Source organism: Novosphingobium aquimarinum (assembly GCF_009746585.1).
In the GTDB taxonomy this organism is placed as follows: Bacteria; Pseudomonadota; Alphaproteobacteria; order Sphingomonadales; family Sphingomonadaceae; genus Novosphingobium; species Novosphingobium aquimarinum.
This window is the reverse complement of the sequence record NZ_WRPO01000005.1, coordinates 227,695-282,852: the sequence shown is the minus strand read 5'-3', so window position 1 is coordinate 282,852 and position 55,158 is coordinate 227,695. Positions and strand designations below refer to the sequence as shown.

Genomic DNA, 55,158 nt, shown 5'->3' with positions numbered 1-55,158 from the left:
AATGACAATCCGGGTGTTGGCGACCCCCGCTCGGGCTACGCCCTCACGGCGCTCGCCAACACCCGGATCAAGTGGCCTGGTTTTACTCCGCCTAATGGACGACTTTTACTCCGCCGTTGACACGTGCCGCGATCCGCGCGCGGTATCACACAATTACTGGAGCCTCGCCGCGCATGACCAGTTCGTCGCCATCAGTCGGAACACCGCCCCGAGAAGACGATGTGATCGCGATGGAAGAGCGACACTTGGAGCAGGCCGCGCAACTGACCAAGGCCGTGGGCTGGCCGGCGCGCCTGGAGGATTGGCAAACCGCGTTCGAACTCGGGCGGGGCTTCGCGGTCGAACTGGACGGCGAATTGGTCGGAACTGCGATCTGGTGGCCTTACGGATCGACGCATGGTTCGACGGGGATGATCATCGTCGCCGACAGCGCCCAGCGTAGAGGCATCGGAGCGCGCTTGATGGAGCGGCTCCTGACTGACGCTGCGGGGCGCACGATCATCCTCAATTCGACCGTAGCGGGTAAGAAGCTTTACGAGCGGCTCGGCTTCAAGCCCTACGACCAGGTTCGTCAGCACCAAGCCGTCTTGGAAGCGGCGCCAGAAGCAGACGCATCGGTGCCGCTGCGCGATGTTACAACGCGGGACACGCCGGCCATCATCGCGCTCGACGAAGCCGCCGCAGGTATGCCCCGACCCGAAATGCTCGCCAAGGTCTTCAGCCAGTCCGAAAGCCTCGTTGTGGAACGAGATGGTTCGATCGCGGGATATGGCTGTGTGCGTCCGTGGGGGCGCGGCGTAGTGATCGGGCCGGTCATCGCGCAAGACGTGTCCGATGCCAAGGCGCTGATCGCCGCGCTGGCTTCTCGTCACGAGGGCGAGTTCGTCAGGATCGATGTGCCGAAAAGCAGTGGTTTGAGCGACTGGCTGGTAGAGATCGGCCTGCCGCAGACGGACGAGGTCGTGACGATGTCTCTTGGGCCCCCACCCCGCACTTCGAATGACGCGACGCTGTTCGCGCTGGCCAACCAGTCCTTCGGCTGACCGAACCGCCCCTCCTATCGAGATGCTGTCATGAACCAAGTCCAGACAATTGAAACCGATGCGAACAGTGTCGAGACGCTCGAGACGGCCAAGACGCCCGCGCTCGTGCTCGATCTTGCCAAGCTGGACCGCAACATCGCGCGGCTGCAAGATCGCCTCGATGGCTTCGACGTCACGTTCCGGCCTCATGTGAAGACCGGCAAGTCGCTGGAAGTCGGTAAACGCCTTTTCGCGGGCGGCACCGGACCGATCACGGTGTCAACACTGGCCGAAGCAGAGTATTTTGCCGAAGGCGGCTTTCGAGACATCACGTATGCCGTGGGCCTTTCACCCGACAAGTTCGCGCGCGCCAGGGCTCTGGTCGAGGATGGCGTCGCGCTTTCGGTGCTGATCGATTCGGTCGAGCAGGCGCGCGATCTGGTCGAGTTCGCGAGCGATGGGGGCGCGATGCCGGGTGTCCTCATCGAGATCGACTGCGATGGGCACCGAGGCGGACTGCTGCCCGATGACGTAACCATGGTCACGATCGCCGATATCCTGAAGGTAGGCGGCATCGATGTGCGCGGTGTGCTGACTCACGCGGGCGAGTCCTATGGCGCGCGCGGCGGCATCGGCCTGCCCGAGGCGGCCGAGGCAGAGCGGGCGGCGGCCGTCGCGGCGGCGGAGCTGCTGCGCGCGACCGGGCACGCCGCGCCGGTCGTCAGCGTCGGATCGACCCCCACGGCGCATTTCGCCCGCGATCTTACGGGCGTCACCGAGGTGCGGGCGGGCGTCTTCACCTTCTTCGACCTCGTCATGCACGGCATCGGGGTATGCGAGATCGACGACATCGCCTTGTCGGTCCTCGCGACCGTGATCGGCCATCGCCGCGAAAAAGGCTGGATTCTGACCGACGCCGGCTGGATGGCGATGTCGCGCGACCGGGGCACGCAAAAGCACCCGGTGGATCAGGGCTACGGCTTGGTGTGCGACATTGACGGCAAGCCCTTCGACGATCTGATCGTCGAAGACGCCAGTCAGGAGCACGGCATTATCAAGGCTCGTCCGGGAAGCGACGCCGCCATCCCCGATCTGCCGATCGGCACACGCGTCCGCATTCTGCCGAACCACGCCTGCGCCACCGGGGCACAGCATGATGCCTACTACGTGATCGAAGGCGATGGTCACGCGATCCGCGCCGTCTGGCCGCGTCTGCGGGGATGGTGAGCATGGCGCCGACTCATCCGACCGGCCGTAGTCAGGCCAGGAGGGATTCGAGATGACGCACGACCTCGACACCCTGCTGGGGACCGTTTCGGCGCGGCTCGATTGCGCTTACCTCAATGGTGGCTGGACTCCCCTCGCCGCCGGCGAAGCGCTCGCGGTCGTCAATCCAACGACTGGCCATGTTCTTACCGAGGTGCGGGCGGGCACTCGTACCGATCTTGATCGCGCCGTCGCGGCGGCCCGTAGCGCCTTCGCATCATTTTCGACCTCCCCAGTGGCCGATCGCCTCGCTTTGGTCGAGCGGATCCATGACCTCATTCTCGAACGGTCCGAAGCGCTGGCGCGCGTGCTCACGCTCGAAATGGGAGCCACCATCACCCACGCTCGCGCCGCGCATGTCCCGCTGGCGGCGGCGCATGTGAAAGCGGCCGCCGATGTGCTGCGCGATTACGATTTCCTCACGATGAGAGGCAGCACCGCGATCGTGCGCGAGCCGATCGGGGTGTGCGCCCTTATCACGCCCTGGAACTGGCCGCTCTACCAGATGACCGCCAAGATCGCACCGGCGCTGGCCGCCGGGTGCACGGTCGTGCTCAAGCCTAGCGAGCTATCTCCGCTCAGCGCGATGATGCTGGCGCAGATCATTCACGATGCCGGCGCGCCGGCGGGCGTGTTCAATCTGGTGAACGGGACCGGCCCCGAAGTTGGCACCGCGATGGCCGAACACCCCGAGGTCGACATGATTTCGATCACGGGCTCGAACCGCGCCGGTGTGCTGGTCGCGCAGGCGGCCGCGCCCACCGTCAAGCGCGTGACGCAGGAACTGGGTGGCAAGTCCCCCAACGTGTTGCTGCCCGACTGCGACCTGGAAGCCGCCGTTCCGCCGGGGGTTATGTCGGCCTTCCGGAACGTCGGCCAGTCGTGCAGCGCCCCAACCCGCATGATCGTGCCACGCGCTCGGCTCGCCGAAGTCGAGGCGATCGCGCGTCGGACCGTGGACGCCATCATCGTCGGCGATCCGGGTGAAGACGCTACGGTGATGGGGCCCATCGCCAACCAGGCGCAGTTCAAGCGGGTCCAGGCGATGATCGCGGCGGGCGTAGAGGACGGCGCAAAGCTGGTCTGCGGCGGACCAGGCCAGCCCGAGGGGCTCGACCACGGCTTCTTCGTGAAGCCCACGGTGTTTTCCGAAGTCACCAGCGACATGCGCATCGCCGTTGAAGAGATTTTCGGCCCCGTACTCGCAATCCTGCCTTACGACGATGTCGATGAGGCGGTGGCCATCGCCAATGACACCGTGTTCGGGCTCGGCGGCCATGTTCAGGGCGCCGATCTCGAACAGGCGCGCGCCGTGGCGCGCCGGATCCGCACCGGACAAGTCCATATCAACTACCCGCAATGGGACGCGCACGCCCCGTTCGGTGGCTACAAACGTTCGGGCAATGGCCGCGAATACGGGCTGTTCGGCTTCGAGGAATACCTGGAAGTCAAAGCCATCCTCGGGTTCGCCTGACCCTTCCCGCTCATTGGAGACCCCGCCCCATGCCCGCGCCCTTGCAGTTCATCAAATCCACCCCGCAGCTGCCCGCCGAGGCCGACGTCGTCATCATCGGTGGCGGCATCATCGGCGTTTTCACGGGATTTTATCTGGCCAAGCGCGGGCTCAAGGTCGCCGTCCTGGAAAAGGGGGTGATCTCGGGCGAGCAGTCGAGCCGCAACTGGGGCTGGTGCCGGCAGCAAAACCGCGATTCCCGCGAATTGCCGCTGGCGACCAAGGCGCTCGATCTGTGGGAGCAGTTCGGCATCGAATCCGGCGAGGATACGGGCTTCCGTCGCTGCGGCCTGTTCTACGTCAGCAACGACCAGGAAGAGATCGATACCTGGGCGCGCTGGGGCGAATATGCTCGCTCGGTCAACGTCAAGACCCGCATGCTGACCAGTCAAGAAGCGACCGAACACGGCGCTTTTACGGGTCAGCCCTGGAAGGGCGGCGTGCATTCGCAGAATGACGGCATCGCCGACCCGGGCCTTGCGGTTCCGGCGGCGGCGAAAGCGCTGATGGCGCTGGGCGGCACGGTCCATCAGGCCTGCGCCGCGCGCGGGCTCGAGACGACCGGCGGCGCGGTGAGCGGCGTCATCACCGAGCGCGGCACGATCCGCACCAAGACCGTCATTCACGCGGGCGGTGCCTGGGCTTCGTCGTTCTGTCGCCAGCTGGGGATCGTTTTCCCGCAAGCCACGGTGCGGCAGACGATCCTGGGTGTCGGCACCGGCGCGCTCAGCCTGCCCGACGCCTTCTACAGCAAATCCCTCTCGATCACCCGCAGAGGCGAAGGCACGCACACGCTGGCGATCAGCGGACGTGCCAAAGTCGATCCCACCCCGCAGTTCCTCAAGTTCCAGCGCCAGTTCATTCCGATGTTCCGGCGGCGCTGGAAGAGTACCTCGCCGGGCGGTCTGCAGGCCTTCAAGGCCGGCCACGAAACGCTCAAGCGCTGGCGCCTCGATCGGCGGACGCCGATGGAAGCGATGCGCATTCTCGACCCCCGGCCGGACGCCAAGACGGTGCGTATGACGCTTGAAAAGGCCGCCGAGCTGATCCCCGCTCTGGGATCGGTGCCGATGGTCGCGAGCTGGGCCGGATTTGTCGACAGCACGCCCGACGGCGTACCGGTCATTGGCGGCGTTCCCGCGCTTCCGGGCCTGATCCTGGCGGCCGGCTTCAGCGGGCACGGCTTCGGCATCGGCCCGGGCGCGGCACATCTCGTCGCCGATATCGTGACCGGCGACGATCCGATCGTCGATCCGCGACCGTACCGGCTGGAGCGCTTCATGCCGGGGGCGGCCATCGAAGTTTCGGATTTCTGACGAGGAGCAGTAAACGAAGGGGCAGCACGGTGCGCGAGCGAGACGAGACGCATTCCGCAAGATGTTTCAAAAGCACTCGCAAGGCGGCACCTTATGCTTCCGATAGCGGCGTAGCAGTCAAACGTCCCGCCATCTTCAGAAACGACATGAATCTTGCGAACGGAGCGGACCGATGGTGACAGAAATTAAGAGCAAAGTGACCATGCGGCGCATGACGGCCGAGGATCTCGAACAGGCTCTTTCGCTGTCTCTTGAGCAGAAGTGGCCGCATCGCCGCGAAGACTGGGAAATGCTGTTCGATCTCGGTTTCGGTTATGTTGCGGAACAAGATGGCGAAGTCGTCGGCACGGCAATGACGTGGCTTTATGGAGACGACGCCGCGACGCTTGGCAACGTCATCGTGACGCAGCGATGCCAGGGCAAGGGCATCGGCCGCAGCCTGATGGAACTCGTGCTCAAGGATCTGGATAACCGCACTGTCTTTCTTCACGCGACCGAACAGGGAATGCCGCTCAGTCACCAGCTCGGTTTCGTGCAGGACAGGATTGTCCATCAGCATCAGGGTGCCGCTTTCTCCGTCCCGATCGCCGAGTTGATCCCCGATGAGCGGGTGCGCCCGGTTGGCCGGAAGGATGCGCCGGTTCTGGAGGATCTGGCTAGAGCGTCGAGCGGCATAGACAGAAGCGCCCTGCTCGGGGCTCTGATGGAAAACGCGAAAGCGGTCATCCTCACACGCGATCACGAGCCCGTCGGGTTTTCTCTCCTGCGCCGGTTCGGCCGGGGTCATGTCATCGGCCCGACCATCGCGCCCGATCTTGGCGGCGCGAAGGCGCTGATCGCACACTGGCTGGGCTCGAAGAGCGGGATGTTCTGCCGCCTGGACGTGCCGGAAATGAGCGGCCTGTCGGACTGGCTCGAAGAACTCGGACTGCCGCAAGTCACACACGTTGTGCGCATGCGGCGCGGTGAGCCAAAGCAAAGCAGTTCCCCCATCAAGACGTTTTCTCTCGCGACGCAGGCCCTTGGATGACCCTTTCCCTTAGCAATTCCTCACTGTTCACGACCCAGGCGTTCATCGGCGGCGAATGGGTCGACGCCCGATCCGGCGCGACCATGGATGTCGATAATCCCGCCACCGGCGAGGTAATCGGAACGATCCCTGATTGCGGTGAAGAGGATACCCAAGCCGCCGTCGACGCCGCCAAGGCCGCGTGGCCGGCATGGCGGGAGAAGACCGCCGGTGAGCGCGCCGCGCTGCTGGAGCGCTGGTACGCGCTCGTCATGGACAATCTGGTGGATCTGGCCCGGATCATGACCGCCGAACAGGGCAAGCCCACGGCGGAAGCGCAAGGCGAAATCCGTTACGCCGCAAGCTTCATCAAATGGTTTGCCGAGGAAGGCCGTCGCATCGACGGCAGCATCATTCCCGCGCCCGAAGCCAATCGCCGCATCCTCTTGCTGAAAGAGCCCGTCGGCGTTTCGGCTGCAATCACGCCGTGGAATTTTCCGGCAGCGATGATCACCCGCAAGTGCGCCCCGGCGCTGGCTGCCGGTTGCCCGGTGGTGGTCAAGCCGTCCGAACTGACCCCTTACACCGCGCTCGCGCTGATCAAGCTGGCGGACGAGGCCGGCATTCCCAAAGGCGTGATCAATATCGTGACCGGACAAGCCGCGCCGATAGGCAAAGTACTGACTGGCAGCGAAGTTGTTCGCAAGCTTTCCTTCACTGGCTCAACTCGCGTCGGCGCACTGCTGATGGAACAAAGCTCGGCCACCATCAAACGCCTGAGCCTGGAGCTCGGCGGCAACGCGCCGTTGATCGTGTTCGACGATGCCGACCTCGATCTCGCGGTCGAAGCGACGATGGCGAGCAAGTTCCGCAATGCGGGCCAAACGTGCGTCTGCGCCAATCGTATCCTGGTTCAGAGCGGTGTCTACGACGCCTTCGCGGATAAGCTGGCCAAAGCAGTGTCGGCACTGAAAGTCGCGCCTGGCGACCAGGACGGCTCCACCATCGGCCCGCTGATCAACCGGGCCGCGGCCGAAAAGGCCAAGGCCCATGTCGAGGATGCGCTCGCCGGCGGCGCAACGATCTTCGCAAGCGCGCCCGAAGGTGCGAGCGGCGAGCGCTTCTTCAATCCCGTCGTCCTCAAGAACGCCAATCGCGACATGCTGCTGGCGCGCGAAGAAACTTTTGGTCCGGTCGCCCCCCTCTTCCGCTTCGAGGAAGAAGCCGAAGCGATCGAACTGGCCAATGACACCAGCTTTGGCCTGGCCTCGTATTTCTACACCGAGAATCTGCACCGGTCCTTTCGGGTCGCGGAAAGACTGGAAGCAGGCATGGTGATCCTCAACACCGGCGGCATGGCGATGGAAATGGCCCCGTTCGGCGGCATTAAACAATCGGGCCTCGGCCGCGAGGGCGCGCATGCCGGGATCGAGGAATACACCGAGACCAAGGCGTTCCACATCGGCGGCCTGAAACTCTAAGCCCGATCTGTCCCCAAAGCGCCCGAGCGCTGACCTGAAAGTGTTTCGAAAATGACCCGCACGCACCGCATTTCCGTGATTCCCGGCGACGGCATCGGTAAGGAAGTCATGCCCGAGGGAATCCGCGTGCTGGAGCGGGCCGCCAGCCTTTACGACTTCACGCTGGAGCAAACCTGGCACGACTTCGCGTCTTGCGATTACTACGCCAAGCATGGGCAGATGATGCCGGACGATTGGAAGGATCAGATCGGCGCCCCCGATGCGATCTTCTTCGGCGCGGTGGGCTGGCCGGACACGGTTCCCGATCACATCTCGCTGTGGCAATCGATCCTTCAGTTCCGGCGGGAATACGATCAGTACGTCAATCTGCGCCCCGTGCGATTGATGCCGGGCGTCCCCTGCCCGCTCGCCGGTCGCGAGCCCGGCGATATCGATTTCTGGGTCGTGCGCGAGAATACGGAAGGCGAATACAGCTCGGTCGGCGGCAAGATGTTTGCCGGGACTGAACGCGAAGTCGTGATCCAGGAAACGGTAATGACGCGCCATGGCACGGACCGGGTGCTGCGCTTCGCGTTCGACCTCGCGGCCAAGCGGGATCGCAAGCACGTCACGTCGGCCACGAAGTCCAATGGCATTGCCATCACCATGCCCTGGTGGGACGAGCGCGTTGAGGAGATGGCGCGCAATTATCCCTCGGTTACACACGACAAGTATCACATCGACATCCTGACGGCGCAGTTCGTGCTCAATCCCGACCGCTTCGATGTCGTCGTGGCTTCGAACCTGTTTGGCGACATCCTGAGCGATCTGGGCCCCGCCTGCACCGGCACGATCGGTGTCGCGCCGTCGGCCAACATCAATCCCGAGGGCAACACGCCCTCGCTGTTCGAGCCGGTCCACGGTTCGGCACCGGACATCGCCGGGAAAGGCATCGCCAATCCGATCGGTCAGATCTGGTCTGCCTCGATGATGCTCGAACACTTGGGCGAAGCTGAGGCCGCCGCCGCGATCATGCGCGCGATCGAGACGGTTTTGACCGAGCCCGCCTTGCGCACCGCCGACTTGCGCGGTCAGGCCAATACGGTCGCATGCGGCAAGGCGATCGCTGAAGCTTTGCAATAGGGAAACGCGGGGCGGCATAATATGCCGTCACGACCCTTAGAAAACTGTCGGCCTTCGCTCGAACCGCCCGAATTGGGCACTTCCTCCGCCTTGCGAGGCTAGCCTGATCCCAGGCCCCATGGCGCGAGATTTCGAAATGACGCTGACTTCGAACCGGTCCTTGATTGACATCGACCGTGACCACCTGATCCACCCCGTAACCTCGTTCCGGGGACACGAGGTGCGGGGCGCGACCTTGCTGGAAAGCGGCAAGGGGATGTGGCTCAAGGACATGGACGGCAACGAACTGCTCGACGCATTCGCCGGGCTGTGGTGCGTCAATGTCGGCTATGGGCAAGAGACCATCGCCGAGGTCGCGGCCGAACAAATGCGCCGCCTACCTTACGCGACTGGCTATTTCTCCTTCGGTTCCGAACCGGCGGTGCGGCTGTCGCAGAAGCTGGTGGAGCTAAGCCCGCAAGGGCTCGATCACGTCTATTTCACGCTTGGCGGATCCGACGCGGTGGACTCGGCGATCCGCTATATCGTGCATTATTACAACGCGATCGGCCGCCCGGATAAGAAGCAATTCCTCTCGCTTGAGCGTGGGTATCATGGATCGAGCTCGAACGGTGCGGGGCTGACGGCGCTTCCCAATTTCCATCGCCTTTTCGATCTTCCGCGTCCTTGGCAGCATTATCTGCCTTCGCCCTATCCCTATCGCAGCGAGTTGAGCGGCGACGACGCGATCATTGCCCATTCGGTCCAGCAATTGCGCGAAAAGGTTGCCCAGCTTGGCGCCGGCAACGTCGCGGCCTTCTTCTGTGAGCCGGTACAGGGGTCGGGCGGCGTTATCGTGCCCCCCAAGGGTTGGCTCAAGGCCATGCGCGATACCTGCACCCAGCTCGATATTCTATTCGTGACCGACGAAGTCATCACTGGCTTCGGCCGCACCGGCCCGATGTTCGCGTGTGATGCTGAAGACGTTGCGCCCGACATCATGACGCTCGCCAAGGGGCTCACCTCGGGATACGCGCCGATGGGCGCGGTGCTCCTGTCGGACCGGATTTACCAAGGCATCGCCGATGGGGCCCCGCCCGAGATGGCGGTGGGCCACGGATTCACCTATTCAGGCCATCCGGTCAGCGCGGCGGTCGGCCTCGAAGTGCTTCGACTCTATACCGACGGCGGCATACTGGCCAATGGCGCGCGCGTCGCGGCGCGGTTCGAGGCGGGATTGCAAAGGCTCGCCGACCATCCGCTGGTGGGCGACACGCGCGGGCGGGGCTTGCTCGGCGCGATCGAACTGGTGTCGAACAAGTCCACCAAGGCGCGCTTCGATCCCAGTTTGAAGCTGCCCGACCGTCTCTTTGCCCAAGGGTACAGGAACGGCGTGATATTCCGGGCTTTTCCGGATAACATCATCGGCCTCGCGCCTGCCTTATGCGCTAGCGACGAGGAGATGGACCAGATTTTTGATCGCATTAAGGTAACGCTCGATAACCTTCTCGAGGAAGCCGACGTCCGCGCGGCCTTGGAGACGACATAAAAGAAAGGGCGACGCACATGCTGGCTGGGCCAAAACTCGACAGGATCGATCTGAAGATCCTGACACAGCTTCAGCAATCGGGCCGTATTACGAACGTGGAACTAGCCGATGCGGTCGGACTCTCGCCGAGCCCGTGTCTCGCGCGCGTGAAACGCCTGGAAAAGGCCGGCTACATCACAGGGTATGGCGCGCATGTGAATATGCGCAAATTGGGCGAATTCCTGACCGTCTTCACCGAAGTGACTCTGAGCGAACACCGCTCGGGCGACTTTTCACGGTTCGAGACGCGGATCCGCAAGCTCGACGAAATCGTGGAATGCCATCTGGTCAGTGGCGGCTACGACTATCTTTTGAAATTCGTTGCGCGCGGCGTGGGGCACTATCATTCGATCATCGAGGATATGCTGGAAAGCGACTACGGGATCGAAAAATACTTCAGCTACATCGTGATCAAATCGCCCTTCATCAAACACCACTATCCCCTGCAACACCTGTTCGGTGAACAGCGATGAATGCCATCGACGATCTGCTCGAGCCGCTGATCGATTTGCGGCGCGATATTCATGCGCACCCCGAACTCGCCTTTCGCGAACAGCGCACTGCGGCGCGGATCGCGGAGGAGCTGCGCGGCTTGGGTCTGGAGGTCCACGAAGGCATCGGCCAGACCGGCGTGGTGGGCGTCCTGCGAAATGGCACATCGGATCGCAGCATCGGACTGAGGGCGGACATGGACGCCTTGCCGATCCAGGAACAGACCAACCTTCCCTACGCCAGCAGGACCGAGAACGTGTTTCACGGCTGCGGGCATGACGGCCATGTCGCCATGCTGCTTGGCGCCGCGCAGCATCTCGTCCGAACCCGTAATTTCGACGGCACCGTGCACTTCTTCTTCCAACCCGCCGAGGAAGGCCACGGTGGCGCGCGCGAAATGGTGAACGAAGGGCTGTTCGAACGCTTTCCTTGCGATCGCGTCTTCGCCTTGCACAACTGGCCCGATCTGCCCGCCGGCACGATCGCCACCCGCCCCGGGCCAATCATGGGCGCGGCGGACAAGTTCGCGATCACGCTGCGCGGCAGCGGTGGGCATGCCGCCCTGCCCCACGACACGCCTGATGCGATCCTGGCGTCGGCCGCGCTGGTGCAGCAGCTGAACAGCATCGTGTCGCGCCGCATTCCGGCCACCGCATCTGCGGTGCTTTCGATCACGCAGATACACGGCGGCCACACGCACAACGTCCTGCCCGCCGAGGTCGCGGTGCACGGCACCGTGCGCACGTTCGACCCGCAAGTGCAGGACGTAATCGAAGCGGCGATCCGCTCGGTCGCGGCAGGCGTCGGGCTTGCCCATGAGCTGGCCGTCGACGTCGAGTACGACCGCTATTACCCGGCAACGATCAATGACGCGGATGCGGCCAGCGAAGCGCTGGCGGCGGCCGCCACGATCGGCGATGCGCAGCTCGCGGCGGAGCCTGCTTTCACCTCGGAAGATTTCTCGTTCATGCTTCAGGCGTGCCCCGGCGCCTATATCTGGCTCGGCCAGGCAGGCCCGAATGGCTCGGCGCCGCTGCACAATCCGCATTACGATTTCAACGACGATGTCCTGGGGCTTGGCGTGCGCCTTCACGTCGCGCTGGCCGAACGGCACCTTGCCGTCGCGGACGAAACGCGCATCTGACCAGTCGCCAGACGCGCGCGCGGGCGTGTGTCAAATGGCGGCAATGTTCAGCGGAGAACCGTCGACAAGGCGCGACAAGCGGAACGGCGTCGGATCCACGCAAGGCTCGTCATCGCGCAGCAGTTGCGCCGATAGATAGCCGATGCCCGGCCCCATGCCGAAGCCATGCCCCGAACACCCGGCCGCGAGCACCAGCCCGCTGACCTGATCGACCTTCGAGATGACCGGCACCGCATCGGGCGTGCAATCGACCAACGAGCCCCAGGCCCCGACGATGCCGACGCCGCGTAATTGCGGAAAAGTCTTCTGCACGTTTTGCTGGATACGACGCACCAGCCACTGCTGCGGCTTGGGATCGAGCACCCGGTTGCGTTCATAGATGCCGTTGTCGATTTTCAGCCAGGACCCAAGCGATTCCGGCCCCGAAGTGAACGAAGCACCGACGGCGATCCGCACGTTCTTCAGCCGTTTTTGGAACTGCGGCAGGAACTCGCGCGAGTAGCGCAGGCCCTGCGGCGTGATGTCGATGGTCGCCTTGCCGCTGATCGCCATCGTGTAGCTGCCGTCGAGCCGGCGGGTAATGGTAAAGTCCGGCGAATAAAGACAGTTGCCGAGATCCATCGTGGGTACTGTGCGAACCGCGGTTTGGCGGACGCCGGCCTGCGGAAAGCTGATCTGGTGCGCGCGCAGGAAGCGGGCCGCCCAGGCGCCTGCGCAGACCAGCACGGCACTGGCCTTTATGAGGCCCTTCTCGGTGTGAACGCCGGTCACCCGACCATTGCTGATGTCGAGTTCTCTTGCCGCGCAGTGCTGGTGAATGGTCGCGCCGAGCGCCTGCGCACCCGAAGCCAGGGCCGGTGCCGCCAGCGCGGGTTCGGCCTTGCCATCGCCAGCGGAGTGCACCCCGCCGACCCACGTGCGGCCAGCCTCGGGGATATGTTCGGCGATCTCGGCTCTGGTCAGATTGCGCGTGTCCACGCCGAGTTCACGGCCCATCGGCCCCCAGCTGTCCCACTGCGCCATGACGGCGGGATTGTCCGTCGCGTAGAACTGTCCGCAGCGACGAAAGCCGAGGTCTTGCCCGATCTCGCCGGCAAGGCTGTCCCACAATGCCATCGACACGTGCGAGAGCGGCAGTTCGCGCGCATCGCGGTTCTGCTGCCGGCACCAGCCCCAGTTTCGGCTCGATTGTTCGCAGGAGATGTAGCCCTTCTCGACCAGCGCGACGGACACGCCCTGCTTCGCCAGGAAGTAGGCTGCCGCAGTGCCGATAATCCCGCCGCCGACGATGACTACGTCCGCGGCGCTGGGCACCCGCTCACTGCTGGCGATGCGATTGACTTCAGGCGACATAAGCTGGACCCCCCTCGCTCGGCACTACCGAAGTCTGGTCTATCGCATCGCGGTCACGACAGATTGTGCCAAAAGCGCTGCCATCGGGAGCGGATTGTCGCAAGTTTCGCGGGCCGACGGCGCTTCGCAGCAGGCGCTCAGAAACCGTCGGGATCGAACAACTCGTCCAGAGGATAGCCATTGCGAACGATCGGCGAGGCAAGGACGATATAGCTGGAATATTTGACGATTCCCACGTCGGCCTCCAACAGCGCTTCCATCACCCGATGATAGTGGCCCACGTTCTTGGCGACGAACTTGATCAGATAGTCATAGCCTCCGGTAACGTGATGGCATTCGACAATTTCCTTGTACCTACGCGCGGCATTCAGAAACGTCTCGAAGTTCGTCGTGCGATGGCCCGACAGCGTGATCTCGCTGAAGACAGTGAGATATTCGCCCAGTTTCCCCAGCGCGACGCGGGCACCGTAGGATTCGATGTAGCCCGCGCCTTCCAGGCGCTTCACGCGCGAAAGGCACGGGCTGGTCGAAAGCCCGACGGCCTCGGCCAGACCGACATTGGTGACGCGGCCGTGATCCTGCAGATAGGACAGGATCTTGAAGTCGATCCGATCGAGTTTTTCCATTGCCAATTCCCACGGCCGAGCGGTTGCAGGACCCGCGATGCCGTGCAACCGGCGGCGACTGCACCCGCATAAGGGTCATGCTCTTATAACCGGGATCGGTGAACGGCGCATCGCGCCGCAGGGTGTTCCGCCGGGACAATATTCTCTGGGCGCTGCCGACAACGGCACAACACATTTTACAGCCGCCCCTACCCTAGTGCCGACTTGATGAGAGGGCGTTAGGATGTTCAAACCCAAGTATATCAGCTTCGATTGCTATGGCACGATGATCAATTTCATCATGGGCCCCACGGCGCGCGAGATCTTCTCCGATCGCGTGAGCCCCGCGCAGATGAACGCCTTCATCGATTCCTTTCGTGCCTATCGCCTGGACGAAGTTCTTGGGGCCTTCAAACCGTTCTACGACGTCGTCGCCAACTCGGTCGAGCGGACGTGCCGCAAGCATGGTGTCGCCACCACCCCGCGCGATGCGCAGGCGCTCTACGACGCCGTCCCCACCTGGCAGCCGCATGCCGACGTGCCCGAGCCGCTCGGCCGGATCGCCAAGGAATTTCCGCTCGTCATCCTTTCGAACAGCATGACCGATCTCATCCCGCACAGCGCGCGCAACATCGGCGTGCCGTTCCACGCCGTGCTCACGGCCGAGGAAGCAGGCGCCTACAAGCCGCTGATGCGTCCGTTCGAATACATGCTGGATCATCTCGGCTGCACGCCGGAAGACATGATGCATGTGTCCTCGAGCCCGCGGTACGACCTCATGACCGCGCACGATCTCGGCTTCGGCGCCAAAGTCTTCGTCGACCGCGGTCACGAGCCTCCGACTGAGGCCTATGGCTTCACCCGGATCAAGGATTTCTCCGCGCTTCCGGGGCTTCTCGGTCTCTGAGCGACCAGGGGTGCGCGGCAGGGTCCTGCCCTGCCCCGTTCCCCATCCGCCCGAACACGAGAAGGATGCTTATGCTGGTCGAACCCACGCTGACGACGCCGCGCCCGGAACTTGGCGAAGGCGACGCTGAAGCCCTGGCGCGCGATATCTACGGGCTTGAACTGACCGCCTCGGCCCTGACGAGCGAGCGCGACCGCAATTTCAGGATGCTGGGCGCGGACGGCAGCGGCTTCGTCCTCAAGGTTTCCAACCCCGCCGAAGAGCGCGAGGTCGTCAACCTCCAGACGTGCGCGCTCGCCCATCTGGGCCGGGCCGATCCCGGGCTCGCGGTGCCGCGTCCCGTGGCCACTCTCCAAGGTGAGTACGAGACCACCATCACGCTCGGTGACGGGCGCACGTCAATCCTGCGCATGCTGACGTATCTGCCCGGATTGCCCCTCAGCCAATCGCCGAGGACATCCACCCAGCGCCGGGCGCTCGGGCAGACACTGGCGCGGATGGATCTTGCCTTCGCAGGGTTCGATCACCCCGCCGCCGACCACGAACTGCTGTGGAACGTGGCCGCCGCGCATCGTCTGAAGGGCATGATCGCCTATATCGAGGACGCCTCGCGGCGCGCCCTGATCGAACGCGGCATGGCCGAATACGAGCGCAATGCGCTGCCGAGGATCCCGGCCTTGCGCTCGCAAGTGATCCACAACGACTACAATCTCGGCAACGTGCTCGTCGATCCCGACCGTCCGGACGAAGTCGCGGCCATTATCGACTTTGGTGACGTCGTTCGCGGCCCGCTCGTCGGAGAACTCGCGACGGCTGCTGCTTATCAGCTCACCGATGCGGCCGATCCGCTCGCCAGCGCTGCCGAGATGATCGCCGGATACCATGGTGTCATTCCTCTGCTGGAAGAGGAACGCGCGATCCTTCTCGACCTCGTGAAAGCACGCCTGCTGATCACCGTGCTCATCACGGGATGGCGCGCCGAACGCTATCCCGAAAATCGCGACTACATCTTGCGCAACAACGGCCCCGCTTGGGCTGGGCTCGAACATCTCGACCGGTTCGCGCACGCCGACGCGTCGGCGCAACTTTTGCAATTCTGTTCATCAGGAGACGAGCCATGAGCCTAGTCGACCAGTCCTCCGTCAATGCCTTCATTCCCGGTCAGGTCGAACTCGACCCGCAGGATGCGAAGTTCATCGACCAGCGCACGCGCCTGCTCGGGCCAGCCTACCGCCTGATGTACCAAAAGCCGCTTCACTTCGTGAAAGGCGAAGGCCCCTGGCTGATCGATCCGTCGGGCCGCAAGTACCTGGACGCGTACAACAACGTCGCCTCGCTCGGTCACTGCCATCCCGACGTGGTCGAGGCGATCAGCCGGCAGGCGGCAACGCTGTGCACCAACACGCGCTATCTGCACGAGACGATCCTCGAGCTTGCCGACGGCCTGCTTTCGACTGTCGGCGGAGACCTATCGCACCTCATGCTGACCTGCTCGGGCAGCGAGGCAAACGACCTTGCCTATCGCATCGCGCAGATCCGCACGGGCGGCACCGGTGTCATCATCACCGAGACGGCCTATCACGGCATCACCGATGCCGTATCGAAGTTCTCGCCCACGCTTGGCCACGCGGTTCCGCTGGGCGCGCATGTCCGCACCGTGCCGGCACCCGCCGCCTACCGCAGCGGCCCGAACGTGGCGGAGCGGTTCAAGCGTGATGTCGAGAAGGCGATCGCGGACTTGCTGCGCCACGGCATCAAGCCCGCGATGATGATCGTCGATTCGATTTTCACCAGCGACGGGATCCTGCCCGAAGAGCCGGGCTTCCTGAAGGGCGCCGTCGAAGCGATCCACGAGGCGGGCGGCATCTTCGTGGCAGACGAAGTGCAACCGGGTTTCGGTCGCACCGGCGAAAACATGTGGGGCTTCCAGCGCCACGGCATCGACCCCGACATCGTTACGCTGGGCAAACCAATGGGCAACGGGCAACCCATTGCCGGTCTGTTGACTCGCCATGACGTCGTCGAGAAGTTCGGCGAAAACTCGCGGTACTTCAACACGTTCGCGGGCAACGCGGTCTCCTGCGCCGCGGCGGTTGCGGTGCTCAAGGTGATCAAGCGTGATGGCATCATGGACAACGCGCGAGATGTCGGCGGCTACCTCCTGGAGCAGGTCGAGGGGTTGCGCGACCGTCACGAAGGCCTCGGCCACGTTCGAGGGGCGGGCATGTTCGTCGCGGCAGACATCGTCACCGACCGCGAAACCGCTGCGCCCGACAAGGCGCGCACCACGCATGTCGTCAACACGATGCGCGAGAACGGCGTCCTCATCAGCGCCTGCGGTGAGGATCAGAACATCCTCAAGATCCGCCCGCCGCTGATCTTCTCGCGCGAGAACGTCGATCTGTTCGTCGAAGTCCTCGACAAGGCGCTCGCGGAGTAACCCTGCTGCGGCGGGCCTCCTCGCGTTCAGGGCGCGATCAGGCCCGCCCAGTCATATCGTGCCAGTTGCTCGCTCACGAGCGACAAGCGGCACGACATGCTGCCTGTCGAGGCAAAAACCGCATCGCCTTGGCCGTACGGCAGCCAACTCGGCGTTATGTGGGCCTTGCGCAGGGGGTAGGATGCTGGCGGGTTCGAAGCAGGCGGAAAGGATGGCAGGGAGCATGAGCGACGGTCGTTCCGGGCGAATCGAGATTCTCCACGGGCCCGAAATCCGGGCGGCGCGAGGCTCATGAGCGAAACCTGGCCTTCGCTTTCACGACGCAACCTGATCGGGACGGGACTGGTTGGCGCCAGCGCGCTCGCTCTTGGCGGTTGCGGATCGGGCGGGACGAGCAGACCCCGGCAGGGCGGCACCATCCGGCTCGCGGCGCATGCGGCATCGACATCGGACACGCTCGACCCGGCCAAGGGCGGGACCGCGCTCGATTACGTGCGGCAGTTCATGCTCTACAACGGTCTGACGTGTATCGAGGACGCCTCGCTGCAGCCGCGCCTGTCGCTGGCGCAGTCGCTCGATAGCGACGATCTCATCACCTGGCATGTCGATCTGAAGCGTGGGATCCGCTTCCACGACGGAAGCGAACTGACGTCCGAGGACGTGGTGTTCTCGCTCATGCGGCACAAGGATCCGGCGGTCGGATCGAAGGTCTCGACGCTGCTCGATCAATTCGTCAGCGCAAAAACCGATGGACGCTATGGCGTTACGATCGTGCTGAATTTGCCCAACGCCGACGTGCCCAACCTGCTTGCCATGTCGCACATGCTGATCGTCAAGGCCGGGCAGGCCCACCCCGACGGCAATGGCACCGGCCCGTTCCGTCTGGTCGATTTCAAGCCGAGCGTGCGCACACTGGTCAAGCGTAACCCGGAATACTGGATCCCGGACCGGCCGAAACTGGATCGCATCGAACTCATCGCGATCCCGGACGAAACGAGCCGCGTGAACGCTCTGCTCTCGGGCGACGTGCACATGATCAATGCGGTCAGTCCACGCTCGGTGAGCCGGATCGAGGCGAGCCCCGCGGTTCGCGCGGTCGTGACGCGGTCGTCGCTCTACACCAATCTCATCATGAGCCAGGACAGCCTGCCCACGGGCAATCCCGACTTCGTGCAGGCGGTCAAGCTGATGCTGGACCGGCCCCTGATGAACCGGGCCATCTTCCGCGACTTCGCAACCATCGCCAACGACCAGCCGATCGCGCCCTTCCAACCATACTATAATCCCGACGTTGCTCAGACCACGCTCGATCTCGACAAGGCCCGCTGGCACGTGCGGCGCGCAGGTCTGACCGGGGTGCGCCTGCCGCTGTACTGCTCGACGGCGGCGGAAGGATCGGTGGACATGGCCTCGATCCTTCAGGAATTCGGTTCGCAAGCCGGGCTGAACTTCGCGGTCAACCGGATGCCGGCCGACGGCTATTATTCGACGCACTGGATGCGCCACCCGATGACCTTCGGTAACTGCAACCCAAGACCGACAGCCGACCTCATCTTCAGCCAGTTCTTCGCGTCCGATGCCAACTGGAACGAGAGCGGCTGGCACAACGAACGTTTCGACAAGCTGCTGATCGAAGCGCGCGGCACTCGCGACGAAGCGCTGCGCGGACAGATGTACGGCGAGATGCAGCGGATCGTGCACGACAAATGCGGGATCGGCATCCCCGTCTTCATCAGCCTGATCGACGGCTACGATCGCCGGCTGAAGGGCATCGAGGCCGTGCCGCTGGGCGGGTACATGGGGTATCGCTTCGGCGAATACGCCTGGTGGGACGAAGACGCCTGATCCTTCGGGATCAGCGCTTTAGCCCATCGTCATCGGCGAGAGCATTCCCAGAACGGCGACCAGACCGATCACCGCGATACCCAGAGCAAACTCGCTGGCCAGGCTCTTGCGAAGCGCAGCCAGCACTACTTCGAGATCAGTGGGATCGGCCTCGGTTCGGATCTGCGTCGGGGATTGGGTCGCCTGCCTGCGCCCCAGCATGGCGTTGTGCGCGCCAAAGCTCATCATCGCCAGGACCAGCCCCACTTTCAACGCCAGGAGTATGCCGTAGGCGGTCGGCAGCACTTGCGGCGCGTTTGCCAGACCGAAAATGAGCTGCGCGTTGACGATCCCCGTCAGCGCGACCGCCCCAACCAGCACGACACCGAGCGGAGCGAACCCGTGCATGACGGAGAGCAATGCGGCCGGCGCGAACGGCGCACCTGGCCGGCGCGCGCGGCGAGTCAGCGTCCAGAACCAGCCGATCGCGCCCATCCACAATCCCGCAGCGATCAGATGCCCGCCGTTGTTCATGCGATGCGCGAGCCCGAGTGCGCCCTCGGTCGCCGCGGCGTGACCGCTCCAGCCGAGCGTCAGCAGGGCGCCGGCGTAGCAAAGGGCGGCAATCCCGCGCCGTGATGCGAGCAAGGCGATCAGTCCGGCGAGCAGCAAGGCCAGCCGGATCAGGAACGCCCATCCCAGCGACGTGCCCAGCACCATCGCTTCCACGATCGCGCGATCGAGATCGCCGATCGGCGTCCCCATCATCGCGGCGATCGAAGACAATTGCAGCGCCGTCGAAATCAGCGGCGCCGCAACGGCAGCGACGATCCAGCCGGCGGGCCTTTGCCCCAAGCCGGCCCAAGCCGTACCGCGAAAGCCGATGACGCGATACGCCGTCGCCCCGAAGAGGCCGAGCAGCACTGCGTAGTGCAGGAAGCGCAGCGCTGCGTCAGCCATCTTCGTGGTCTTCGCTTAGCTGACGACGAAGTGGGTAACGCCATTCATGCGATGGCCGTCCGCCCCGGCCGCCTGCCAGCGCACTTCGTAAGTGCCGGCCCGGAGGGGCTGCTTCAGCTTGAGCGTCATCGTGCGGTTGCTGTTCGACCAGGTCGTGGTGAAATTGCGGATCGCCATTTCGCCGTGATTGGGCATGCCCGGCATCGCAGTCATGACGAGGCTGGCTGCGACCGTGGGAGGCAGGAGCGCTTCGCTGAAGTTGAGCGTGACCACTTTCGTCTTGCCGACGGTCGCGCCTTCGGCGGGAGTAGACGATACGACTTTGGTGTGCGCCTCTGCGGCAATGGGAAGTGCGATAGGCGCGGCAAACGCGGCGGCGAGGCTAATAAGGGGCAAAAGCTTCATCAGTCATTCCTTCCAGTCAAAACAGGGGACTCAAAACCAAAATCTGACGCCGACGACGTAATTCGTGACGCTCGTGTCCTCGCCATCGGCCCGGCGGTAATCGGCGCTGCGGCCCACCGCCCAGCTCTGTTCGACGCCGAGATAAGGAGCGAATTCGCGGGCGATCTGGTAGCGCAGCCGCAAGCCGGCCTCGATCGTGCTGAGGCCGGAGCCGATGCCGAGTTCGGGGATGTCCTGCGCGGAAAGCTCGACCTCGACGCGCGGTTGCAGCGTGAGGTACTGGGTGATGCGCTGGTCCAATTCGCCCTCGATGCGGGCCGTCAAATCGCCGCGCTGCGAGAGAAACAAGGCCGCATCGAGTTCGAACTGGTAGGGCGCCAGCCCCTGGATCCCGAGGACGGCATATGTCCGTTCGGGACCGACCAGATCCTGCCGCACGCCGGCCTGAAGATCCCAGAACGGCTTGATCGCCTTGGAATAGAGCGCCTGAATCTCGGCGTCTTCGACTTTCGCGCCGTACGTGCCTTCCCCTTCGCTTTTCAGCCAGAGGCGGTCGGTCGGCGTGCCGTAATAGCCTTGCAGATCCCACAGGTAGCCGTCGCGGCCTTCGCGCACTTGGGTTTCGAGCCGATCGCCCTGGATCCACAGCAAGGGGAAAGAGCCGTTATTGCGGCGGATCGCCTCACGAGAATCGCGCATGGCGTCCGCGCCCCAGATCGCATCGGCGGCGAGCGGCGGACCGCTGCCGGCTTCGGGCGGGGGCGGCGTCTCCATCGTCGGGCCGGGAGAAACGGTGAGCGCATCGGAACCGGCTGTGCCGTGGTTCATGGCGCCATGGTCCATTGAGCCATGGTCCATCGTGCCGTGGTCCATCGCCTCATGGTCCATCGCCTCATGGTCCATCGCGCCGTGGTCCATCGTGCCATGGCCATGATCCATAGCCGGCTCCCCGTGCGCCGGCGAAGGGGCGTCCGGCGAATGCATGTCATGCCCTTCGCCGTCTTCGTCGCTTGCTGCTTCGGCGTGACCCTGATGCTGCGCATGCATGTCGTGCTGCGCCAACACGGTCTGCGGCACGGCGAGGCCCAACGCCAGTGCGGCGCGGCACACGATGTGCGCACTCACGCGGCCTGCTCCGGGCCGACCACCGAGACGGTCTGCATCATGCCGCCGTGCATGTGATAGAGCAGATGGCAGTGAAACGCCCAGTCGCCCGGCTCGTTCGCGGTAAGATCGAATTGCGCACTGGCGCCGGGCTGGACGATCACGATGTTCTTGCGCGGTTGATGCGCGGCGCTCTGGCCGTTCACCAGCTCGAAGAACATGCCATGAAGGTGGATGGGGTGCGCCATCATCGTATCGTTGACGAGCTTCACTCGCACCCGCTCGTTCCAGGCGAAACGGATCGGCACGTCGCTCACGGCGCTGAACATGCGGCCATCGAAGGACCACATGTAGCGTTCCATATTGCCGGTCAGATGCAGTTCCAGCAGCCGGCTCGGTTCGCGCGTGTCGGCATTGGGCTCGAGCGCCTCGAGCATGCGGTAGTTCAGCACCCGATGCGAAACGTCGCGCAGGCCAAGACCGGGATCGCCCATCTTGTCGACCGGCGACATCGAGACCATGTCGATCCCCGGACCGATCTTGACGTCCGGCGGCAGCAGCGAGGTATCGCGCATCTTCATGCCGCCCATCCCGCTCATGCCGCCATCGTCCGAATCGCCGCCGCCGTGCTCGGAGTGGCCGCCGCTCCCGCTCATGTCATGGTTCATGCCCATGTCACCCATGTCGAGCACCGGCGGATCGCGCAGCGCGGGCACAGCGGCGCGCGCACCCGGACGACTTGCGAGCATCGCCAGCGCCATGCCCGATCGGTCCATCGATTCCGCGACGATGGCATAGGCATCGGCCGCCCCAGGCTCGACGATCACGTCATAGATCTCGGCAGTGCCCATCTGGAACTCGTCGACTTCGACCGGCTTCACGTTCTGTCCGTCGGCCGCGATCACCGTCATCGGCAGGCCGGGAATGCGCAGATTGAAGAAACTTTGCGCCGCACCATTGATGATGCGCAGGCGCACGCGCTCGCCGGGCTTGAAGAGAAATTCCATCCCTTCGTCCGGTCCGCGCCCGTTGGCGAGGAAGGTGTAAGTCGGCGCGCTCACGTCCATGATGTCGGTCGGCATCATGCGCATTCGCGCCCACATCCGCCGATCCTCGCCCGACAGCGGATAATCGTCGGTCCACGTGGTCAGCTGGCGGCTGAAATAGCCCTCGCCCTTGCGCAGGCGATCCATGATGAAATGGGGATGGTGCGTGGTGAAATCGCTCAGCAGAAGAACGTAGTCGCGGTCGTACGCCACCGGCTCGGCATTGGCCGGCTCGATGATCAGCGGGCCGTAATGCCCCTGCTGCTCCTGCAGGCCGGAATGGCTGTGATACCAGTACGTGCCGGCCTGGCGGACGGGAAATTCGTAGCTGAAAGTCTGGCCGGGGCGGATGCCGGGAAAGCTGATGCCGGGCACGCCATCCATATGGAACGGCACCAGGACGCCATGCCAGTGGATGGAGGTGTCTTCGGACAAATGATTGGTGACGTTCAGCCGCACGTTCTGGCCTTCGCGCAGACGAATGAGCGGGCCGGGCACGCTGCCGTTCACCGCGATGGCATGGCTGCTGCGGCCCTGCACGATCTGCTGACCTGCACCCACGGCGAGGTCGATCACTTCACCGCCGACTTCGTCGAAGCCCGCACGAATGATCCCGTCGCCGTGATGTCCGCCAACGCTGCGTCCTTGCGCCCAGGCAGGCATGGCAGCAGCGGCGGTCGCCATGCCCATTCCGGCAATCAGGCTGCGGCGAGTGATCGAAGGCGCGGGCGTGATCAACGGATTGGTCATGCCAGCCTATACGCGGCCGCGATCGTTACCCCTCAACATTTCGGTCAATTTTTGCCGCGCGCGGTAAAGCCTCGTTTCGACGGCCTTTTCGGTGATGCCGAGCGCCATGGCGGTCTCTGCCTGCGTAAGGCCTTCCACGGTCCGCAGCAAAAGCACGTCTTTCAGGCGTGGCGACAATTGCGCGATCGCTTTTGCAACCGCGGCCAGTTCCGCCCGGCCGCTCGCGATCTGATCGGGAAGCGGCGCGTCGTCGGATACGAAGTCTTCGGCCGCCTCCGGCATGGACAGGCCCAGGAAGCGGCGCACCGTGCGCCGCCTTGCCCAGTCGCGGCTCTTGTTGAGGGCGATGCGCCCGATCCATGCGCGAAAGGATTGCTGCGTATCGAACCGCCCCAGGGCGGTGAAGGCGGCGATGAAGGTTTCCTGCGTGAGGTCGAAGGCATCTTCGGCATGGCCCGTCGCATTGCGGATCAGGCGGTAGACGAAATCGCGATGGCGTTCGACGAGCGCCTGCTGCGCCGGTGCCTGGCCCGACAGCGCGCCGCGCACGAGATCCGTGTCGGTTGGCGGCGCAGTCACCGCGTCTGGGCGGTCAACGTCTGATCGACGGCCTTGTCGAAGGCACCGCGCTGTTCGGGCCGAAGAATGGCCCGCATCGCAAAGATGTGCTTGAGCGTGGCTTTCTGGAGTGCGCCCATCGAATGATGCGTCGCGTCGACCGCAGCCGCGACCTGCTGGCCGTAGACGTGCTCCGACGCGATGGCCTCGGCGAGGCGCTTGTTGTCGGCACGCAGGCGGTCTTCGAGCGATTTACGGCGCTGCTCGAACCCTTCCTCGAGCACTTCCAGCGAGCGCTTCTGCGCCGCGTCCAGATTCGCTTCGTCATGCATGATGGCGTGGAGCGTGGCGCCGGCATCTTCTTGCGTCGGCGACAGCGTGCGGCCCGTATAGGTTCCCGCCAGCGCCGCGACGAACCCGACCAGAGCCACCAGCGCAAGCCGGCCCGCCGTCATTCCTGCGCCATCTGCGCAAGCGGCATGAGCTCGGGCGGCGGCCCCAGCAACATAGTCGAGGCGCTCGCCGGAGCGGCGGGAACCATGCTTCCGGCAATCCCGACGAACAGCGCCAGAACCGTCACCACGCTCATCAACATGCGGGACTGGCGCTGCTCGGCGGCCGCACGCGCGGCCAATGTGACACCGTCGATCGCGCCCAGATCGGGATTGGGCCGCCGGGCGAGCGCTGAAATCTGCCTATCTATATCCATGAACGACTCCTCTTGCTGCTATACGCACGCGAACGCCCGATCACTCGGACTTTTTGCCATGCCCTCATGCAAAGTGGGAATCGTGGCCTTCCTCAAGGCTTCGGGGACGCAATTTTGCGAAGAAAAACGGCCTCGTCGGGGCTCATGCCGCGACGGACATCTGCCGTGAAGGCGGGCCTGATCCGTTGATGGTGCCGTCCTGACTTCGCGATTCAATGAGAACTGCCGCTTGGTCTTTCTACGCTGATCGTCTCGGCAAAGTGCCGTTCGTAATCTTTGGAGGTTACTCAATGCGCAGCATTTCTCGTTTTCTCACAGCCGGCATCGCGGTCGCCACTGTCGCGGGGGGTATCACTTCGCAAACCGCGCAGGCGCACGCCATCTGGTTCGCCGAACGCGCCAAGCAAATGGCGCTCATCTATGGCGTCGGCGCCGATGATCTCGACGCCGCCAAGCGCGTGCCGCTGATTACCTCGATGACGGGGATCAACAGCGAAGGGCAACCGGTCGAAGCCACGCTGCGCATCGCCGGCCCGATCCCCGTGGTCGACAGCAATGAGCCGCTGGCGCTGGTCGCGGCGGTCATGGACTACGGTATCTGGTCGAAGGATGCGGCGGGCAAGTGGCACGACAAGGGCCACGACGAGATCAAGGACGCGACGATCAGCGAGCACAATTTCAAGTACGCGGTGCACATCAACCAGATGCCCGCCGAGGGCGTGCCGCTGATCCCGACCCAGAAACTGCAGCTGATCCCCGTCGGCTCCGCCATTCCCGAAGCCATGGGCGATCCCATCAAGCTGCGCGCCTATTACAACGGCAAGCCGGCATCGGACGTCGCCGTGATGCAGGACTACGTCAACGATCCCGATCAGAAGCCGCTGAAGACGGACGCGCAAGGCTACGTCACTTTCCCGATCCGTAACCAGGGCCAGAACGTCGTCGTCGGCATTCTCAACGTTCCTACGGACAATCCCGCGAAGTACCGCCAGATGGAACACCGCGCCTCGCTGTCGTTCGTGCTTCCGCACGAGCCCGAATAAGCCCCCCTTCAAGGAGTAACGAGACATGATCCGCAAAGGACTGCTGTTTGCCGCGGCCGCCGCCTCGTTCGTCGTGCTATCGGCCCCTGCTGCCGCTCACGGCTCGATGGAGCCCAGCCATGGCGGCGTCACCACGATGACCGGCGAAACGCTGGTGGAATTCGTGCAAACCCCGGAGGGCGGCGACTTCTACATTTCCGAGGAAGATCTGCCGCTCAACGCTTCGGACTACTCCGGAACCGTGACCGTGACTGCCGGCGATGAGAAGACGAGCACGCCGCTCGTGGCCGAAGCGGGGAACAAGCTTTCGGCCACTGGCCTGGAAGCCCCGGCCGGTTCGAAGGTGGTGGTCGCCATCACTCCGACCTCCGGCGGGCCGAAGACTTTCGCCACTTTCGCCGTCGACTGACCGCTAGTTCGACCGTCCCCCGCCGCTTGCGACGAGCGGGACGGTCGATCTGGCCGGTGGGCGCGAACTGCGTGGTATCCGACGGCCTCACGCGAACCGGATAGGTGCGAGATGTCCGCCCCACAGGCGCGGACGAAACCTCGGCGACCTTCAGACCGACTTCTTCAGCAGGACGGTACGCGTCATCGAAAGCGCGGTTTCGCCGCGCTGGTTGGTCAGCTCGTGCTTGAACACGACGATGCCCTGCGTCGGGCGCGACTTGCTCTCGCGCATTTCGATCACTTCGCTGTGGCACGTGAGCGTATCGCCGATGAAGGTCGGCTTGGGCGTCACGACTTTGTCGAAGCCGAGATTGGCAACCAGCGTACCCACTGTGGTGTCCGCGATCGATAGCCCGACGGCGAGACTGAAGGTGAAGGTTGAATTGACCAGAATCTGGCCGAATTCGCTGGCTTTGGCGGTCTCGGCATCGAGGTGCAGCGGCTGCATGTTGTGCGTCATCGCGCTGAACATCAGGTTGTCCGTCTCGGTGACCGTGCGGCTCGGCTGGTGAGTGATTCTGTCCCCCACCTTCCACTCGTCGAAAAAGCGTCCGGGCATTGCTCAGCTGTCCTTCTTTGTTTTCCGTTTTGTCTTCGCGGCTCCTCGCAGTCCGGCTGCCAGCCCGAGGTCCGCCCAGCGACGCACTTCATCCGGATCGTCGTAGCAATCCTCGGGCGCGAGCCGATAGTTCATCGTCGCGGTGCGCCCATCGCGTTCGTAGGAGAACTTCTCGCAGCCAGCCGCATCCCACTGCGCATCGTTGTCCTTGTCGCCCTTGAACCACAGCTGGTCCATGGCGACGATCGCGAAGACCGTGCCGTTGCAGTAGAGCGTGTGTCCACCCATCATCCGGCGTGAGGTGACCGTGCCGACCGGGTCCATGCACTCGGCCACCCATTCGACGATTTGCGCGCTCCGGCTCATCGGCGCCCGTTCACTTGGTCTCTTCGATCTTCGCCAGCAGCGCTTCGACTTGAACCTGCTGGTCCGGCTTGGCGTTCAGTTCCGCAACGGTCCCGTCGAACGGCGCGGTCAGCGTGTGCTCCATCTTCATCGCTTCGAGCGTGAGCAGCTTCTGTCCCTTCGTCACTGCCTGCCCTTGCTCGACTTCAACCGAAATCACCTTGCCGGGCATGGGCGCGAGGATCGCTCCGGAGCCACCTGCCGCGCCGTGCGCACCGTCCTTGCGCCAGGGTTCGAGCAGCCATGCCTGACCGCCTTCGGTGACCAGCACCGAGGCCGCCGGATCCTCGCTGCCCCCGGTAAGCGCGATCTCGCGCGGCGTGCCTTCGAGCTGAAACCAGCCCGAGCGAACGGGCGGCGCGTTGAGCCGGAACGCGGGTGCATCGTAAAGCGGCACCAGCGCGGCGGCCGCGGATTCGAGCGTGGCTTCCGACGGCTCGGGCTCTGCCGCCATGGCTTCGCCGTCGCGGCCGATCTGCCCGGTATCGACCGTGCCTGCGACGAAATCGTGATGCTCGAGCGCGCGCACGAGAAACGAGGCATTGGTACGCACCGGCCAGACCGCGCTGTCGGCCAGCATGTCGGACAACCGCTCGCGCGCCTCGTCGCGGTCCTCGCCCCAGGCAATGACCTTGGCAATCATCGGATCATAGAACGGCGAGACTTCGGCGCCTTCATAGACGCCGGTATCGATCCGCCCGCCCTCGCTTTCGCCGAATTGCAGCAGCTCGAGCGTGCCGATCGAGGGGAGAAAGCCCTTGGCCGGGTCTTCGGCGTAGAGCCGCGCTTCCATCGCCCAGCCGTCGATACCGAGGTCTTCCTGCGCCACCGGAATTGGCTCTCCGCTGGCGACGCGCAGCTGCCATTCGACCAGATCGACGCCGGTGATCTCCTCGGTCACCGGGTGTTCGACCTGCAGGCGGGTGTTCATTTCCATGAACCAGATGCGATCGGCGCGCAGGCCTTCCGAACCATCGGCGATGAACTCGATCGTGCCCGCGCCGACATAGTCGACCGCCTTGGCCGCACGCACCGCCGAAGCGGTGAGGCTAGCGCGAGTCGCCGCGTCCATGCCCGGCGCCGGGGCTTCCTCGATCACCTTCTGGTGGCGGCGCTGCAGCGAGCAATCGCGCTCGAACAAGTGCACGACGGTGCCGTGGGTGTCGCCGAAGACCTGCACTTCGATATGGCGCGGCGAGAGGATGTACTTCTCGATCAGCACATGATCGTTGCCGAAGCTGGCCGCCGCTTCGCGCTTGCACGAGGCGAGCGCGTCGGCGAAATTCGCCGGGTCTTCGACCAGCCGCATGCCCTTGCCGCCACCGCCCGCCACGGCCTTGATCAGCACCGGATAGCCGATCTTGGCGGCTTCCTCGGCGAGAACCGCGGGGTCCTGGTTTTCGCCCATGTAGCCCGGCGTCACGGGCACGCCGGCATCGGCCATCAGCGTCTTGGCGGCGTCCTTGAGGCCCATTGCGGTGATCGAGGCCGGGTTCGGCCCGACCCAGACCAGCCCCGCGTCAATCACCGCCTGTGCGAATTCGGCATTCTCGGACAGGAAGCCGTAGCCCGGATGGATCGCCTCGGCTCCGGTCTGCTTCGCCGCGGCCAGGATCTTCTCGCCGACGAGATAGCTCTCGCGCGTCGGCGAAGGGCCGATGTGCACGGCCTCGTCGGCCTGCCGCACGTGCAGCGCCTTGGCATCGGCATCGGAATAGACCGCAATGGTGCGGATGCCCATGGCGCGCGCAGTGCGGATGATGCGGCAGGCGATCTCGCCGCGATTGGCGATAAGGAGGGACTGGATCATGATAAGTCTCCTGATCCTCCCCGAATCGGGGAGGGGGACCATCGCTCAGCGATGGTGGAGGGGCACGGGCGATGATCACCGGACCGCGCGAAACCGTGAAACGAGCACGCAAGCTGCGTAGCGAGATGACGCTGCCTGAAGTGCTGCTGTGGCGAGCGCTGAGGAAACGACCGGGAGGCTTCAAATTCCGGCGGCAGCATCCGGCAGGGATTTATGTCTTGGATTTCTATTGCGCCGCGGCTCGACTGGCGATCGAGATGGATGGGTTTGGCCATGACAGCGCGCCGGCGGCTCAACGCGATGCGGCGCGAGGCGCGTTCCTGCGATCGCAGGGGGTGGGGACCTTGCGGGTGCCGGCCTGTATCGTGCTTTCCGATATTGAGCGGGTCGTGGTGCGGATTTTGGAGGTCTGCCGGGAACGGACAGGAGCGCCGAGCGTGCCCCTCCACCATGCTGCGCATGGTCCCCCTCCCCGTTCCGGGGAGGATTGACAGAGCCTCCATCACATCCGGAACACCCCGAAGCGGGGCGCCTCCGGGATCGGGGCTTCGAGGCACGTCGCGAAGGCCAGGCCGAGAACGTCGCGCGTTTGCGCCGGGTCGATCACGCCGTCGTCCCACAGGCGGGCGGTGGCGTAGTAGGGATTGCCTTCGTCTTCGTACTTCTGACGGATCGGCGCCTTGAAGGCTTCGGCCTCTTCCTCGCTCCAATCGTCGGCATCCCGGTGCACGGTCGCGAGCACGCTCGCGGCCTGTTCGCCGCCCATCACCGAAATCCGCGCGTTGGGCCAGGTGAAGAGGAAGCGCGGCGCATAGGCTCTGCCGCACATGCCGTAGTTGCCCGCGCCGAAGCTCCCGCCGATCAGCACCGTCACCTTGGGCACCGTGGCGGTCGCGACGGCCGTCACCAGCTTGGCGCCGTGCTTGGCGATGCCCTCGGCCTCGTACTTGCCGCCGACCATGAAGCCCGAAATGTTCTGCAGGAACAGCAGCGGAATACGCCGCTGACAGGCCAGTTCGATGAAGTGTGCGCCCTTCTGCGCACTTTCGGAAAACAGCACGCCGTTGTTGGCGAGGATCGCCACCGGCATTCCGTGGATATGCGCGAAGCCGCAGACCAGCGTGTTGCCGTAGAGCGCCTTGAACTCGTGAAATTCGCTGCCGTCGACGATCCGTGCGATCACTTCGCGCACGTCGTAAGGGGCGCGCACGTCCTCGGGAATGATCGCGTAGAGTTCCTCGGCATCAAACTTCGGCGGGCGGCTCTCGCGCACTTCGATGCCGGTATCGTGCCGGGGGCCGAGGTGGCTCACGATGTCGCGAACGATCGTCAGCGCATGCTCGTCGTCCTCGGCGAGGTGATCGGTCACGCCGGACTTACGGCTGTGGAGATCGCCGCCGCCCAGATCCTCGGCACTGATGACTTCGCCGGTCGCGGCCTGCACCAGCGGCGGGCCGGCGAGGAAGATCGTGCCCTGTTCCTTCACGATCACCGATTCGTCGCTCATCGCCGGCACATAGGCGCCGCCCGCAGTGCACGATCCCATCACGCAGGCGACTTGCGGAATGCCTTTCGCGCTCATGTTGGCCTGGTTGTAGAAGATGCGGCCGAAGTGGTCGCGGTCGGGGAAGACTTCGGCCTGGTGCGGCAGGTTCGCGCCGCCGCTATCGACGAGATAGACGCACGGGAGATTGTTTTCCGTCGCGATCTCCTGCGCGCGCAAGTGCTTCTTGACGGTCATTGGGTAATAGGTCCCGCCTTTGACCGTCGCGTCGTTGCACACGATCATGCAGGGGCGCCCGGAAACCCGCCCGACCGCAGTGATGATGCCGGCGCCCGGAATGTCGCCTTCGTAAAGGCCGTTAGCCGCGAGCTGGCCAAGTTCGAGCAGCGGCGAGCCGGGATCGAGCAGCCGCTCGACTCGCTCGCGCGGCAGCAGCTTGCCGCGTGCCACGTGCCGCGCGCGCGACCTTTCGCTGCCGCCCTGCGCCGCCTCGGCAACCCGGCGATGCAGCTCTTCGGCAAGCGCGCGGTTGTGCGCCGCACGCGCCTGCGCTTCGGGGCTGTCGATCTGGAGACTGGTCTGGAGCACCGGCGCGCTCATGCCTCTTCCCTTCTTCGCTTTCGATCTTTGGCAAGGTTCTAACCATCCGCAACGTCCGGCGGAAATTGAAAGTTTCCGCAGGCAGCCATAGACCGTGTCTATGATCGACCAATACCTCCTGCGGTATTTCCTCGCCGTCGCCGAAACCGGCACGTTCAGCCGCGCGGCGCAACGCGTCAGCGTGACTCAGCCGACGCTGTCGTCGGGAATCGCCAAGCTGGAGCGCGAATTGGGCGCGCGCCTGTTCGACCGCACGCGGCAGGGGGTCGCACTTACCCCGGCAGGCAGCCGCTTCCTCGTCCGCGCTCGCCGGATCGCGGCGGAATACGAGCACGCGCTGGTCGAGCTGTCCGAAGTTTCCGACCCCGCCCTGCTGCGTATCGGCGTCCTGTCGACGATCCCCTCGGCTGTGGTCGAGAAGCTCGTCGCGCAGCACCGCGCGCTGGGTACGGGCGAAGCGCTCGAACTGATCGACGGCTCCGAACGCGAGATCGGCGAGCGGCTCGAACGCGGTCGGCTCGATGTCGCCTGGACAGTGATCCGCCCGCACCACGATCGCCACCAGCCCGAAGTGTTGGCGCGCGAGCGCTATATGATGGTGCTGCCCGCGGACCACCGGTTTGCCGGAGCGGACATGGTGACGGCCGAGCAACTGGCGCGCGATCGCATGGCGCTGCGCCGCCATTGCGAGGCTCTGCCCGAGATCAACCGCTTCTTCATCGCGCGCGGGGTGCGGCCACGCTTCGTGGTCAAGACCACCAGCGACGAGCGCGTGCTGGCCGTGGTGCGCAGCGGTGCAGGTGTCGGCATGATGCCCGAGTGCTTCGCCGGTCCCGGCCTTGCCTTCGTGCCGGTGCGTGACTTCGGCCTGACGCGCGAGATCGGGCTGCTCCACGCAGGCGAGCCGCACGTCGCCCCGGCGCGCGCGAGCCCGTTCGTCGCGCTTGTCCGCCAGCACTATGCCGTCGGGTGAGGACGCCGGTGGTCGCGGACGCGCGGTGTTCGAGCCGGTTGGCGTCGAACTGAAAAGCCCGAATTCAGGCCGGCTCGCGCAGCCTTGCGGCAAGGTGAGGCACGTCGGCGAGCGCGCGCAGCGCATCGTTGAGATGCGTGCAGCCCTGCGGACCGCGCAGCTGCTCCAGAACGTCCGCGCGGATGTCGTCGATCTTGCGCCCCACCAGTCGCGAGACGTTGTCGATCGCGCCGGGGCATTCCGCAAACGGCAGGATCCGCGCTTCAGGCTCGAGCGTCTGGATTTCGTTGCTGTTAAGGTCCACGGCCGCGCGAAGCAGGTATTCGTGAATCGCAACCCGGCCGCCGTGCTTGAGCCCGGCGCTATCCTGAAACGCCGAATCGATGCGCAGCACGCCTGCGGCGTCGTCGCGGCTGACGTCGATCCGGCGCGCTCGGCGGAATGCAGGACCATCGCTTTCGTGAAAGGCGTGCCAGCCATCGGGGTCGGCAGGATTGCGCAGCTCGCCCGCATCGGCATCGGCGATCCTGTCGGACAGGCTGGCGGGGTTCAAACCCGAATTGCCGTCCTGGAGCCCCCAGCACACGTTGACGCGCTGTTGCATGATCTTTTCGAACTCGCCCTCGGCCATGAGCTTGCGCCGCTTCTCTGCCCAGTCGGGGTCCCACTGCGACCAGGCGAAGGCGGAGACCAGCGCGGTGCCCGAGATATCGTCGAGCACCAGGTAGAGCGGATCGGCGTTGGCCAGCAGTTCGGGCATGCATTCGGCCAGTGTCATCCGCAAGTGGCCGCCGCCGCGCTCACCGACTAGGCTGGATATGCGATCGGCCGCGGGAGACGCATCGATCGCAGTGATCGTCTTGTCTTCCGCCATGCGCAGGCGGAACTCGGATTCGCCCAGCACGCGCGGCGGATCGCCTGCGGCACCGGTCGCCACGTCGCGCGCCCGGCCCACCATCAGGCGATCGGCCCGCTGCCCGTCAGGCCAGGAGACATCGATCGACGAGGTGCGACGGATCGATGCCGCCGGGCGCTCGGGAGCAGGATTGGCCGTGCTACGTGGCGGCGGCGGATAGTCATGCAGGGACATGACATGCCATGTGTCGTCACTCAGCCTGCATAGCAAGCCTTCGCCCATGCCTCCTGTGCGACGCGAACCAGCAAGGTGCCAAGGCGGCCCGAAATGCACGCTCGGACGGCAACTGGCATGCGAACACTCGTTTGCGCGACGGATGCCGAGATGCCGCGCGCAATCGCCGCATAGCTCTGCCTTTTGCCCGGTTGCGCCCGGCGGTGGTGCCTCCTATGCCGCTTCCGGCCCCGGGAGGCGTGCAGACCCGAGGGCGCAGATGGAGGAGCCGTCCGATGCAGTATTCCGATTTCCTCAGGCAGCAATGCTACATCGACGGCCAGTGGTGTGACGCCGATTCGGGCGACACTTTCGACGTCACCGATCCCGGTTCGGGCAAAGTGATGGGCACGGTTCCGAAGATGGGCAAGGCCGAAACCGCGCGCGCGATCGATGCGGCCGAAGCCGCCCTTCCCGCCTGGCGCGCCAAGACCGCGGGCGAACGCTCCAAGCTCATGCGCACGCTCTTCAACCTGATGATGGAGCACCAGGACGCGCTGGGCGAACTGCTCAGCCGCGAACAAGGCAAGCCCTTTGCCGAGGGTAAAGGCGAAATCGCCTACGGTGCGGGCTTCATCGAATGGTTCGCCGAGGAAGGTAAGCGCGCTTATGGCGACGTGATCCCCAGCCACCAGGCGGACAAGCGGATCGTCGTGCTCAAGCAGGGTGTCGGCGTGGTCGGCGCCATCACGCCCTGGAACTTCCCCAACGCGATGATCACGCGCAAGCTCGGCCCGGCGCTTGCCGCGGGTTGCACGATCGTCATCAAGCCCGCGTCCGCCACGCCCTATTCGGCGCTGGCGATCGCAGTGCTGTGCGAGATGGCGGGGATTCCCAAGGGCGTCGTCAACGTCGTGACCGGCAGCGCCGGGCAGATCGGCGACGAACTCACCGGAAACCCCAAGGTCGCCAAGATCACCTTCACCGGTTCGACCGAAATCGGCCGCGACTTGCTGCGCCAGAGCGCCGACACGATCAAGAAGTGCTCGATGGAACTGGGCGGCAACGCGCCGTTCCTCGTGTTCGACGATGCCGACATCGACGCCGCGATCGACGGCGCGATGATCTCCAAGTTCCGCAACGGCGGCCAGACTTGCGTGTGCACCAACCGGTTCTACGTGCAGGAAGGCGTCTACGAGGAATTCACCAAGAAGCTTGCTGACCGGGTCAGTGAGATGAAGGTGGGATACTCGATGGACGAAGGCACCCAGGTCGGCGCGATGATCGACGAAAAGGCGGTCGAGAAGGTCGAGGAGCACTTGCAGGACGCGCTCGACGGCGGCGCCGAAGTGATCGTGGGCGGCGGTCGGTCCGACCTTGGCGGCACCTACTTCACGCCGACCGTGCTCAAGGGCGTGAAGCCCGACATGAAGATCGCGCGGGAAGAAACCTTCGGGCCGCTTGCCGGGATCATTTCCTTCAAGACCGAGGCCGAAGCGATCGCCATGGCGAACGACACCGAGTTCGGTCTGGCGAGCTATTTCTATGCGCGCGATCTCAGCCGCGTATGGCGCGTCGCCGAAGCGATCGAGGCGGGCATGGTCGGGATCAACACCGGCCTGATTTCGACCGAGGTGGCCCCGTTCGGCGGGGTTAAGCAGTCCGGTCTCGGCCGCGAAGGCTCGAAATACGGGCTCGAGGACTTCATGGAAGTAAAGTACTTGTGCATGGGTATCGACACCAAGGGCTGATCGCGCCCGCGTGTCGGCCCGTCAGGCGCTCCGCAGGATCGGAGCGCAGCGTTTCGCGATGTCGCTCTGGAAGCCGGAGGGCCCACTGGCACGCGCCTTGAACAGCGCCAGTTCGGCGCGCTGCAGGATCTGGTCCACGGTGCCGCGGAGTTCGCCGAGACCCGCGCTTGCGGTGATGCTCAAGTTGTCGCCGCTGGTCGCTGACGAGACTTCCGCCAGGACACCGATCATGTCGCGGCACGATGCTTCGGCCCGGTCGCGCGGAGTGTGCGGATAGAGCACGGCGAAAATGTCGCTGCCGATGCGCGAGACGATCGCGTCGGCAGGCGCGGTGCTGCGCAGAAAATCGGCGAAAGCGCATAGCACTTTGTCGCCCATCGCCTGCCCGTGATTCAGATTGATCGCGCGGAAGTGATCGATGGTGAAAAGCGCGAGAAAGCCATGCGAATCGTCGTCGAGCAAATGCTGCAGCATGGACAAGAACGCTTTGCGGTTGGTCAGCTTCGTCAGCGTGTCCGTCATCGCGGTGACGAAAAGCTCTTCCTCGAGCGCGCGGGTCTCCTCGACGCACCGCATCACCACGAGGACGCCGTAAACTCCGCCCGCTCTGTCATGCAGCGCCCGCATCTGCATCGCGAACCGTCGCGATTCGCTGTCGGGCGCGCGCGCGGCGAACTCGATCCATTCCTGCTCGAGCCGCCCGGACAACACGCCTTCCAAGGTTTGACGGACGATCGGAGCATGTTCGGGCCGGGCTATCTCGGAGAGATGCGGTCCGATGAGCACCGACGGCAGCGGATAGCCGAGCGATTCGAAGCCGGGCGAGGCATGGACGATGAAACCGTCCGTATCGGTCTTCAGGATCACGTCGCCACTGCCTTCCGCGATCAGACCATACAGAACGCCGGTCTCTTCGAGAGTAAAGTTGAGCAACATCGCGACCACGACTCCTTCCCCGCCGGCGCCCGCCTTAGGCTTGGACACCGATCCCTGACGGACCTTGAATCTTTTGACCCAACTTCTGACTAAGAGGTTATTAACTTCATTTCAACTCAAGGAATAACCCTTGGCTGAAATACTCGTCAGTTAGTTACTATAAGCTAACTTGACTGATAGTTGGCACAGCCAGTTGTTAATTCGTTTTCGATGCCGGGATCAGGTCGCGATGCGTCGACGCACGCCATTCGTTTTAGGACGTGTTTCGCCGAAGCGGCTTGTTCAGAGCTCGATCGAGATGCGAATGCTTTCCGGATCGGCGCCGATGGCCTCGGCGATCTGTTCGCGACAGCGATCCAGAATGCGAGGCAGGCCCTGCACCGCACGCTCCGGTATCAGAGCCTCGGGTGCCACGGCGAGTGCGTCCGCGATCGCGTCGATACGCTCGGGGACCGGACGCGACTTGCCTTGTTCCCAGGCCCAGACCGTCGGCTTGCTGACCCCGAGACGAGTCGCGAGTTGGCCCAGTGTCAGTCCGCGCTCGCGCCGAAGTTCGCGCAGCATGGCAGGCAGAGCCCGGTTCGGCAGGTTGAGGCCGGGACCGTCCACGCTGGCCCCTATGGAGTCGCCCACGCCCTCTCCGGTTACGCCGCGTAGCTGGGTGGCGCTCAGCACCGCCGGCGAAAGCGCTTCATCGAAGCGGCAGCCGAACAGCGAGGCACTCGCCCAGACGACGTCTGCCGCCACGGGACCGGCTTGCGGGAGTTCGACCTCGATGGTTTCGCCCACGTCCAGATCCGTGCTGCATTCGATGAGCAGTCCGGTTGCGGAAACGTTGTGCACCAGCACTGCCGCGCGCTCACCGGTCGCCAGCGTCCCGGTCGCCTGCAGGCGGAGCAGCCGGCGCGGCGCACGCACTTGGCGCGAGTCGGCGGGCAGGTCGTCGAACTGGGCTGCGAGAGCCATGGGATGCGCCTCGTACGGTTTGACCCGTGGTGTCGCGCACTGAAAGTTAAGTTCGCGTTACCCGCTGATAGCGATATTCATCAGGGCACCGGCCCGTTAACGCTGTTGCAACGGCACCACGTCAGCGCCTTCGCCGTGGCAGCCACCGGTCTATGTGACCGTGCTTAACCATCGCAGGCAACACGATCTTAACCCCGATCGGCAAAACATCCGTAAATCAGGAACGCGCGCGACAGCCCGGCATCACCAGATGCCGGGAATCGAAGCGAGGAACGGCATCGAATAATGATCACGTCTGCCAGGGCAAAAGTTTTGCGCGCACAAATCCGCAGCATCCCTTTGGGCGATCGCCGTGGTTCGCAGCGCTGGCGCCTGCGCTTCGCCACTGTCGGCGAAAGTGCCGAGGGTTCCGAAGTCATCGAAGTCCACGATCTTTCCGACCGCGGGCTCCGCATGGAAACCCGGCTCGACCTAGAAGTGGGCGAGACGATTGCGATCGACTTGCCCACGGCGGGGCGAACCGAGGCCCGCGTCGTCTGGCGCGAAGGCAATGCCTGCGGTTGCGAATTCACTCGCCCGCTCGATCGTGCGGTGGTGGGCCGCATCATCCTGCGCACGCCCTCTACCGAAATGGAAGACACCGGCCCCCGGCGCGAAGAACTCGCGATCGGCATCAATCCCAGCGTCGAGGCCATCGCGGCTTGGAAGCGCGACTTCGAGCGCACCCGCGCGCCGCTTGGTGAACGCATCGTCGGCTATCGCCAGCACGGCGACGGCCTGACGGTCGCCATCGTCGAACACGACTGACCTAATTTAAACTCCTCGGCGGGAATCGATCGGGCAGCCCCGCGTATCTCGGCGTCCGCCAGGGCCGTAGTGCTGGCCGCGTCGCCGGTAGAGCCTCCATCTGAGCAACGATGACAAAGCGTTCCGATTTTTTGCGATGCCTTTGCGCAATGTCGTTAATCGGACGCGGTTTGACAGACGTCGAACCGCGTCCGACTTTAGACGAAATGGTTCTATGACCGTCGGTGCACTTCGAGACGGGGACCAAACTTGCCGATTGCGGGCTTTACCAGGCGCATTCTGCCGATCGCGGCGCTGATCGGCAGCGCGCCCGCACTGGCACAGCAGCAGCAGGCGCCCGATACCGGCGACGCTCCGCCGCCCGAACCGACCGAGGTCCCCGGCGCGCAAGGCGGCGCGATCTATACACCCGAGGACTTCGCGCGATTCGCGCCGCGCAATGCGCTCGACATGATCCGGCAAGTCCCCGGCTTCCAGCTGCGCTTCGACGATGGTTCGCGCGGCTTCGGGCAGGCGAGCGAGAACGTCGTGCTCAACGGCAAGCGCTTTTCCAGCAAGTCCGACGGTCTCGAAAGCCGCCTCTCGCGGATTCCCGCCGCGTCCGTCATCCGCATCGAGATCGTCGACGGTGCCTCGCTCGAGATCCCCGGCCTGTTCGGACAAGCCGCCAACATCGTGGTCAAGGATACCGGCGCGCTCAGCGGCAGTTTTGCGTGGCGCGGCGAAGTCCGCGCGCACTATGCCCACCCGCGGTTCACCAATGGCGAGGTCTCGGTCAAAGGCGCGAAAGGGCCGGTCACGTACACGCTCGCGCTGGTCAACGAGGCCAATCGCGGCGCGGCTGGCGGCCCGACGACCATCTACGGGCCAGATGGGGCGCTGCTCGAACGACGGCGATCGGTGTTGATCTCGGACAGCGACTATCCCAAGCTTTCGGCCAACTTCGCCATCGCGGGCCCCGGAACTTCGCTCAGCAATCTCAACCTGAGCTACCGGCGCTCGTATGAGCGTTACAACGACGACGACGTCAGGCGCAGGGAAGGACTTGCCGATCTCTCCCGCTCGATCCGCTCGCCTTACGAAGGCTATGATTACGAGATCAGCGGCGACCACGAGTTCACGCTCGGCCCCGGTCGCCTCAAGCTGATCGGCCTCGAACGCTTCGAAACGGGGCTCTATCGCGAAACGGCCATCTTCACCCGCGCCGACGACAGCCCCTCGTTCGGCGACCGCTACCGCGAACGTACGGACACCGGCGAGCGTATCGCGCGCGGCGAATACAGCTGGAAGATGCTGAGCGGCGAATGGCAGGCTGCGCTCGAAGGCGCTTTCAATCGTCTCGACAAGGATGCTACCCTGGCGACGCTTTCGCCGGGCGGCGACTTCGAGCCCGTGCCCTTCCCCGGTGGCAACGGCCGGGTGCGCGAGGACCGCTACGAGGGATCGCTCAGCTACAGCACCGCGCTGACGCCGAAGCTGCAGTTGCAGCTCATTGCGCGCGGCGAGTATTCGCGGATTTCGTCGCGCACGGCGGCCGGCGCCCTCACCCGATCGTTCCAGCGTCCCAAGGGAACCGTCAGTCTGGCATGGGCCCCGCGCAAGGGCCTCGACATTTCGCTGAATGTCCAGCGCAAGGTCGGCCAGCTCGACTTCGGAGATTTCCTTGCCGAAGTCTTTCTCGAAGAAGGCAATGCGAACGCAAGCAATGCGAACCTCGTTCCCAGCCAGAGCTGGGAGACCGAATTCGCGATCAAGAAGGACCTGGCGCGCTGGGGAACGACAAACCTGCGCGTGTTCGATCGCCGCTTCGAGGACTACATCGACATCGTCCCGCTTCCGGGCGGGGTGGAGGGGCGCGGCAATATCGATCGAGCGCACCGCTACGGCTTCGAATGGACCAACACCTTCAAGCTCGAACCGCTACGGATTCCGGGCGGCAGGCTCGACACCAATCTCATCCTGCAGACATCGAACCTGACGGATCCCCTCGATGGCCAGCGACGGCAATTGAGCAGCCTCTTGCTGCGCGAGTGGAGCTTCACCTTCCGTCATGATGTGCCGAACAGCGACCTGGCCTGGGGCTTCGGCGCGGATTCGCAGCACTTCTCGAAGTACTATCGGCTACGCGAAGTCGGTCGTGACTACGAAGGTCCAATCTTCGCCAACATCTTCATCGAGCACAAGAATGTGCTGGGCATGACGGTCAATGCGAGGGCCTCGAACCTGTTCGACGCGCGCCAGCGGCTGCTGCGCACAGTCTATTCCGGGTTGCGCGATCGGTCCGCCCCGCTGTTCTTCGAAGACCGCGACCGCCTGATCGGCCCGATCTTCAAGCTGTCGGTTTCGGGCAACTTCTAGGCGCGCGCGGAAAAGCTGATGCTTTAGAGAATCAGGCCGGCCTCGACACGACGGTTCTCGGCAGCGGCGGGGCTGGTGCCTTCGAGCGGCTGCGCATAGCCGAAACCGTAGGTGCGCAACATCGCGCGGTCGACACCCTGGCTGACCAGGAAGTCCGCGACGGCATCGGCGCGCTCCTTTGACAGCTGGCGATTGTAGGCAGCCGATCCCGAGCTATCGGTGTGACCGCCGATCAGGAACGTCTTGCCCGCCATGCGCTTGTCCTTGAGCGCTTCGGCCAGCGCGGTCGCCTGGGCGCGCGAGTCCTGCGTGAGGTTCGCCGAGTTCAGATCGAAATTCATTCTGATATCGAACATCCGACCGGTGTTGGGTGCCCCTGCCATCTTGCGGCTCGCAGCAACTGCAGGCTTGGCCTTGGCCGCCGGAGCGATCGCTGCGGGCTTGGCTGCACCGACGCTGGCCGCCGGCTTGCGCATCGGCGAAACATTGGCGGGCGACGGCGTCGGTGCCGGGCGCGGCGTCAGACTGGTGAAGCCGCGAGTGCGGCCCTGCCGCGGGGCAGGCTTGGCGGGATCGGCCGTAGCGGCATCGCCCGCCGGGGCGGCGGCATCGCCAGCGGCGGCTTCGTCACCGAGAATGCCGCGAACATAGTCGTCCTTGCTGAGCGGGGCCGACTGCGCCCAGGCCGAAGTGGTCAGCATGAGGCCGGCCATACCGGCGATGATGAGTTTCCTGGTCATGTCTCGTCCTCGATCCTGCTCCGATCGATACCGTCCGGAGCGCTGTGATGTCTTGCAGGAGCGGTTTACGCTTACGGCGTACATCGACATCCTCTCTACGCCTTGAAAAATGCCGTATCGCACGGTTTTCGTAAAGCCGGAGAAGTGGTGATTAAGACCACAGCGAGAATGTGAGACAACTCGGCCCGTCTGGTGGTCGCGATGTCTGGAGCGGTCGATCGAATGTCTCGAAACGATCGATCAGGCGGTGGACTTGAACCACACCATTTCGGTTCGCCAGCCTTTTTCCGCAGCTTCTGCGAGGAATTTGTTCTGCCAGTCGGCCCCACGTTGGCCCACGGGCGGAACGACCACGTCCTTGTCGAACGGGCCCTCGCCCGTGAGCAGCAAGATCCCGGACCAGCCTTCATGATCGAGCCCGATATTAAGGCGATACTTGTCCGGCCCGTCCTGCGTCAGCATCGGGTTCTTGGCAGCGAGTTGGTCGGCCAGAACCTGCTTGGTGCCGACGATCGTGGTGAACACGCCCGAGGGTTCGAGACCGACCAGCGTCAGATCCTGATTGCCGATCCCGGCATCGACCGAAACCGGTGCATAGGCGGCGACCTTGTTGGGGTAGTTGTAATCGTCCGCCGGCTGCTTCGTCATCTTGAAGGTACGCGCCGGCACTTGCAGCCGATCGTCGTTGAGATCGCGCACTTGCCGGTATGTGTCGAGAGCGGAGCAGCCCGCCTGGGTGATCGGCGCGACTTCGGAGAAATCGAGCTGCGCGCCCCCGAGGCCGCCCGACTGCAACACGCGCGCGATATCGTCCTTCGCTTGTTTGGGATTGCCCGCGACCCCGGTCAGGTTGACCTTCACGGCATCGGGGGAATCGGTGACATCGACAATCGACAACCAGGTGCAACCGACCGACGGCAAGGCCGAATTGACCAGGCGCGTCGCCTTCTCCGCCGGGGGAAGATCGTCGCTGATCGCAAGATCTCCGGCGCCGGTGGCCTCGCCCGGCTCGTCCGGCGAGCCGCTCGTCAGCCACCAGACGAGACCCGCCAGCACCGCGATCGCGATCAGCACGATGAAGATGATCGGACCGAGGTTCTTCTTGGGCTTGGCCGCATGCATCGGCGTGATGACGTTACCCGAGGTGACGCCCGAAGGCTGGGCCAGGCCGGGGGACGCCACCGCCGCCCCCTCCACCAGACCATCCGGGATCACCGCCGCACGCGGTTGCAGCCGTTCGAGAACCTCGTCCATCGATTGCAACCGGTCGGCGGGATCGGCGGGAAGCATTTCCTCGAGGATCGACCGCAGCTTTGGATCGAGTCCTTCGAGATCGGGCCCGTCGCGGCGCTTGACGACCGCGTCGGCGAGCGAGCCGCCCATGTTGACGTCGGCTCCGCGCGCCACCGCAAGCACCACCAGCGCCAGGCTGTAGACATCGGTCCAGGGCCCGACGTTGCTGTTGAACGATCCCAATTGCTCGGGCGCGACGTAGCCCAGCTTGCCCGCGAACCCCTGGCCGATGATGGTCTTCTGGCCGGGATCGAGATCCTTGGCGATGCCGAAATCGATGATCTTCGCCTTGAGCAGTTCGCCATCGGGCAGCAGCACGTTGTCCGGCGACATGTCGCGGTGAATGGCGCCGCGCTCGTGCGCGACCTTCAGCCCGGATGCGATCCGCTTGAGGAACGCCAGCAGTTCGTCGGTCGACGGCGTCAGATCGCCCAGCACGTCGAGCAGGTTGTCGCCATCGATATAGTCGGTGACGATGTAGAGCACGCCCAGCGTCGGGTCCGACGCCAGCACGCGGTATGCCACGAGCGCTTCGTGATTGAGCTGGGTCAGCGTGCGCGCTTCCTTGCGGAACAGCGCCACGACGTTCGGGTCCGCCGCGAGTTGCGGCAGGATCACCTTGATCGCCACCTTCTCGTCGGTGTGGTTGACGTTCACGCCCTCGAACACTTCGCCCATGCCGCCGCGGGCGATGAAGCGGGTGACTTCATAGATGTGGTTGAGCACGTCGCCGATCGCGATCTGCCGCCCGAGCCCCTGCGAGGGCGCGATCGGCTGCACGGTAGGCTGCAAGGAAGCGTCGTCCATCGCGGCTCGGGAATCTTCCGGCGGCGGCGGGATCGATGGCGCACCGCTCATGTCGGTTTCGCCCGAATTGATATCGGGGATCGAGACGTCGGGACCGGCTTCGTCGGGTGCCGCGTCGGATGCCGGGGTCTCGCCCGGATCTTTGGGATGGTCGGATCCGATCATGCCGCCGACCCCTCGCCGGCCTTCTGGAGTGTCAGCGCCGTTTCTTCCTCGACACTCACGGCCACCATCGTGACGTTGTCGGGGGCACCGCGGGAAATCGTCATTTCGAGGAGCGTCTCGACAGCCTTGCCGAGCGGTTCGTTTGCTATCACGGCTTCGATCTCACTATCGTTCACCTGACCATGCAGACCGTCGCTGCATAACAGGAACACATCGCCCACCCGCGTCCTGTCCGCTACGATATCGACCTCCACGTTATCCTTCACGCCGACCGCCCGGGCCAGCATGTGCCGCATGGGATGCGTTGCCGCTTCTTCTTCCGATATCGCTCCCCGATCAAGCAGATCCTGCACAGGCGAGTGATCCTTCGTCAACCGGATTAGCCGCCGGTCGCGCAGGACGTAGGCGCGGCTGTCGCCCACCCAGCACACTCCGAACAGCGATCCCGCGAAGTAAAGCGCGACCACAGTGGTGCCCATCTGCTGCGAGCGCTTGACCGATTCGGCGTAAATGATCTGGTTGCCGACGTGGATCGAATTGGCGATCGCGTAGCAGGCTTCCTCGAAATCGGTCGGGACGGTCACGTTCATCAGCGTCTGCGTGACCACTTCGGAGGCCCAGTCCCCGTGGTCGTGCCCGCCCATGCCGTCGGCCACCGCCCACAAGTTCTCCGAGGTGCGTTCGCAGTAGGTGTCCTCGTTCCGTTCCCGCACGCACCCTTCATGGGTGACCGCCGCGCTATCCAGCTTGAACGCCATCGTGCCCCTCCGTTCTCGGCGCGGTCCGGACGCGCCTCGCGGCACCGCCCTGCCCGGCGCGCCCAAGCGCGTCCGGACCGCACCTTTCGTTCAAGACCCCGCTCCGTCGTCCTGTCGTTCGATGACGATCTCTATTCTCTCGCCGCCCGGATCGCCGGCGATGCCAGTGGCTTCGATCCGTCGGTTGTCGGCAATGGACTCGCGCAGCACGGCCGCCACCGCATCGGCGCGCGAGCGGGCCAGTGGCTCCTGCCCCTCACCGGTGTAGCCTTCGACCGTGATGAATTTGGCGTTTTCCTGCTCCAAGGCCTTGCCGATCCGCTCGAACAGAGCGCGGCGCCCGGGGGTGAAGTCAGCTGAGCCTGGCTCGAACAGGTTCTGCGCCGTGTTCACGCGCACGGTCTCGGCATCTTCCTCCACCGCGACCAGCTCCTCCCCGATCTCGGGCGCAAGGAACGCGGACAACCGCTCGGCCTGTGCGCCCATCGCTGGAACCGCTTCAGCTGGCGCAGTCGGTGCTGCGTTCGGATCCGGGGCAAGGATTACGTAGCGCACGACCATGAAGCCCAGCGCGATCAGCAACAGTGCGGACAGGATCCAGGGAAGAACGCTGCCCTGCTTGCCGCTGCCATAACCTGCGGGCTGCTCGTAGATCGGCGCGACGGGCGCGGGGGGCGCCTTGGGCGCCGGCGGCGGAGCCTTGGGAGCGCTGGCCGCGGGATCGGCGAGATTGCCGAACAGCGGCGCCTGCTCGCCGCTTTCGTCCTGCAGCGGAGACGGCCGGAAGACCGTCCGGAACTGTTCGGCGCGGCTATCCTTGCGTTCGTCTTCACTCATGACGCACTCTCCGGCTCATCGGAACCCGAGGGCGCGGCCGGACCGCGCAACCGCTGCAAGCGGCGTGCGGGCGAGGCATTCGGTGCATCCGATCTCGAACCGTAAGACAAACTTCCACCCCCCGGTGACGCATGTCGATTGCGCCGGATGATACCGGAAAGCGCCATCAACAAAAGTCCCGATTTTCGCTCGGTCCGCGTCGGCGATTGCGCCGCCGGACAGGCGCCTGCGACACGCGTTTCTCTTCAGGGCCTTGGCCTAGATGCCGAGCGCCTTGGTCGCCACGTCGAACGCGCCCTCCAGCCCATGCTTGGCCCCTTTCGCGAACCGGCCGGCCATAGGCGCCTCCTCGATCACGAGCAGTCCCTCGCCTGCCTCGACACGGTCGCGAAAGAGTTGAACCCGGCCGAGAAAATACGGCCAGAAGGTCTCGTTGCGCGTTACGGAATACGCCAGGTCCGCAGTGAAGCCGACCAGCTGTGCCGACCCGAACACACGCCCCCGCTCCGCCCGTTCGATCCGAACCCCGCGCCCGCCCTTGACGACCAGACGGCACGGACCGTGAAACACGAGGAAGCGCAATTGCAGCGTCAGCCAGGCGTTCAAAGAGAACAGGCGCCAGTGCGAGGTGATCCGCAGCGGCGCCTCGATCGGCTGCACAACTGCCGCCAACGCGCGTGGTTGCAGCACGCAAGCCGCGCCCTCCGCAAGTTCGAGCACCGTCACTTCGGCGAAAGGATCCGAGATTGCGGAGATCGTGGTGACTTCGCCCGCGCCCCGCACACGCGTCAGGAACACGAGGCCCGCCGCATGGCTGGTGAGCGGATGACGCGGATCGAGCAGCCACTTGGTCGACTTGGTGCCGCCGGAAGAGGTGGTTTGCAGATAGTCCTGCCGCACGAGCAATTCCTCCCCTTCGCGCAGCGAGATCGGCACCGAAGCGGAACTGGCTCCGCCGGGCACCGAGATGCCCGCGCTCGCGGCGGCAGAATGGCCGCCCGGGACCCGGATGCGGATCGCGGGACGGCGCTCGGCGAGCGGAGCCAGCACGAACCAGAACAGCAATCGGATCAGAAACGGCGTCGCGATAATCAGGACCAGCGCGCCAAGCGCCGCCCATAAGGCGTGCTGCAGCGTCGGATTGCGCCAGGCCGCCCCGGCGCGCTGTTGCGCGCTTCCAAGCCAGGCCGCCGAGGCCTCTTCCCGGGCCTCGTCCAGCCCGGCCAGCGCGGCATCGAGATCCGCCGAAAGATCGCCCGAGGTCTGCGCGAAGGCGGCACGCGCGTCGGCCAGGCGCGTGGCCAGATCCCCCTGGCGACGGATCCGGGCGAGCGTCGCGGCCGCCTGGTCGCAGCGCTGGCGCTGGTCTTCCTCCAACCGACGATACGGGTCGTTCGCATAAGGAAGCCGGGCCTGCACCGGATGCGTTTCGAGATAGGCCCGCCGCGCTTTCCGCGCCGCCAGACAGGCCGTGCGCTCGCGATCGAAGCGATCCGCCTCGCCGCGCACCGTCGCAAGCGCGCGCGCCTCCTGCAGCATCTGCTTCTCGCGCTGGAGCAGCGCGATGCGTAACTTCTTCTTCTCGTTCTCGACCACGTGGCTTGGCCCTTCGCGGACCAGCCCGGCGATGTCGATCCCAGGCGGGTCGGCGGCATAGGCTCGCAGACGCGCATCGATCTCGCCGATCCGCCGATCGATCTCCGCCACCCCCGCACGAGACGCGTCCTGACGCGCGCGTTCGTATTCGCGCTGCAATGCTGGATATTCGCCGCGCAACTCCTCGCGCGCCGCCTCCAGAGCTTGATAGCGCGCCTCGCGATCCGCGCCGTCCCCGATCCAGCCGCCGAGCCACCCGCCGAGCAAGAGCGCCGCCACGAGCAGCACGTACAAGAAACCATGGCGCAACAGCCACCCGATCACGGACCGCAGCCCGCTCACCCTATGCGATCCTTCGTAGACACCAGCCGACCATGCGCGACCTCCCGCCATCGAGCAACCGCGCCGCGACCGGACTGACTGGTATCCATTCGGAAATCCTCCCGATTGTCGAGATACCCAGTCGTCGAGCCCATGCATCGTCACGCCTACGGCACCGCACCAGCGATCGTCGTTTCCGGGATCACCCGCGCTTCGGGCTCGTTCGCCCACGATCCGCTGCAAGCGATGTGCCCTTGCAAGCCAATCGCTGTCGCCCGCCCTAGCCCTTCGGGCGCAATTGCGTGTAAGGCCCGCCGCGATCAGACGAACAAGGACAGCAGGATGGCCAAGGACAAATTCGAGCGGCATCGCCAGCCGTGGCGCGCGGACGAATTGACGAAGATGCGCACGCTTGCGGGTAAGGGAATGGCGCTCAAGGCGATCGCCAAGGCGCTGACCCGCAGCGAGGAATCGGTCAAGGAACGGGCGCGGCAGGACGGCATCGCCATCGCCAAGCTGCGCTGATCCCCGCGAAATGAGCGATGACCCGACTTACGACGCCATCGTTCTGGGCGCTGGCGCGGCGGGATTGATGTGCGCTGCCGAAGCCGGCAAGCGCGGAAGGCGGGTGCTGGTGCTCGAACGCGCCGAGCAGCCGGGCAAGAAGATCCTGATTTCCGGCGGCGGACGCTGCAATTTCACCAACCTCGATACCGCACCCGACCGCTATCTTTCGGCCAACCCGCACTTCGCCAAGTCGGCGCTGAGCCGCTACACAGCGCGCGACTTTTTGGCGCTGGTCGAAGCGCACGGCATCGCCTGGCATGAAAAGACGCTGGGTCAGCTGTTCTGCGACGGTTCAGCCAAGCAGATCGTGGCGATGTTGCTTGCCGAGTGCGAACGCGGCCGGGTTCGCATCGCCTGCGCGCAAGAGATCGCGGACGTCGCGCAAGCCGATGGACTGTTCCGCGTCCGCACGCAGGAGGGGACATTCGCGGCGCCCGCGCTGGTCATCGCGACCGGGGGCCCCTCAATCCCGAAAATGGGCGCGACCGGCTTCGCCTACGATCTGGCGCGCCAGTTCGGGCTCAAGGTGGTCGAGCCGATGCCGGCATTGGTCCCGCTCACACTCAGCGGCGAAGATCTCTTGTTCCGTGATCTTTCGGGCGTCGCCACCGAAGTCGTCGCGCATGCCGGCAAGGCGGCGTTTCGCGAAGCGGCGTTGTTCACGCATCGCGGATTGTCAGGCCCGGCGATCCTGCAAGTCTCGTCCTACTGGCGGCACGGAGAAGCGGTCGCGATCGATTTCCTGCCCGGCAGCGAGCAGGACTGGCTGCTCGCCACCAAACGCACGGCCCCGCGCCAGACGTTGCGCGGCGCGCTGAAGGCGCGGCTGCCCGACCGGCTCGCGACCACGCTGTCCGAACGCGTCGGCCTCGACCAACCGCTGGCCGGGATCGCCGACGCGAAACTGCGCGCCGCGCAGGAGCGACTTGCGCGATGGGTCTTCCACCCCAACGGCAGCGAAGGCTTCGCCAAGGCCGAAGTGACGCGCGGCGGCATCAGCACGGCCGAACTTTCCTCAAAGACCATGGAAGCCAAACGCGTGCCCGGCCTGCATGCCATCGGCGAGGCGGTGGACGTGACCGGCTGGCTCGGCGGCTATAACTTCCAGTGGGCCTGGGCGAGCGGATACGCCGCGGCGCAGGCGCTCTAGCTCTCTCCACGGTGCGAACTGGCCGCGTGCGACCGCAACGCCAATTGCAGCCAGCCTACCCCGGACGCTGAGTGAGCAGCTGTTCCGTGATGCCGTACGTCAGATCGTTTTCGATCGCGAAGGCTTGCGATCCATCGGCAAGCACGACCGGCGTCGCCTCCACCCCGACCTTTCGCCCGATCTTGTTCACCACCGCCTCGAGCGAGAGAGCGTTGACCTTGAGCTTCAGCCGGTCGGTCATGCCCAGCAGGTTGCCGATCTGCGACGGATCACGCAGCTGCCGTCCCCCGTCGGTCAGCAGCGCAAGCGCTTTCAAGGCGTCCGGCCCGTTCGCCCCGCAGAGCCGGCAATCGGCGTAGGCGCCATCGGAAAATTCGTAGAAGCGCAGTTGGCCCCGGGGATGCGCTGCCACCACGGCATCGCGCCGCGTCATCGCCACCACCACATCGGCGCGCGCGAGTGTGACCGCGACCGAATCGATGGCTGCGGCGGCAAGCAGAACGTGATCGCCGGTCGTCACCAGCAACGGCCCCGCCGCTCCTTCGGCTGCCGCAGCGATGCTCGTGGACAGACTGTCGCGCGCCTCGACCAGCTTCACTTTGACGTTGCCGCCCGCACGGCTCGCCGCCTCGGCGATGGCGGGCGCGGAATCTGCGTCGGTCGAAACATGGATTTCGCCGATCCGGGGATGGCGGCCCAGCGTTGCCAGGACGTGCTCGATCAAGGGCCGAGCCTGCATCGGGATCAGGCACTTGTTAGCAACGCCGAACCGCATTGCCAGTGGGTTGGCAGTGCCGGGGCGCTGACCGGCAAGGACGATCGCGCGCATGGGCGAGCCGGAACTCATCGGACCATCACCACGTCAGATCTCGGACACGGCTGCTGGCCGGCGCGCTTCGCCAGAGCAAGCTGAAGGACGGCGGCGCGTTCCGGGAATATCGAGACATGGCCAAGCGACATTTGCGCAGACTTCCGGTCGATGCAAGCACCCCCGCGCGCCACCGAGCGCGCCTCGCTCCGAGGTGATACGACGTTTCACTGGATTGGCTCTGGGATACCCGAGATCAGCCCGGTATTCGCTGCGCCAGGTTCGCGATCAGGCGACCATGACCAGATCGCGGCCTTCGCGCTTGGCTTTATACAACGCGCCGTCGGCAACGGCACAAAGCGTGTCTGCCGTCATGCCGGGTTCGTAAGCGGCAATCCCGATGCTGACGGTCGCGGTTGGAAGGTTGATCGTCGAAGCAGTCGTCTCGCGTATGGCCTGGGCGAGCCGCTCGTTGATGCGTCTTGCCGCTTCCGCTGTCGCACCGGGCAACACGATGAGGAACTCCTCTCCGCCCAGGCGCCCGAAACCGTCGGTTTCGCGCAAGACATCGACGCAGATGCGTGCCAGGCGCTTCAGAACGTCATCGCCGGTAGCGTGGCCGAACTTGTCGTTGATCGACTTGAAGTGGTCGACGTCAAGCATGGCGACTGTCAGCGTGGAACCATTTTGCGCGGCGAGCTCGATCTCCCGATTGAGACGCGCGAGAATGCCGCGACGGTTGGGCACACCGGTAAGTTGGTCGGTCCCTGCCAGGATCTGCGCCCGCTCTGCGCGATTATCCGCACTCTCTTTGGCCGCCGCGAGTTGCTTTGCAATTAGCACCCGATCGGTCACATCCTGGAACACGCCGAACAATGCCACGAGCTCGCCATTGTCGTCGTACTCGGCTTGACCGCGGCTGTTCACGTATCGCAATTCCCCATGCGCAGTGATAATCCGCGCATCGAAGGCGAATTGACCGCCGTTCGAGATACATTCCGTGATGTCACGCTCGACCGGGATCCGGTCCTCGGGATGATACGCTTCCAGCGCGTCTTTTAACGAAGGAACCCTTCCGACTGGCAGACCGTGAATGCGAAAAACTTCGTCCGACCAAGACAATTCCGGAGGCTCCAATTCGAGCCGCCAATGCCCGATCTGGGCGGTTTGCGACGCCATTTCGAAGTAGCGCTTTTGCCGGGACGTCTCGCGATAGCTTGCATTGCGCGACGCCAGGGCGGTTGCCAGCGGGAGTGCCGCGGTAAGCAGAAAGACCAGATAGATCTGGAAAAATTGCGTTGGGGTCAGCCACCCGAGTTCCCTGACGAGTACGGCGGGGCCAAACCCATTGAGGGTCGCGATGGACCCAATCGAGGCGGTGCAGGCCACGCCCATCGCCGCGCCGACCGGACCGAGAAAGTAAGTAGCCAGCAGGATCGGCAGGACAGGGATGAACAAGAGCGGCAAACCGTCCTGAAAGAACGTCAAAACCGAAACCAGAAGATTTATCGCCAGAATGACGGCGACTTGGCGACCGGTGTGATGCTCTCCAACGCCGACGGACTTTATTCCCCGCCGCAAGGCCGTGACGAAGACCGGCACGAAGACCAGCTGCCCCAGCAGAACGGTGACGAACCACGACGCGGTAAACGCACCACTCCAGTTCGCTGTCAGCAAAGCCGCACCCAGGGTGCTGACGGTCGAAGCCGCGAGCGCCACTCCCCCGAATCGCGCCACTCTCGCCGGATCGTCAAACGAGAGGCCCGAGATGTTGCACGACCGGACCATGATCATACCCGTCACGGCCTCGAGCAGGTTCGCGCCCGTGTACCCGATCGATTCGAAGAGGGAGAAGCCGAAACAAAGATTGGAGATCAAACTCGCTATCGCGACGCTGGCCAGGATCTGACCGTATTCGCCGCGTGGCCGCATGATGCTGGCGGCCAGCACGATGCCGCTGGGCGCCCAGATCGTCAGCGCGTCGTTAGCAGCATCGCTGAGCACCAGCGCCGAAAGCGCGGCTAAGAGATAGCTCAGCCCAACTAGAAAAAACGTACGAGTGTGCTTCAAGGCGAGAGGCTCTACCTGGCTAGTTGGATGCAGGATCGGCCAGCGTGGTTAAGGCGGAGTAAAATTAACGGAACGATCACGTAGAATCTCATGCTTTCCGAAGAGATTGCCGCGAGGCCGCCGGAAAAAGCTCAAGTGAAAGGATGTGCAAAGAAGCACGAGATCGAACTGGCGCTCAGCCACGTCCCCCGCGCACCCGACATCCACGGGCGAGCGCCGTGCGACCCTGGCTCTGAACAGGGAAAAGACGTTAAACGCGGTTGACCTGCCCCATCGAAACGCCACTACCATGCGGAACCCGGCATGCCGCCAAGCGATCTGGAGACCTATTCCCATGCGTTCTGTCTATGGCCTCGTCTCGATCGCGGTTGTGGCGAGCTTGAGCGCCTGTCAGCCACCGGTCGACGACAGCGGCGCCGAGCCTACCGAAATGGCCCAGACCAAGGTCATCGAGGAAGAGCCCAGCAGCGACAGTGACGCGGCCACATTCGACGAGATGCAGGTGTCCGACTTGGAAGGCATCAAAATCCCGACAGTCAGCGGCATCGAGACCGCGGCCGCGGATCGGATCAACACCGCGCTGACCTCGATCCGCCAAAGCGCGGTCAAGTCCGCGACCGAATGCAAGGCCGCGGCCGGATCGAACCCCTTCACGTATGAGCTCTCGGCCGAACCCGGGTACAACGCAGACAATGTGCTGAGCTTGCGGATGACCGGCCATTCGTTCTGCGGCGGTGCCAATGGTTCGACGCTGGTCGATGCCCGCACGTTCGACCTCACCACCGGCGAGGAGATCGATGTCGTCAAAGCCTCCGGGATGTCGTCTTCGGAACTGCTGAAGGCGTCCGCGAAAGGTTATGCGGGTGATGGAAACTGCAAGGATTTCGTCGACAGCAATATCGGTACCGACCAGGTGGAGATCAATTCCGCTTTCGTCACGAAGGACGGGATCGGCGTAAACTACGACATCAACGTCGGCGCCGCCGAAAGCTGTGCTGCCGATGCCGGCAACGTCGCCTGGACAGCGCTGGGCGACGGCACGCAGATCGCCGAACCGCTTCGCACGATCGCAGCCCGCAGGAAGAAGTGACAGCTCCTCTCGGTATCAGAAGTTGCGAGGGCGATTTTTCTACAACCAACCAGCCGCAATGCCCTGACTCGAATGATAGGCGATGCGATCCAGCCTAAAAATGTCCGGCCGCGCTGCGCCGTGCACAATGGTAAGCAGCGCCCGCGTAATCAGGCACAAGTATCTTAGCGGTTGTAATTTTTTTGCACCCTGCTATAACGATTGTGCCTGACGTCGTTTGCGACGGATTATGACTGCCGCGACGAGCCATGACGCTCGAGTTCGGCACCTCTTTTCCCTTCATACACTATGGCTCCGCAGCGGAATACGTCCGCGCGGATGATTTTTCTCGTACGCAAGGATTATGGTTTGGCGAAGGAAGAGCTCATTACGATGGGAGGCGCGATCGAAGAGGTCCTGCCCGACGGACGCTTTGGTGTCACCCTCGACAATGAGCATCGGATCATCGCTTACACGGCTGGAAAAATGCGCCGTTACCGTATCCGCTCGGTCGTTGGAGACCGCGTACACGTCGAAATGACGCCGTACGATCTGAGCAAAGGCCGGATCGTTTTCCGCGAACGGACTCCTGGGCAAGGCCCCGGGGGTCCCCGTAAACGCGGTTTCAGGCGCTGACGCTTTCAAGAAGGCGGCAGGAACACCCTGCCGGACATCACAACAATGAATTACCCGAACGCACACGGTACGCCGCGTCGTCAACTCTCGCTGCGCCTTGGTGCGATCCCTGCGCGAACCCTGACGAACCCGGCTCCGATTGCCGCCATGATCCCGACCACCGAACTGCGGCGTCTCGTCGCGACAATGGTCGATTGAAGCACCGAACTTACCAGCGGCCGTGCACCAGCATTCCCGCCTACGCAGGAGACCTGAACATGGACCTGAACCTCGAATATGCCGCGCACCAGCGCGCAATCCTGAGCGCTCATGTCGCCGCCAATGACGACGATCGCCGCGCACGTCTCGCAACCGCGTCCCTTATTGCGGATCGGATCAGCGACTTTCAACATGGTCTGGGGGCAGCGGCAGCTTGCGCCTGGAGCAAAGCGCAATTCGCCAATCTGGTGAAAGACAGTACATCTCTCAAGGCAGCGACATAACGCTGCTTCCCGATCAATCTAATCTTGCTCTCGTTAAAATTCGACGGGTATCGACGCTTGGTGCCAAACTCGGACTTGTCCGATCACGGCGCCTTCAATTCGACGACCTCCTTTCAATTGACGACTTGACGCACGACCTCGGCTCGCAATTTCGTGAGCCGATCACGACCGTTCCTTGAAAGGACGCGACTATGACTACCGGCACCGTAAAATTCTTCAATGGCGACAAGGGCTATGGTTTCATCCAGCCCGATGATGGCTCGGCCGACAGCTTCGTCCATATCTCTGCCGTGCAGGCGGCGGGCATGACGACGCTCGATAAGGACCAGCGTCTCAACTACGAAGTCGAGACCGGCAAAAATGGCAAGGCCAGCGCGATCAATCTTTCGTCTGCTGACTGAACATTCAAAGCGCCGGATCGCCAGCTTGGCGGTCCGGCGCTTTTTTGCGTCCGGTTAAGAGAGACATCGGCGGCAGTTGATGGCGTGTCGCGCCTGGCGCCGGATCTGCTTGACCGCGACTTGCCTGAGATCATCGGATGCGCGCCTTACGTACGTCTGGCGCGGATACCCCGAAACAGGCAATCGGCGGCTACCGCTGATCCAGCGTGACCGAGGACGACGGCGCCCGCGCCAGCGCCCCCTAAGGAAGGTTAGCCGTAGGCGCTTGCGCGCGCCAGCGACCATCGTCGCTCTTTTCGAGCGGCAGGCCACAGGCACCACACAGCGCGGTCTGACCGCCGCTCTTGCGAAGCGCCATCGACGCGACGGACGGCTTGTGCCGACCAAGAAAACAGAACAACAGCATCGCGTAGCTAAGTAGGCATCGCTTGCCATTTCAGCCAGCTTTCGACGGGAATTTCTGGGGGGAAAAGCGCGAGGCCTGCGCGGTCGGTCGGGATCGGCACGATCACGCCGCGCTTTGCCGCAGCCCACCGCGAAACCAGAAGCTGTAACTTGCCAACAGCCCCAGCATGGCGAGGACCACACCTGCGAGCGAAACCGCGATCTTCCAGGCTGCCCCGCCAACTTTCGCCGCATGAAGCGGATAGAATTTTTCCTCGATCGAGCGAGCGATATCGCCCTCGAGCGGATCGTCGATGCCAATCACTTGCCATGTCACCGGGTCGAACCGGACGTAAGTGCGCCCATTGGGCGTCCAGTCCGCTGGCTGCTTCATCCGAAGCACCAACGGAGCGCCGCCGTCCTTGGGAAACTGGACTCGACGAAACGCGGCATGCGGAAACTGCTGTTGTGCGGCGCTGAGAGCCGCTTGCCAGCTGTCGGCTGCGATTGTTCGAGACCTTTCGGCCGTCACATCGATGGATCGCTGCGCAGCCGGATCGTCGCGCCAGGGTGCCAGCACTGCGTCGGAGAGCCCGTCGAACACCATCAGCGAACCGGTAGCCGTGAGTATCAGGAGCAAGGGTGCGGCGACGATGCCGATGTCGCGATGCTGGCGAACGATCGCGCTGCGCGTCAGGCGTGCCGGCCACGGGCGCAGCCGGAAGGTGCGCCGGGCCCGCCACCACAGGATCGCTCCACTGACCACGAACAGTAGCCCCGCCAGTCCCAGGATCCCTGTGGCGGTCTTCCCCACTTCGGCGAGGAAGAGGTGATGGTGCAGATCGAACAGCCAGAGTTCGGGCCGGTCCCATTGGCTTGTCCAGCGCGCAACCAATTCGCCCGACTGGTTGAGGTATGCCCCGCTGCCATCGGCATAAGCGGCCTGATGCAAGCCGAAGTCTTCGCCTGCAAACGTCAGCCGGGTGAGGCCCGGGCCAGCGGCATTGGCGGCATCGAGTGCACGGGCGAAGTCCGCAACCTGTGCACGCAGGGGCTCGTCCGCGCCCGGCACGCCGATCCAGCTGTCCTCCCAGACCAGGATCGCTCCCGAAAGGCCGATCACCGCCAGGAGCAGGCCGACAATGCCGCCCACCCAGCGGTGCAGCAGCGCGAGCGTGCGCATCAGAACTGCGCGCGCCATCCCAGCGTGAAGGTGCGGCCGCGACCCGAAAAGAACCGGGAATTATCGG

Annotated in this window: 53 protein-coding genes (1 of these 53 only partly in view); 28 read left to right on the top strand and 25 right to left on the bottom strand. The window is 64.3% G+C overall.

The window, feature by feature from the left end:
* Window positions 1-173 precede the first annotated feature (173 nt).
* The 10 genes from GQO94_RS08170 to GQO94_RS08125 all read left to right on the top strand — a co-directional run bounded on the left by GQO94_RS08170 (window position 174) and on the right by GQO94_RS08125 (window position 11,932).
* Complete coding sequence (locus GQO94_RS08170) at window positions 174-1,043, top strand: GNAT family N-acetyltransferase (RefSeq protein ID WP_156840642.1); 870 nt, start codon at window positions 174-176, stop codon at window positions 1,041-1,043.
* A gap of 30 nt (window positions 1,044-1,073) precedes the next feature.
* Window positions 1,074-2,249 (top strand): alanine racemase, encoded by a 1,176-nt coding sequence (locus GQO94_RS08165; RefSeq protein ID WP_156840641.1) that lies wholly within the window; start codon window positions 1,074-1,076, stop codon window positions 2,247-2,249.
* Window positions 2,250-2,301: 52 nt separating this feature from the next.
* On the top strand, window positions 2,302-3,762 hold the full coding sequence (locus GQO94_RS08160) for an aldehyde dehydrogenase family protein (RefSeq protein WP_156840640.1): 1,461 nt from the start codon (window positions 2,302-2,304) through the stop codon (window positions 3,760-3,762).
* 29 nt (window positions 3,763-3,791) lie between these two features.
* Entirely contained in the window at window positions 3,792-5,117 is a 1,326-nt protein-coding gene (locus GQO94_RS08155) for an NAD(P)/FAD-dependent oxidoreductase (RefSeq protein WP_156840639.1), read from the top strand.
* A 172-nt stretch (window positions 5,118-5,289) separates the two neighbouring features.
* Window positions 5,290-6,147 (top strand): GNAT family N-acetyltransferase, encoded by an 858-nt coding sequence (locus GQO94_RS21325; RefSeq protein WP_156840638.1) that lies wholly within the window; start codon window positions 5,290-5,292, stop codon window positions 6,145-6,147.
* The gene (locus GQO94_RS08145; RefSeq protein ID WP_156840637.1) at window positions 6,144-7,607 is read left to right on the top strand and encodes an NAD-dependent succinate-semialdehyde dehydrogenase; all 1,464 of its coding nucleotides are present in this window, start codon (window positions 6,144-6,146) and stop codon (window positions 7,605-7,607) included. The genes GQO94_RS21325 and GQO94_RS08145 overlap by 4 nt, the downstream gene beginning before the upstream one ends.
* Before the next feature lie 51 nt (window positions 7,608-7,658).
* The gene (locus tag GQO94_RS08140) at window positions 7,659-8,729 is read left to right on the top strand and encodes a tartrate dehydrogenase (RefSeq protein WP_156840636.1); all 1,071 of its coding nucleotides are present in this window, start codon (window positions 7,659-7,661) and stop codon (window positions 8,727-8,729) included.
* A gap of 136 nt (window positions 8,730-8,865) precedes the next feature.
* Complete coding sequence (locus GQO94_RS08135; protein ID WP_156840635.1) at window positions 8,866-10,257, top strand: aspartate aminotransferase family protein; 1,392 nt, start codon at window positions 8,866-8,868, stop codon at window positions 10,255-10,257.
* A 17-nt stretch (window positions 10,258-10,274) separates the two neighbouring features.
* Complete coding sequence (locus GQO94_RS08130) at window positions 10,275-10,769, top strand: Lrp/AsnC family transcriptional regulator (RefSeq protein WP_156840634.1); 495 nt, start codon at window positions 10,275-10,277, stop codon at window positions 10,767-10,769.
* Window positions 10,766-11,932 carry a M20 aminoacylase family protein gene (locus GQO94_RS08125; RefSeq protein ID WP_156840633.1) on the top strand — a complete coding sequence of 389 codons (1,167 nt, stop codon included), beginning with the start codon at window positions 10,766-10,768 and terminating at the stop codon, window positions 11,930-11,932. Before GQO94_RS08130 ends, GQO94_RS08125 begins: the two co-directional genes overlap by 4 nt.
* 30 nt (window positions 11,933-11,962) lie before the next feature.
* On the opposite strand, the gene GQO94_RS08120 is transcribed toward GQO94_RS08125, so the two are convergent.
* Entirely contained in the window at window positions 11,963-13,285 is a 1,323-nt protein-coding gene (locus tag GQO94_RS08120) for an NAD(P)/FAD-dependent oxidoreductase (protein ID WP_156840632.1), read from the bottom strand.
* 137 nt (window positions 13,286-13,422) lie between these two features.
* On the bottom strand, window positions 13,423-13,911 hold the full coding sequence (locus GQO94_RS08115; protein ID WP_156840631.1) for an Lrp/AsnC family transcriptional regulator: 489 nt from the start codon (window positions 13,909-13,911) through the stop codon (window positions 13,423-13,425).
* Between the two features lie 223 nt (window positions 13,912-14,134).
* Here GQO94_RS08115 and GQO94_RS08110 point away from each other — a divergent pair, with 223 nt between their 5' ends.
* The 4 genes from GQO94_RS08110 to GQO94_RS08095 all read left to right on the top strand — a co-directional run bounded on the left by GQO94_RS08110 (window position 14,135) and on the right by GQO94_RS08095 (window position 19,082).
* Window positions 14,135-14,797 carry a haloacid dehalogenase type II gene (locus GQO94_RS08110; protein ID WP_156840630.1) on the top strand — a complete coding sequence of 221 codons (663 nt, stop codon included), beginning with the start codon at window positions 14,135-14,137 and terminating at the stop codon, window positions 14,795-14,797.
* Between the two features lie 71 nt (window positions 14,798-14,868).
* On the top strand, window positions 14,869-15,918 hold the full coding sequence (locus GQO94_RS08105) for a phosphotransferase (protein WP_198045876.1): 1,050 nt from the start codon (window positions 14,869-14,871) through the stop codon (window positions 15,916-15,918).
* Window positions 15,915-17,237 carry an aspartate aminotransferase family protein gene (locus GQO94_RS08100; protein WP_156840628.1) on the top strand — a complete coding sequence of 441 codons (1,323 nt, stop codon included), beginning with the start codon at window positions 15,915-15,917 and terminating at the stop codon, window positions 17,235-17,237. Before GQO94_RS08105 ends, GQO94_RS08100 begins: the two co-directional genes overlap by 4 nt.
* A 291-nt stretch (window positions 17,238-17,528) precedes the next feature.
* A complete protein-coding gene (locus GQO94_RS08095; RefSeq protein WP_156840627.1) occupies window positions 17,529-19,082 on the top strand; it encodes an ABC transporter substrate-binding protein in 1,554 nt (517 codons plus the stop codon).
* Window positions 19,083-19,100: 18 nt separating this feature from the next.
* Here the strand turns inward: GQO94_RS08095 and GQO94_RS08090 are convergent, their stop codons facing one another.
* From GQO94_RS08090 to GQO94_RS08060, 7 genes are read right to left on the bottom strand one after another with little or no spacing between them, the layout of a single operon-like run.
* Window positions 19,101-20,021 carry a CopD family protein gene (locus GQO94_RS08090; RefSeq protein WP_156840626.1) on the bottom strand — a complete coding sequence of 307 codons (921 nt, stop codon included), beginning with the start codon at window positions 20,019-20,021 and terminating at the stop codon, window positions 19,101-19,103.
* 15 nt (window positions 20,022-20,036) lie between these two features.
* Window positions 20,037-20,426, bottom strand: coding sequence for a copper resistance protein CopC (locus GQO94_RS08085; protein ID WP_156840625.1), 390 nt, complete (start codon window positions 20,424-20,426; stop codon window positions 20,037-20,039).
* Between the two features lie 30 nt (window positions 20,427-20,456).
* Entirely contained in the window at window positions 20,457-21,551 is a 1,095-nt protein-coding gene (locus GQO94_RS08080; protein WP_232332830.1) for a copper resistance protein B, read from the bottom strand.
* Window positions 21,548-23,326, bottom strand: coding sequence for a copper resistance system multicopper oxidase (locus GQO94_RS08075; protein ID WP_156840624.1), 1,779 nt, complete (start codon window positions 23,324-23,326; stop codon window positions 21,548-21,550). Before GQO94_RS08075 ends, GQO94_RS08080 begins: the two co-directional genes overlap by 4 nt.
* A 6-nt stretch (window positions 23,327-23,332) precedes the next feature.
* Window positions 23,333-23,905 (bottom strand): RNA polymerase sigma factor, encoded by a 573-nt coding sequence (locus GQO94_RS08070; protein ID WP_156840623.1) that lies wholly within the window; start codon window positions 23,903-23,905, stop codon window positions 23,333-23,335.
* Window positions 23,902-24,339 (bottom strand): Spy/CpxP family protein refolding chaperone, encoded by a 438-nt coding sequence (locus GQO94_RS08065; RefSeq protein ID WP_156840622.1) that lies wholly within the window; start codon window positions 24,337-24,339, stop codon window positions 23,902-23,904. Before GQO94_RS08065 ends, GQO94_RS08070 begins: the two co-directional genes overlap by 4 nt.
* Complete coding sequence (locus tag GQO94_RS08060; protein ID WP_156840621.1) at window positions 24,336-24,593, bottom strand: hypothetical protein; 258 nt, start codon at window positions 24,591-24,593, stop codon at window positions 24,336-24,338. The genes GQO94_RS08065 and GQO94_RS08060 overlap by 4 nt, the downstream gene beginning before the upstream one ends.
* A 290-nt stretch (window positions 24,594-24,883) precedes the next feature.
* Here GQO94_RS08060 and GQO94_RS08055 point away from each other — a divergent pair, with 290 nt between their 5' ends.
* A complete protein-coding gene (locus GQO94_RS08055; RefSeq protein ID WP_156840620.1) occupies window positions 24,884-25,636 on the top strand; it encodes a DUF4198 domain-containing protein in 753 nt (250 codons plus the stop codon).
* A gap of 25 nt (window positions 25,637-25,661) precedes the next feature.
* Window positions 25,662-26,045: a hypothetical protein gene (locus GQO94_RS08050; protein ID WP_156840619.1), complete on the top strand. Its 384-nt coding sequence runs from the start codon at window positions 25,662-25,664 to the stop codon at window positions 26,043-26,045.
* A 150-nt stretch (window positions 26,046-26,195) separates the two neighbouring features.
* On the opposite strand, the gene GQO94_RS08045 is transcribed toward GQO94_RS08050, so the two are convergent.
* Genes GQO94_RS08045 through GQO94_RS08035 form a run of 3 tightly spaced genes read right to left on the bottom strand, consistent with a single transcriptional unit; the run spans window position 26,196 to window position 28,860 of the window.
* Window positions 26,196-26,645 (bottom strand): MaoC family dehydratase, encoded by a 450-nt coding sequence (locus GQO94_RS08045; protein WP_156840618.1) that lies wholly within the window; start codon window positions 26,643-26,645, stop codon window positions 26,196-26,198.
* Between the two features lie 3 nt (window positions 26,646-26,648).
* Window positions 26,649-27,011: a TfoX/Sxy family protein gene (locus tag GQO94_RS08040; protein WP_156840617.1), complete on the bottom strand. Its 363-nt coding sequence runs from the start codon at window positions 27,009-27,011 to the stop codon at window positions 26,649-26,651.
* 10 nt (window positions 27,012-27,021) lie between these two features.
* Window positions 27,022-28,860 carry an acetyl/propionyl/methylcrotonyl-CoA carboxylase subunit alpha gene (locus tag GQO94_RS08035; protein WP_156840616.1) on the bottom strand — a complete coding sequence of 613 codons (1,839 nt, stop codon included), beginning with the start codon at window positions 28,858-28,860 and terminating at the stop codon, window positions 27,022-27,024.
* A gap of 71 nt (window positions 28,861-28,931) precedes the next feature.
* Here GQO94_RS08035 and GQO94_RS08030 point away from each other — a divergent pair, with 71 nt between their 5' ends.
* The gene (locus GQO94_RS08030; protein WP_156840615.1) at window positions 28,932-29,351 is read left to right on the top strand and encodes an endonuclease domain-containing protein; all 420 of its coding nucleotides are present in this window, start codon (window positions 28,932-28,934) and stop codon (window positions 29,349-29,351) included.
* Between the two features lie 11 nt (window positions 29,352-29,362).
* Here GQO94_RS08030 and GQO94_RS08025 read toward each other — a convergent pair whose 3' ends face one another.
* The gene (locus tag GQO94_RS08025; RefSeq protein ID WP_156840614.1) at window positions 29,363-30,964 is read right to left on the bottom strand and encodes a carboxyl transferase domain-containing protein; all 1,602 of its coding nucleotides are present in this window, start codon (window positions 30,962-30,964) and stop codon (window positions 29,363-29,365) included.
* Window positions 30,965-31,064: 100 nt separating this feature from the next.
* Between GQO94_RS08025 and GQO94_RS08020 the strand changes: the two genes are divergently transcribed.
* A complete protein-coding gene (locus tag GQO94_RS08020) occupies window positions 31,065-31,937 on the top strand; it encodes a LysR family transcriptional regulator (protein WP_156840613.1) in 873 nt (290 codons plus the stop codon).
* 64 nt (window positions 31,938-32,001) lie between these two features.
* Here GQO94_RS08020 and GQO94_RS08015 read toward each other — a convergent pair whose 3' ends face one another.
* Window positions 32,002-33,027, bottom strand: coding sequence for a DUF2889 domain-containing protein (locus GQO94_RS08015; protein ID WP_156840612.1), 1,026 nt, complete (start codon window positions 33,025-33,027; stop codon window positions 32,002-32,004).
* Window positions 33,028-33,302: 275 nt separating this feature from the next.
* On the opposite strand from GQO94_RS08015, the gene GQO94_RS08010 reads away from it, so the two are divergent.
* Window positions 33,303-34,757: an NAD-dependent succinate-semialdehyde dehydrogenase gene (locus GQO94_RS08010; RefSeq protein WP_156840611.1), complete on the top strand. Its 1,455-nt coding sequence runs from the start codon at window positions 33,303-33,305 to the stop codon at window positions 34,755-34,757.
* A 21-nt stretch (window positions 34,758-34,778) separates the two neighbouring features.
* Here GQO94_RS08010 and GQO94_RS08005 read toward each other — a convergent pair whose 3' ends face one another.
* Window positions 34,779-35,741: a GGDEF domain-containing protein gene (locus GQO94_RS08005; RefSeq protein ID WP_156840610.1), complete on the bottom strand. Its 963-nt coding sequence runs from the start codon at window positions 35,739-35,741 to the stop codon at window positions 34,779-34,781.
* Window positions 35,742-35,975: 234 nt separating this feature from the next.
* On the bottom strand, window positions 35,976-36,659 hold the full coding sequence (locus tag GQO94_RS08000) for a helix-turn-helix domain-containing protein (RefSeq protein ID WP_156840609.1): 684 nt from the start codon (window positions 36,657-36,659) through the stop codon (window positions 35,976-35,978).
* Between the two features lie 285 nt (window positions 36,660-36,944).
* Between GQO94_RS08000 and GQO94_RS07995 the strand changes: the two genes are divergently transcribed.
* A complete protein-coding gene (locus GQO94_RS07995) occupies window positions 36,945-37,466 on the top strand; it encodes a PilZ domain-containing protein (RefSeq protein ID WP_156840608.1) in 522 nt (173 codons plus the stop codon).
* A 249-nt stretch (window positions 37,467-37,715) separates the two neighbouring features.
* Window positions 37,716-39,824 carry a TonB-dependent receptor plug domain-containing protein gene (locus tag GQO94_RS07990; RefSeq protein ID WP_156840607.1) on the top strand — a complete coding sequence of 703 codons (2,109 nt, stop codon included), beginning with the start codon at window positions 37,716-37,718 and terminating at the stop codon, window positions 39,822-39,824.
* Window positions 39,825-39,847: 23 nt separating this feature from the next.
* Here GQO94_RS07990 and GQO94_RS20995 read toward each other — a convergent pair whose 3' ends face one another.
* The 5 genes from GQO94_RS20995 to GQO94_RS07965 form a co-directional block, all read right to left on the bottom strand.
* A complete protein-coding gene (locus GQO94_RS20995; RefSeq protein WP_156840606.1) occupies window positions 39,848-40,564 on the bottom strand; it encodes an OmpA family protein in 717 nt (238 codons plus the stop codon).
* A 240-nt stretch (window positions 40,565-40,804) separates the two neighbouring features.
* Window positions 40,805-42,829 carry a protein kinase domain-containing protein gene (locus tag GQO94_RS07980; RefSeq protein ID WP_156840605.1) on the bottom strand — a complete coding sequence of 675 codons (2,025 nt, stop codon included), beginning with the start codon at window positions 42,827-42,829 and terminating at the stop codon, window positions 40,805-40,807.
* Complete coding sequence (locus GQO94_RS07975; protein ID WP_156840604.1) at window positions 42,826-43,587, bottom strand: PP2C family protein-serine/threonine phosphatase; 762 nt, start codon at window positions 43,585-43,587, stop codon at window positions 42,826-42,828. The genes GQO94_RS07980 and GQO94_RS07975 overlap by 4 nt, the downstream gene beginning before the upstream one ends.
* A 90-nt stretch (window positions 43,588-43,677) precedes the next feature.
* A complete protein-coding gene (locus GQO94_RS07970; RefSeq protein ID WP_156840603.1) occupies window positions 43,678-44,424 on the bottom strand; it encodes an OmpA family protein in 747 nt (248 codons plus the stop codon).
* Between the two features lie 258 nt (window positions 44,425-44,682).
* Window positions 44,683-46,362: a hypothetical protein gene (locus GQO94_RS07965; RefSeq protein WP_156840602.1), complete on the bottom strand. Its 1,680-nt coding sequence runs from the start codon at window positions 46,360-46,362 to the stop codon at window positions 44,683-44,685.
* Window positions 46,363-46,683: 321 nt separating this feature from the next.
* On the opposite strand from GQO94_RS07965, the gene GQO94_RS07960 reads away from it, so the two are divergent.
* Window positions 46,684-46,866, top strand: a complete 183-nt coding sequence (locus GQO94_RS07960) for a hypothetical protein (protein WP_156840601.1) — start codon at window positions 46,684-46,686, stop codon at window positions 46,864-46,866.
* 10 nt (window positions 46,867-46,876) lie between these two features.
* The gene (locus GQO94_RS07955) at window positions 46,877-48,058 is read left to right on the top strand and encodes a BaiN/RdsA family NAD(P)/FAD-dependent oxidoreductase (protein WP_156840600.1); all 1,182 of its coding nucleotides are present in this window, start codon (window positions 46,877-46,879) and stop codon (window positions 48,056-48,058) included.
* 55 nt (window positions 48,059-48,113) lie between these two features.
* Here GQO94_RS07955 and GQO94_RS07950 read toward each other — a convergent pair whose 3' ends face one another.
* Together GQO94_RS07950 and GQO94_RS07945 are read right to left on the bottom strand one after the other, a co-directional pair.
* Window positions 48,114-48,905, bottom strand: coding sequence for an NTP transferase domain-containing protein (locus GQO94_RS07950; protein WP_156840599.1), 792 nt, complete (start codon window positions 48,903-48,905; stop codon window positions 48,114-48,116).
* A gap of 249 nt (window positions 48,906-49,154) precedes the next feature.
* Window positions 49,155-50,936, bottom strand: coding sequence for a sensor domain-containing diguanylate cyclase (locus tag GQO94_RS07945; protein WP_156840598.1), 1,782 nt, complete (start codon window positions 50,934-50,936; stop codon window positions 49,155-49,157).
* Window positions 50,937-51,270: 334 nt separating this feature from the next.
* On the opposite strand from GQO94_RS07945, the gene GQO94_RS07940 reads away from it, so the two are divergent.
* From GQO94_RS07940 to GQO94_RS07920, 5 genes are all read left to right on the top strand, one after another.
* Entirely contained in the window at window positions 51,271-52,026 is a 756-nt protein-coding gene (locus tag GQO94_RS07940; protein WP_198045875.1) for a PdaC/SigV domain-containing protein, read from the top strand.
* A 348-nt stretch (window positions 52,027-52,374) separates the two neighbouring features.
* Window positions 52,375-52,641: a translation initiation factor IF-1 gene (gene infA / locus GQO94_RS07935; RefSeq protein WP_156840596.1), complete on the top strand. Its 267-nt coding sequence runs from the start codon at window positions 52,375-52,377 to the stop codon at window positions 52,639-52,641.
* 45 nt (window positions 52,642-52,686) lie between these two features.
* Window positions 52,687-52,839: a hypothetical protein gene (locus tag GQO94_RS07930; protein WP_156840595.1), complete on the top strand. Its 153-nt coding sequence runs from the start codon at window positions 52,687-52,689 to the stop codon at window positions 52,837-52,839.
* A 59-nt stretch (window positions 52,840-52,898) separates the two neighbouring features.
* On the top strand, window positions 52,899-53,123 hold the full coding sequence (locus tag GQO94_RS07925; protein ID WP_156840594.1) for a hypothetical protein: 225 nt from the start codon (window positions 52,899-52,901) through the stop codon (window positions 53,121-53,123).
* 191 nt (window positions 53,124-53,314) lie between these two features.
* Window positions 53,315-53,524, top strand: coding sequence for a cold-shock protein (locus GQO94_RS07920; protein WP_156840593.1), 210 nt, complete (start codon window positions 53,315-53,317; stop codon window positions 53,522-53,524).
* A gap of 508 nt (window positions 53,525-54,032) precedes the next feature.
* Here the strand turns inward: GQO94_RS07920 and GQO94_RS07915 are convergent.
* Window positions 54,033-55,109 carry a PepSY-associated TM helix domain-containing protein gene (locus tag GQO94_RS07915; RefSeq protein ID WP_232332829.1) on the bottom strand — a complete coding sequence of 359 codons (1,077 nt, stop codon included), beginning with the start codon at window positions 55,107-55,109 and terminating at the stop codon, window positions 54,033-54,035.
* Window positions 55,091-55,158, bottom strand: the end of a protein-coding gene (locus GQO94_RS07910) for a TonB-dependent receptor (RefSeq protein WP_156840591.1). 2,122 nt of this gene lie beyond the right edge of the window; the window shows 68 of its 2,190 coding nt (coding positions 2,123-2,190); its start codon lies beyond the right edge, outside the window; the stop codon is at window positions 55,091-55,093. Before GQO94_RS07910 ends, GQO94_RS07915 begins: the two co-directional genes overlap by 19 nt.

What these genes read in the sequence shown, in the direction of transcription:
- GQO94_RS08105 (WP_198045876.1), top strand. Translation starts at nt 14,869, where the DNA reads ATGCTGGTCGAACCCACGCTGACGACGCCGCGCCCGGAACTTGGCGAA.
- GQO94_RS07950 (WP_156840599.1), bottom strand. Translation starts at nt 48,905, where the DNA reads ATGAGTTCCGGCTCGCCCATGCGCGCGATCGTCCTTGCCGGTCAGCGC.
- GQO94_RS08090 (WP_156840626.1), bottom strand. Translation starts at nt 20,021, where the DNA reads ATGGCTGACGCAGCGCTGCGCTTCCTGCACTACGCAGTGCTGCTCGGC.
- GQO94_RS08075 (WP_156840624.1), bottom strand. Translation starts at nt 23,326, where the DNA reads ATGACCAATCCGTTGATCACGCCCGCGCCTTCGATCACTCGCCGCAGC.
- GQO94_RS08035 (WP_156840616.1), bottom strand. Translation starts at nt 28,860, where the DNA reads ATGATCCAGTCCCTCCTTATCGCCAATCGCGGCGAGATCGCCTGCCGC.
- GQO94_RS07940 (WP_198045875.1), top strand. Translation starts at nt 51,271, where the DNA reads ATGCGTTCTGTCTATGGCCTCGTCTCGATCGCGGTTGTGGCGAGCTTG.
- GQO94_RS08030 (WP_156840615.1), top strand. Translation starts at nt 28,932, where the DNA reads ATGATCACCGGACCGCGCGAAACCGTGAAACGAGCACGCAAGCTGCGT.
- GQO94_RS08050 (WP_156840619.1), top strand. Translation starts at nt 25,662, where the DNA reads ATGATCCGCAAAGGACTGCTGTTTGCCGCGGCCGCCGCCTCGTTCGTC.
- GQO94_RS08155 (WP_156840639.1), top strand. Translation starts at nt 3,792, where the DNA reads ATGCCCGCGCCCTTGCAGTTCATCAAATCCACCCCGCAGCTGCCCGCC.
- GQO94_RS08095 (WP_156840627.1), top strand. Translation starts at nt 17,529, where the DNA reads ATGAGCGAAACCTGGCCTTCGCTTTCACGACGCAACCTGATCGGGACG.
- GQO94_RS07970 (WP_156840603.1), bottom strand. Translation starts at nt 44,424, where the DNA reads ATGAGTGAAGACGAACGCAAGGATAGCCGCGCCGAACAGTTCCGGACG.
- GQO94_RS08015 (WP_156840612.1), bottom strand. Translation starts at nt 33,027, where the DNA reads ATGTCCCTGCATGACTATCCGCCGCCGCCACGTAGCACGGCCAATCCT.
- GQO94_RS07930 (WP_156840595.1), top strand. Translation starts at nt 52,687, where the DNA reads ATGAATTACCCGAACGCACACGGTACGCCGCGTCGTCAACTCTCGCTG.
- GQO94_RS08045 (WP_156840618.1), bottom strand. Translation starts at nt 26,645, where the DNA reads ATGCCCGGACGCTTTTTCGACGAGTGGAAGGTGGGGGACAGAATCACT.
- GQO94_RS07955 (WP_156840600.1), top strand. Translation starts at nt 46,877, where the DNA reads ATGAGCGATGACCCGACTTACGACGCCATCGTTCTGGGCGCTGGCGCG.
- GQO94_RS07980 (WP_156840605.1), bottom strand. Translation starts at nt 42,829, where the DNA reads ATGATCGGATCCGACCATCCCAAAGATCCGGGCGAGACCCCGGCATCC.
- GQO94_RS07975 (WP_156840604.1), bottom strand. Translation starts at nt 43,587, where the DNA reads ATGGCGTTCAAGCTGGATAGCGCGGCGGTCACCCATGAAGGGTGCGTG.
- GQO94_RS08060 (WP_156840621.1), bottom strand. Translation starts at nt 24,593, where the DNA reads ATGGATATAGATAGGCAGATTTCAGCGCTCGCCCGGCGGCCCAATCCC.
- GQO94_RS08125 (WP_156840633.1), top strand. Translation starts at nt 10,766, where the DNA reads ATGAATGCCATCGACGATCTGCTCGAGCCGCTGATCGATTTGCGGCGC.
- GQO94_RS08025 (WP_156840614.1), bottom strand. Translation starts at nt 30,964, where the DNA reads ATGAGCGCGCCGGTGCTCCAGACCAGTCTCCAGATCGACAGCCCCGAA.
- GQO94_RS08020 (WP_156840613.1), top strand. Translation starts at nt 31,065, where the DNA reads ATGATCGACCAATACCTCCTGCGGTATTTCCTCGCCGTCGCCGAAACC.
- GQO94_RS07920 (WP_156840593.1), top strand. Translation starts at nt 53,315, where the DNA reads ATGACTACCGGCACCGTAAAATTCTTCAATGGCGACAAGGGCTATGGT.
- GQO94_RS08040 (WP_156840617.1), bottom strand. Translation starts at nt 27,011, where the DNA reads ATGAGCCGGAGCGCGCAAATCGTCGAATGGGTGGCCGAGTGCATGGAC.
- GQO94_RS08110 (WP_156840630.1), top strand. Translation starts at nt 14,135, where the DNA reads ATGTTCAAACCCAAGTATATCAGCTTCGATTGCTATGGCACGATGATC.
- GQO94_RS08165 (WP_156840641.1), top strand. Translation starts at nt 1,074, where the DNA reads ATGAACCAAGTCCAGACAATTGAAACCGATGCGAACAGTGTCGAGACG.
- GQO94_RS08140 (WP_156840636.1), top strand. Translation starts at nt 7,659, where the DNA reads ATGACCCGCACGCACCGCATTTCCGTGATTCCCGGCGACGGCATCGGT.
- GQO94_RS21325 (WP_156840638.1), top strand. Translation starts at nt 5,290, where the DNA reads ATGGTGACAGAAATTAAGAGCAAAGTGACCATGCGGCGCATGACGGCC.
- GQO94_RS08055 (WP_156840620.1), top strand. Translation starts at nt 24,884, where the DNA reads ATGCGCAGCATTTCTCGTTTTCTCACAGCCGGCATCGCGGTCGCCACT.
- GQO94_RS20995 (WP_156840606.1), bottom strand. Translation starts at nt 40,564, where the DNA reads ATGACCAGGAAACTCATCATCGCCGGTATGGCCGGCCTCATGCTGACC.
- GQO94_RS08130 (WP_156840634.1), top strand. Translation starts at nt 10,275, where the DNA reads ATGCTGGCTGGGCCAAAACTCGACAGGATCGATCTGAAGATCCTGACA.
- GQO94_RS08085 (WP_156840625.1), bottom strand. Translation starts at nt 20,426, where the DNA reads ATGAAGCTTTTGCCCCTTATTAGCCTCGCCGCCGCGTTTGCCGCGCCT.
- GQO94_RS08135 (WP_156840635.1), top strand. Translation starts at nt 8,866, where the DNA reads ATGACGCTGACTTCGAACCGGTCCTTGATTGACATCGACCGTGACCAC.
- GQO94_RS07915 (WP_232332829.1), bottom strand. Translation starts at nt 55,109, where the DNA reads ATGGCGCGCGCAGTTCTGATGCGCACGCTCGCGCTGCTGCACCGCTGG.
- GQO94_RS08145 (WP_156840637.1), top strand. Translation starts at nt 6,144, where the DNA reads ATGACCCTTTCCCTTAGCAATTCCTCACTGTTCACGACCCAGGCGTTC.
- GQO94_RS08065 (WP_156840622.1), bottom strand. Translation starts at nt 24,339, where the DNA reads ATGACGGCGGGCCGGCTTGCGCTGGTGGCTCTGGTCGGGTTCGTCGCG.
- GQO94_RS08170 (WP_156840642.1), top strand. Translation starts at nt 174, where the DNA reads ATGACCAGTTCGTCGCCATCAGTCGGAACACCGCCCCGAGAAGACGAT.
- GQO94_RS08115 (WP_156840631.1), bottom strand. Translation starts at nt 13,911, where the DNA reads ATGGAAAAACTCGATCGGATCGACTTCAAGATCCTGTCCTATCTGCAG.
- GQO94_RS08000 (WP_156840609.1), bottom strand. Translation starts at nt 36,659, where the DNA reads ATGGCTCTCGCAGCCCAGTTCGACGACCTGCCCGCCGACTCGCGCCAA.
- GQO94_RS08160 (WP_156840640.1), top strand. Translation starts at nt 2,302, where the DNA reads ATGACGCACGACCTCGACACCCTGCTGGGGACCGTTTCGGCGCGGCTC.
- GQO94_RS08100 (WP_156840628.1), top strand. Translation starts at nt 15,915, where the DNA reads ATGAGCCTAGTCGACCAGTCCTCCGTCAATGCCTTCATTCCCGGTCAG.
- GQO94_RS07995 (WP_156840608.1), top strand. Translation starts at nt 36,945, where the DNA reads ATGATCACGTCTGCCAGGGCAAAAGTTTTGCGCGCACAAATCCGCAGC.
- GQO94_RS07960 (WP_156840601.1), top strand. Translation starts at nt 46,684, where the DNA reads ATGGCCAAGGACAAATTCGAGCGGCATCGCCAGCCGTGGCGCGCGGAC.
- GQO94_RS08010 (WP_156840611.1), top strand. Translation starts at nt 33,303, where the DNA reads ATGCAGTATTCCGATTTCCTCAGGCAGCAATGCTACATCGACGGCCAG.
- GQO94_RS08120 (WP_156840632.1), bottom strand. Translation starts at nt 13,285, where the DNA reads ATGTCGCCTGAAGTCAATCGCATCGCCAGCAGTGAGCGGGTGCCCAGC.
- GQO94_RS07925 (WP_156840594.1), top strand. Translation starts at nt 52,899, where the DNA reads ATGGACCTGAACCTCGAATATGCCGCGCACCAGCGCGCAATCCTGAGC.